The 41,659-nt window shown below is 61.8% G+C and carries 45 protein-coding genes and 1 pseudogene; 26 read left to right on the top strand and 20 right to left on the bottom strand.

Going from position 1 to position 41,659, the window contains the following annotated elements:
• The 7 genes from AC0L3N_RS06970 to AC0L3N_RS06940 all read left to right on the top strand — a co-directional run.
• The coding region (locus AC0L3N_RS06970; protein WP_473546590.1) for a cysteine desulfurase family protein at window positions 1-1,196 on the top strand (1,196 nt) is incomplete at its 5' end.
• 173 nt (window positions 1,197-1,369) lie between these two features.
• Complete coding sequence (sufB, locus tag AC0L3N_RS06965; protein ID WP_123150002.1) at window positions 1,370-2,887, top strand: Fe-S cluster assembly protein SufB; 1,518 nt, start codon at window positions 1,370-1,372, stop codon at window positions 2,885-2,887.
• Window positions 2,884-3,324, top strand: a complete 441-nt coding sequence (locus tag AC0L3N_RS06960; protein WP_473546588.1) for a hypothetical protein — start codon at window positions 2,884-2,886, stop codon at window positions 3,322-3,324. Before sufB ends, AC0L3N_RS06960 begins: the two co-directional genes overlap by 4 nt.
• Before the next feature lie 31 nt (window positions 3,325-3,355).
• Window positions 3,356-4,111 carry a Fe-S cluster assembly ATPase SufC gene (gene sufC, locus AC0L3N_RS06955; protein WP_473546586.1) on the top strand — a complete coding sequence of 252 codons (756 nt, stop codon included), beginning with the start codon at window positions 3,356-3,358 and terminating at the stop codon, window positions 4,109-4,111.
• Window positions 4,112-4,154: 43 nt separating this feature from the next.
• Complete coding sequence (gene sufD, locus AC0L3N_RS06950) at window positions 4,155-5,423, top strand: Fe-S cluster assembly protein SufD (RefSeq protein WP_123150102.1); 1,269 nt, start codon at window positions 4,155-4,157, stop codon at window positions 5,421-5,423.
• A 105-nt stretch (window positions 5,424-5,528) separates the two neighbouring features.
• Window positions 5,529-6,770: a cysteine desulfurase gene (locus AC0L3N_RS06945; protein WP_473546584.1), complete on the top strand. Its 1,242-nt coding sequence runs from the start codon at window positions 5,529-5,531 to the stop codon at window positions 6,768-6,770.
• Between the two features lie 5 nt (window positions 6,771-6,775).
• Window positions 6,776-7,168 (top strand): SUF system Fe-S cluster assembly protein, encoded by a 393-nt coding sequence (locus AC0L3N_RS06940; RefSeq protein WP_123150101.1) that lies wholly within the window; start codon window positions 6,776-6,778, stop codon window positions 7,166-7,168.
• 4 nt (window positions 7,169-7,172) lie between these two features.
• Here the strand turns inward: AC0L3N_RS06940 and AC0L3N_RS06935 are convergent, their stop codons facing one another.
• On the bottom strand, window positions 7,173-7,739 hold the full coding sequence (locus AC0L3N_RS06935; RefSeq protein ID WP_473546582.1) for a hypothetical protein: 567 nt from the start codon (window positions 7,737-7,739) through the stop codon (window positions 7,173-7,175).
• A 241-nt stretch (window positions 7,740-7,980) separates the two neighbouring features.
• Here AC0L3N_RS06935 and sufA point away from each other — a divergent pair, with 241 nt between their 5' ends.
• Window positions 7,981-8,361 carry a Fe-S cluster assembly scaffold SufA gene (sufA, locus tag AC0L3N_RS06930; protein ID WP_006206001.1) on the top strand — a complete coding sequence of 127 codons (381 nt, stop codon included), beginning with the start codon at window positions 7,981-7,983 and terminating at the stop codon, window positions 8,359-8,361.
• Between the two features lie 135 nt (window positions 8,362-8,496).
• On the opposite strand, the gene AC0L3N_RS06925 is transcribed toward sufA, so the two are convergent.
• Window positions 8,497-8,994 carry a GFA family protein gene (locus AC0L3N_RS06925; protein WP_473546580.1) on the bottom strand — a complete coding sequence of 166 codons (498 nt, stop codon included), beginning with the start codon at window positions 8,992-8,994 and terminating at the stop codon, window positions 8,497-8,499.
• 90 nt (window positions 8,995-9,084) lie between these two features.
• Here AC0L3N_RS06925 and AC0L3N_RS06920 point away from each other — a divergent pair, with 90 nt between their 5' ends.
• Window positions 9,085-9,408, top strand: a complete 324-nt coding sequence (locus AC0L3N_RS06920; protein ID WP_077371584.1) for a TfoX/Sxy family protein — start codon at window positions 9,085-9,087, stop codon at window positions 9,406-9,408.
• 19 nt (window positions 9,409-9,427) lie between these two features.
• Here the strand turns inward: AC0L3N_RS06920 and AC0L3N_RS06915 are convergent, their stop codons facing one another.
• Window positions 9,428-10,366 carry a carbohydrate kinase family protein gene (locus AC0L3N_RS06915; protein WP_123149998.1) on the bottom strand — a complete coding sequence of 313 codons (939 nt, stop codon included), beginning with the start codon at window positions 10,364-10,366 and terminating at the stop codon, window positions 9,428-9,430.
• A 274-nt stretch (window positions 10,367-10,640) separates the two neighbouring features.
• Between AC0L3N_RS06915 and recA the strand changes: the two genes are divergently transcribed.
• Together recA and alaS are read left to right on the top strand one after the other, a co-directional pair.
• Entirely contained in the window at window positions 10,641-11,738 is a 1,098-nt protein-coding gene (gene recA, locus AC0L3N_RS06910; protein WP_008875470.1) for a recombinase RecA, read from the top strand.
• A gap of 255 nt (window positions 11,739-11,993) precedes the next feature.
• The gene (gene alaS, locus AC0L3N_RS06905) at window positions 11,994-14,660 is read left to right on the top strand and encodes an alanine--tRNA ligase (RefSeq protein WP_473546578.1); all 2,667 of its coding nucleotides are present in this window, start codon (window positions 11,994-11,996) and stop codon (window positions 14,658-14,660) included.
• On the opposite strand, the gene AC0L3N_RS06900 is transcribed toward alaS, so the two are convergent.
• From AC0L3N_RS06900 to AC0L3N_RS06890, 3 genes are all read right to left on the bottom strand, one after another.
• On the bottom strand, window positions 14,608-15,216 hold the full coding sequence (locus tag AC0L3N_RS06900; RefSeq protein WP_473546576.1) for a demethoxyubiquinone hydroxylase family protein: 609 nt from the start codon (window positions 15,214-15,216) through the stop codon (window positions 14,608-14,610). The genes alaS and AC0L3N_RS06900 overlap by 53 nt on opposite strands.
• A 48-nt stretch (window positions 15,217-15,264) precedes the next feature.
• Window positions 15,265-15,885: a glutathione S-transferase family protein gene (locus AC0L3N_RS06895; RefSeq protein WP_473546574.1), complete on the bottom strand. Its 621-nt coding sequence runs from the start codon at window positions 15,883-15,885 to the stop codon at window positions 15,265-15,267.
• 110 nt (window positions 15,886-15,995) lie between these two features.
• A complete protein-coding gene (locus AC0L3N_RS06890; protein ID WP_473546572.1) occupies window positions 15,996-17,207 on the bottom strand; it encodes an NADP-dependent isocitrate dehydrogenase in 1,212 nt (403 codons plus the stop codon).
• Between the two features lie 218 nt (window positions 17,208-17,425).
• Between AC0L3N_RS06890 and AC0L3N_RS06885 the strand changes: the two genes are divergently transcribed.
• The 9 genes from AC0L3N_RS06885 (at window position 17,426) to AC0L3N_RS06845 (ending at window position 25,071) form a co-directional block, all read left to right on the top strand.
• The gene (locus AC0L3N_RS06885) at window positions 17,426-18,271 is read left to right on the top strand and encodes an RNA methyltransferase (RefSeq protein ID WP_473546571.1); all 846 of its coding nucleotides are present in this window, start codon (window positions 17,426-17,428) and stop codon (window positions 18,269-18,271) included.
• A gap of 71 nt (window positions 18,272-18,342) precedes the next feature.
• Window positions 18,343-18,999 (top strand): hypothetical protein, encoded by a 657-nt coding sequence (locus AC0L3N_RS06880; RefSeq protein ID WP_473546569.1) that lies wholly within the window; start codon window positions 18,343-18,345, stop codon window positions 18,997-18,999.
• Between the two features lie 114 nt (window positions 19,000-19,113).
• A complete protein-coding gene (murI, locus tag AC0L3N_RS06875; protein ID WP_473546567.1) occupies window positions 19,114-19,926 on the top strand; it encodes a glutamate racemase in 813 nt (270 codons plus the stop codon).
• Between the two features lie 62 nt (window positions 19,927-19,988).
• Window positions 19,989-20,177 (top strand): DUF3008 family protein, encoded by a 189-nt coding sequence (locus tag AC0L3N_RS06870; protein WP_095490797.1) that lies wholly within the window; start codon window positions 19,989-19,991, stop codon window positions 20,175-20,177.
• Between the two features lie 538 nt (window positions 20,178-20,715).
• The gene (gene rpsD / locus AC0L3N_RS06865) at window positions 20,716-21,333 is read left to right on the top strand and encodes a 30S ribosomal protein S4 (RefSeq protein ID WP_029353615.1); all 618 of its coding nucleotides are present in this window, start codon (window positions 20,716-20,718) and stop codon (window positions 21,331-21,333) included.
• Between the two features lie 137 nt (window positions 21,334-21,470).
• Window positions 21,471-22,349: a tRNA 2-thiocytidine(32) synthetase TtcA gene (gene ttcA, locus AC0L3N_RS06860; protein WP_473546565.1), complete on the top strand. Its 879-nt coding sequence runs from the start codon at window positions 21,471-21,473 to the stop codon at window positions 22,347-22,349.
• A complete protein-coding gene (locus AC0L3N_RS06855; RefSeq protein ID WP_077371560.1) occupies window positions 22,339-23,166 on the top strand; it encodes an inositol monophosphatase family protein in 828 nt (275 codons plus the stop codon). Before ttcA ends, AC0L3N_RS06855 begins: the two co-directional genes overlap by 11 nt.
• A gap of 232 nt (window positions 23,167-23,398) precedes the next feature.
• Window positions 23,399-24,577 (top strand): pyridoxamine--pyruvate transaminase, encoded by a 1,179-nt coding sequence (ppaT, locus tag AC0L3N_RS06850; protein ID WP_473546563.1) that lies wholly within the window; start codon window positions 23,399-23,401, stop codon window positions 24,575-24,577.
• Between the two features lie 86 nt (window positions 24,578-24,663).
• The gene (locus tag AC0L3N_RS06845; RefSeq protein ID WP_473546561.1) at window positions 24,664-25,071 is read left to right on the top strand and encodes a hypothetical protein; all 408 of its coding nucleotides are present in this window, start codon (window positions 24,664-24,666) and stop codon (window positions 25,069-25,071) included.
• A 20-nt stretch (window positions 25,072-25,091) separates the two neighbouring features.
• On the opposite strand, the pseudogene AC0L3N_RS06840 reads toward AC0L3N_RS06845, so the two are convergent.
• The 5 genes and pseudogenes from AC0L3N_RS06840 to AC0L3N_RS06820 all read right to left on the bottom strand — a co-directional run bounded on the left by AC0L3N_RS06840 (window position 25,092) and on the right by AC0L3N_RS06820 (window position 31,408).
• Window positions 25,092-26,334: pseudogene (locus AC0L3N_RS06840) on the bottom strand (multidrug effflux MFS transporter).
• 171 nt (window positions 26,335-26,505) lie between these two features.
• Complete coding sequence (grxD, locus tag AC0L3N_RS06835; protein ID WP_029353656.1) at window positions 26,506-26,841, bottom strand: Grx4 family monothiol glutaredoxin; 336 nt, start codon at window positions 26,839-26,841, stop codon at window positions 26,506-26,508.
• 444 nt (window positions 26,842-27,285) lie between these two features.
• Window positions 27,286-27,519, bottom strand: a complete 234-nt coding sequence (locus AC0L3N_RS06830; RefSeq protein WP_023674714.1) for a BolA/IbaG family iron-sulfur metabolism protein — start codon at window positions 27,517-27,519, stop codon at window positions 27,286-27,288.
• Between the two features lie 86 nt (window positions 27,520-27,605).
• Window positions 27,606-29,846 carry a phosphoribosylformylglycinamidine synthase subunit PurL gene (gene purL / locus AC0L3N_RS06825; protein WP_473546559.1) on the bottom strand — a complete coding sequence of 747 codons (2,241 nt, stop codon included), beginning with the start codon at window positions 29,844-29,846 and terminating at the stop codon, window positions 27,606-27,608.
• A 149-nt stretch (window positions 29,847-29,995) separates the two neighbouring features.
• Window positions 29,996-31,408: an aminotransferase-like domain-containing protein gene (locus tag AC0L3N_RS06820; protein WP_473546557.1), complete on the bottom strand. Its 1,413-nt coding sequence runs from the start codon at window positions 31,406-31,408 to the stop codon at window positions 29,996-29,998.
• Window positions 31,409-31,501: 93 nt separating this feature from the next.
• On the opposite strand from AC0L3N_RS06820, the gene AC0L3N_RS06815 reads away from it, so the two are divergent.
• The 3 genes from AC0L3N_RS06815 (at window position 31,502) to AC0L3N_RS06805 (ending at window position 32,690) form a co-directional block, all read left to right on the top strand.
• On the top strand, window positions 31,502-31,747 hold the full coding sequence (locus AC0L3N_RS06815; protein WP_123149986.1) for a DUF1127 domain-containing protein: 246 nt from the start codon (window positions 31,502-31,504) through the stop codon (window positions 31,745-31,747).
• Window positions 31,748-32,038: 291 nt separating this feature from the next.
• Window positions 32,039-32,290, top strand: coding sequence for a type II toxin-antitoxin system prevent-host-death family antitoxin (locus AC0L3N_RS06810; protein ID WP_473546555.1), 252 nt, complete (start codon window positions 32,039-32,041; stop codon window positions 32,288-32,290).
• On the top strand, window positions 32,283-32,690 hold the full coding sequence (locus tag AC0L3N_RS06805) for a hypothetical protein (protein ID WP_123150097.1): 408 nt from the start codon (window positions 32,283-32,285) through the stop codon (window positions 32,688-32,690). Before AC0L3N_RS06810 ends, AC0L3N_RS06805 begins: the two co-directional genes overlap by 8 nt.
• Window positions 32,691-32,806: 116 nt before the next feature.
• On the opposite strand, the gene AC0L3N_RS06800 is transcribed toward AC0L3N_RS06805, so the two are convergent.
• The 5 genes from AC0L3N_RS06800 to purC are packed head-to-tail and all read right to left on the bottom strand — an operon-like array spanning window position 32,807 to window position 35,284.
• Window positions 32,807-33,223 carry a hypothetical protein gene (locus AC0L3N_RS06800; RefSeq protein ID WP_473546553.1) on the bottom strand — a complete coding sequence of 139 codons (417 nt, stop codon included), beginning with the start codon at window positions 33,221-33,223 and terminating at the stop codon, window positions 32,807-32,809.
• Between the two features lie 44 nt (window positions 33,224-33,267).
• Complete coding sequence (purQ, locus tag AC0L3N_RS06795; protein ID WP_473546551.1) at window positions 33,268-33,936, bottom strand: phosphoribosylformylglycinamidine synthase subunit PurQ; 669 nt, start codon at window positions 33,934-33,936, stop codon at window positions 33,268-33,270.
• A complete protein-coding gene (locus tag AC0L3N_RS06790) occupies window positions 33,933-34,187 on the bottom strand; it encodes a hypothetical protein (RefSeq protein WP_473546549.1) in 255 nt (84 codons plus the stop codon). Before AC0L3N_RS06790 ends, purQ begins: the two co-directional genes overlap by 4 nt.
• 18 nt (window positions 34,188-34,205) lie before the next feature.
• Window positions 34,206-34,448, bottom strand: coding sequence for a phosphoribosylformylglycinamidine synthase subunit PurS (gene purS, locus AC0L3N_RS06785; RefSeq protein WP_473546804.1), 243 nt, complete (start codon window positions 34,446-34,448; stop codon window positions 34,206-34,208).
• A gap of 41 nt (window positions 34,449-34,489) precedes the next feature.
• Window positions 34,490-35,284: a phosphoribosylaminoimidazolesuccinocarboxamide synthase gene (gene purC / locus AC0L3N_RS06780; RefSeq protein WP_023674725.1), complete on the bottom strand. Its 795-nt coding sequence runs from the start codon at window positions 35,282-35,284 to the stop codon at window positions 34,490-34,492.
• Between the two features lie 276 nt (window positions 35,285-35,560).
• On the opposite strand from purC, the gene AC0L3N_RS06775 reads away from it, so the two are divergent.
• Window positions 35,561-35,881 carry a DUF1476 domain-containing protein gene (locus AC0L3N_RS06775; RefSeq protein ID WP_473546547.1) on the top strand — a complete coding sequence of 107 codons (321 nt, stop codon included), beginning with the start codon at window positions 35,561-35,563 and terminating at the stop codon, window positions 35,879-35,881.
• Between the two features lie 209 nt (window positions 35,882-36,090).
• Window positions 36,091-36,864 carry an HpcH/HpaI aldolase family protein gene (locus tag AC0L3N_RS06770; protein WP_473528263.1) on the top strand — a complete coding sequence of 258 codons (774 nt, stop codon included), beginning with the start codon at window positions 36,091-36,093 and terminating at the stop codon, window positions 36,862-36,864.
• Between the two features lie 94 nt (window positions 36,865-36,958).
• Here the strand turns inward: AC0L3N_RS06770 and AC0L3N_RS06765 are convergent, their stop codons facing one another.
• Window positions 36,959-37,507 (bottom strand): RBBP9/YdeN family alpha/beta hydrolase, encoded by a 549-nt coding sequence (locus tag AC0L3N_RS06765; RefSeq protein WP_473546545.1) that lies wholly within the window; start codon window positions 37,505-37,507, stop codon window positions 36,959-36,961.
• A gap of 305 nt (window positions 37,508-37,812) precedes the next feature.
• On the opposite strand from AC0L3N_RS06765, the gene AC0L3N_RS06760 reads away from it, so the two are divergent.
• The gene (locus tag AC0L3N_RS06760; RefSeq protein WP_473546543.1) at window positions 37,813-38,625 is read left to right on the top strand and encodes a VOC family protein; all 813 of its coding nucleotides are present in this window, start codon (window positions 37,813-37,815) and stop codon (window positions 38,623-38,625) included.
• A gap of 208 nt (window positions 38,626-38,833) precedes the next feature.
• Here AC0L3N_RS06760 and purB read toward each other — a convergent pair whose 3' ends face one another.
• From purB to AC0L3N_RS06745, 3 genes are read right to left on the bottom strand one after another with little or no spacing between them, the layout of a single operon-like run.
• Window positions 38,834-40,141, bottom strand: a complete 1,308-nt coding sequence (gene purB / locus AC0L3N_RS06755) for an adenylosuccinate lyase (protein ID WP_473546541.1) — start codon at window positions 40,139-40,141, stop codon at window positions 38,834-38,836.
• Between the two features lie 59 nt (window positions 40,142-40,200).
• Window positions 40,201-40,647 (bottom strand): hypothetical protein, encoded by a 447-nt coding sequence (locus AC0L3N_RS06750; protein WP_473546539.1) that lies wholly within the window; start codon window positions 40,645-40,647, stop codon window positions 40,201-40,203.
• Between the two features lie 55 nt (window positions 40,648-40,702).
• Window positions 40,703-41,428 (bottom strand): DUF2259 domain-containing protein, encoded by a 726-nt coding sequence (locus AC0L3N_RS06745; RefSeq protein ID WP_123149978.1) that lies wholly within the window; start codon window positions 41,426-41,428, stop codon window positions 40,703-40,705.
• Window positions 41,429-41,659: the final 231 nt, after the last annotated feature.

Below are 41,659 nucleotides of genomic sequence, written 5' to 3'. Positions count from 1 at the left end.
CCCCCCCCCCCCCCCCCCCCCCCCCCCCCCCCCCCCCCCCCCCCCCCCCCCCCCCGCCGGCGCGCGCCCCCCGCCCCCCCCCCGCGGCAATGATTGCCGCGCTCGATGCCGCCGGCAACCCGTCGTCGGTCCATGCCGAGGGTCGCGCCGCACGGCGGCTGATCGAGAATGCAAGGCGCGACGTGGCGGCGCTGGTCAACGCCAAGGCCGAGCATGTCGTGTTCACCTCCGGTGCGACGGAAGCCGCCTCGACGTTGCTGACGCCGGACTGGCAGATGGGGCGCGGCGCTATCCGCATGAGCCGGCTCTATGTCTGCGAAGCCGATCATCCTTGTATACTGAGTGGCGGGCGTTTTCCGGCAGCCCGGGTGACGCGGATCGGCGTCGACGCCGCCGGCATTGTCAGGCTGGACGCGTTGGCCTCGGCACTTGGCCGTCATGACAAGGCAGACGGCCTGCCGCTGGTGGCGATCCATGCCGCCAACAACGAGACCGGCGTCATCCAGCCGATCGACCGCATCGCCGAAATCGTCAAGCCGTCCGGCGGCATCCTGATCATCGACGCCGTGCAGGCAGCCGGTCGCATTCCGCTCGATATGTCAGTGGGTTACGCCGATTACCTAATTTTGTCCTCGCACAAGATCGGTGGTCCCAAGGGCGTTGGCGCCATTATCGCCGCCTCGGACCTGATGCCTGGGCCCTTGATCGCCGGCGGCGGCCAGGAAAAGGGTCATCGTGGCGGCACCGAAAATCTGGCCGCGATCGCTGGTTTTGGCGCGGCGGCGCGGGAGGCCCTGATCGGATTGAAGAGCATCGATGCGGTCGGTAGCCGCCGCGACGAGATCGAGGCCATCGTGAAAACGCTGGTGCCGGATGCGGAAGTCTTCGGAACCGGCGCGACGAGGCTTGCCAATACGACATTCTTCGCTATTGCGGGCATCAAGGCCGAGACGGCGCAGATCGCCTTCGATCTGGCGGGCGTGGCGCTGTCGGCCGGTTCCGCCTGTTCCTCGGGCAAGGTCGGCCCGAGCCATGTGCTGAAAGCGATGGGGCACAGTGACAGCCTTGGCGCTTTGCGTGTGTCCATCGGCCACGCAACGAGCGCCGAGGACATCGAACTGTTCCGCACTGCGCTGGCAGGTATCGCCTCACGCCGCGGGGGCAGGGAAGAAAGCTGCCTGAGTGCGGCAGAATGATGCAGGCCTTCTGGCCTGGTAGAGCCGTGCGTTTCATGGTGGCCGGGTGAATTTCCGGCAAGGACGCACTATATGGAACTTACGCCGCCTTGGGTGCCTCACGGGTGCTGGTTTCGCGGTGCCATAGTTTGAAAACTGCCGGGCCTTGACCCCGGCGTGGATGGAGAACGCTAATGCCTGCTGTGCAGGACACGATCGATCGGGTCCGAAAGATCGACGTCGACCAATACAAATACGGATTCCAGACCGAAATCGCGATGGACAAGGCCCCAAAGGGCCTGAGCGAAGACATTATCCGCTTCATTTCGGCGAAGAAGGACGAGCCGTCCTGGATGCTGGAATGGCGTCTGGAAGCGTATCGGCGCTGGGTGACGCTGGACGAGCCGAAGTGGGCGCGCGTCCATTATCCGAAGATCGATTTCCAGGACCTCCACTATTATGCGGCGCCCAAGAGCACGCCGGGACCGACATCGCTGAGCGACGTCGATCCCGAGCTGTTGAGGGTCTACGAAAAGCTCGGCATCCCGCTGAAGGAACAGGAAATCCTTGCCGGCGTGCAGAAGACCGATGCGTCGGAACTCGAGGAAGCCAGCGACAATGTCTATAAGTCGGGCCGCGTCGCCGTCGACGCCGTGTTCGATTCGGTTTCCGTCGTCACCACCTTCAAGAAGGAACTGGCGCAGGCTGGCGTCATCTTCTGCTCGATCTCGGAAGCCATCCGCGAGCACCCGGAACTGGTGAAGAAATATCTCGGCTCGGTCGTGCCGACCTCCGACAATTTCTACGCCACGCTGAATTCGGCGGTGTTCACCGACGGCTCGTTCGTCTTCGTGCCCAAGGGCGTGCGCTGCCCGATGGAACTGTCGACCTATTTCCGCATGAACGAGAAGAACACCGGCCAGTTCGAGCGCACGCTGATCATCGCCGAGGAAGGGGCTTACGTCTCCTATCTCGAAGGCTGCACGGCGCCGCAGCGCGACGAGAACCAGCTTCACGCAGCCGTGGTCGAACTGATCGCGCTCGACGATGCCGAGATCAAATACTCGACTGTGCAGAACTGGTACCCCGGCGACGCCGAGGGCAAGGGCGGCATCTACAATTTCGTCACCAAGCGCGGCGACTGCCGTGGTCACCGTTCGAAGATTTCGTGGACGCAGGTCGAGACCGGCTCGGCGATTACCTGGAAATATCCGAGCTGCATCCTGCGCGGAGACGATTCCAGCGGCGAGTTCTATTCGATCGCCGTGTCGAACGGCTACCAGCAGGTCGACAGCGGCACCAAGATGATCCATCTCGGCAAGAACACGTCGAGCCGCATCATCTCCAAGGGCATCGCCGCCGGCTACTCGCAGAACACCTATCGCGGCCAGGTCTCGGCGCACCGCAAGGCGACCAACGCCCGCAACTTCACCAACTGCGACTCGCTGCTGATCGGCGACCAGTGCGGCGCACACACCGTGCCCTACATGGAAGCCAAGAATGCAACCGCACAGTTCGAGCATGAAGCGACCACCTCGAAAATCTCCGAGGACCAGAAGTTCTACGTCATGCAGCGCGGTATCCCCGAAGAAGAGGCGATCGCACTGATCGTCAACGGCTTCGTCAAGGACGTCATCCAGCAACTGCCGATGGAATTCGCGGTCGAGGCGCAGAAGCTGATCGGCATTTCGCTTGAGGGGAGCGTGGGGTGAGTGGATCTCAACTGAAAGCGTCATTCGACGCCGCCTTTGCAGAAGGAAAGGAACTCGCACTCAAGCAGACTCCTATCTATTCGGAGGTCCGAAACCGGTTGATCGAAAACAATGATCGATTCCGGTTGGCGCTTTCGGCGGCGCTGTCGGACAATGCGGCTTTCGCGGTCGTCCCTGCGGAAGTGTCGATTGGCACTTCCGTGTCTTTCAACAACAAGGTTGTGCTCACGGTGTTCCCAGCCAAGCACGGGGATACTGAGTACGTTGTAGGCGTAGATGATCGTCTGCTCGCCGAGAATGCCGGCATGGCGACAGACGCCATCCTCCAGAAAGACCTGCCCGGTGCGGTGAAGCTTGTTGGCTGGTACTTGGGCATCATTTCTACCGGAGCACAGATCAGTCCAGATTGGCCCGATGAGGCGGTAGAGAGAAAGTAAAAACTGGTGGATCTTGATATTGGAACGAAAAATGCTTGAAATCAAAAACCTGCATGCCCGCATCGTCGATGACGGCACCGAGATCATCCGCGGCCTGGACCTGACGGTGAAAGCCGGCGAGGTCGCCGCCATCATGGGCCCCAACGGCTCGGGAAAATCGACGCTGTCCTACATCCTCGCCGGGCGCGAGGATTATGAGGTGACCGAAGGCGATATCCTCTACAACGGCCAGTCGATCCTCGAAATGGATCCGGCCGAGCGCGCCACATCAGGGATCTTTCTCGCCTTCCAGTATCCGATGGAGATACCGGGCGTGGCGACGATGGAATTCCTGAAAGTGGCGATGAACGAGCAGCGCAAGGCGCGCGGCGAGGAGCCGCTGAAGATCCCCGAATTCCTGAAGCGCGTGAAAGACGCCGCCGCCTTGCTCGACATGGATATGGCGATGCTGAAACGGCCGCTCAATGTCGGCTTTTCCGGCGGCGAGAAGAAGCGCGCCGAGATCCTGCAGATGAAGCTTCTGGAGCCAAAACTGTGTGTGCTCGACGAGACTGATTCCGGCCTCGACATCGATGCGCTGAAGATCGTCTCTGAAGGCGTCAATGCGTTGCGCGCGCCAGACCGCGCCATCGTCATCATCACCCATTACCAGCGCCTGCTTCAATACATCGTGCCAAACAGTGTGCACGTGCTGTACAGAGGCCAGGTGGTCAAGTCGGGCGACAAGTCGCTGGCGCTCGACCTCGAGGCCAATGGCTATGCCGGCGTGATCGGCCAAGCCGCGTGAGATGCCAGAAGGCCCAGAAGGCAAGCCAAGCAAGGCGAAACTGATGAACATACACACGACACCCCAGCGGACGCCGGCCGAAACGGCGCTGATCGACGCCTTCAGCGACCGGCTGTCGCTGCTGCCCGGCGACAACACGGTAATGCTGAAGCGCGACGACGCCATCGAGGCGATCAAGAGCGGCCTGCCGACGCGACGCATCGAATCCTGGCACTACACCGACCTGCGCCGCCTGCTGACTACGGTGCCGGACTTCGATTCCGCAGCCGCCGCGAAAGCCATTGCGCCCGTTGTCGAAGGTTCCGCCGTCCTGCCGGTGCTGAACGGCGTGTCGAGCGCGAAACTGCCTGATATCGAGGGCATTGCCGTGCAGCGGCTGTCGGAGAAACTGACTGACGGCAGCGCAGCGCCGGGGCTCGATGCCTATGGAGCCGACGATGCCATCGGCGCGCTGAACACGGCTTTCGTGGCCGACGGCTATTTTGTCGACATCGCCGACGGCACCGAACTGGACAAGCCGATCGAATTGCAGAACCTGCAGGCCGGCGGCCAGACACATGTGCGCCTCAGCGTCCGCGTCGGCGCCGGCGCCAAGGCCGTTATCGTCGAGCGCCAGGCGGGCGAGGGCGCGGGGCTGGTCAGCTCGGTCAGCCAGCTTCTGCTTGAAGAGGGCGCCGACGTGACCTGGCTCATCGTGCAGGAGCAGCCGGATACGGCGACGCATCTTGCCCAATTCAAGGCGCATCTCGGCAAGGATGCGAAGCTGACGCTGTTCGTCATGAACGCCGGCGGCAAGCTGGTGCGCCAGGAGATCGTGGTGAAGACCACCGGCGAAGGCGCCGACTTCACGCTGCGCGGCATCAACCTGCTTGCCGGCGACACGCATACCGACGTGACCATGGTGCTTGACCATACCGTGCCGCACACGGCTTCAACGGAGGTGATCCGCAACGTGGTGACCGGAAGAGCGCGCGGCGTCTTCCAGGGGCGCATCAACGTCCACCAATATGCGCAGAAGACCAACGCCAAGATGGCCTGCAACACGCTGCTTCTGTCCGATGACGGCGAGTTCTCGACCAAGCCTGAGCTCGAAATCTTCGCCGACGACGTCGTCTGCGGCCATGGCGCGACCGTCACCGAGATCGACCATAGCCACCTGTTCTACCTGATGGCACGCGGCGTCGACGAGAAGACCGCGCGTGGCCTGTTGGTGAAGGCGTTCGTCGCCGAGGTGATCGAGGAACTGGACGACGAGGCGATCGTCGAGGCGCTGGAAACGAGGCTCGACGGCTGGTTCGCGGCGCACGGGTAACGCGCCCAACCTTCTCCCCTTGTGGGAGAAGGTGGATTGGCGCGTAGCGCCAAGACGGATGAGGGGTGTTGGACGGAATGAGGCGATGCCTCTAGAGAGCTTATGATGGACCAGAAAGTCGAAAACATCCCCTACGACGTCGAGGCGATACGCCGCGACTTCCCGATCCTGTCGCGGGAAGTCTACGGCAAACCGCTGGTCTATCTCGACAACGGCGCCTCGGCGCAGAAGCCGCAGGCCGTGCTCGACGCCATCCAGCACGCCTATTCCCAGGAATACGCCAACGTCCATCGTGGCCTGCATTTCCTGTCCAATGCCGCGACCGACGCCTTTGAGAACGCGCGCAAGATTGTGCAAAGATTTCTGAACGCGCCTGATACCGACAACATCGTCTTCACCTCGAACACCACCGCGGCGATCAACACCGTCGCCTATGGCTTCGGCATGCCCAATATCGGCGAGGGCGATGAAATAGTCCTGTCGATCATGGAGCACCATTCCAACATCGTGCCGTGGCATTTCATCCGCGAGCGGCAGGGCGCGAAACTGGTCTGGGTGCCGGTCGACGATCTCGGCATCTTCCACATCGAGGAGTTCGAGAAACGGCTGACCGACCGCACAAAACTGGTCGCCATCACGCACATGTCGAATGCGCTGGGCACGGTGACGCCGATCAAGGAGATCGTGCGCATTGCGCATGCGCGCGGCATTCCGGTGCTGGTCGACGGCAGCCAGAGCGCCGTGCATATGCCGATCGACGTGCAGGATCTCGACTGCGATTTCTTCGTCTTCACCGGCCACAAGGTCTACGGGCCCTCGGGCATCGGCGTGCTCTATGGCAAGAAGGACATGCTGGAGCGCATGCGCCCGTTCATGGGCGGCGGCGAGATGATCGAGGAGGTGACGCAAGACTTCGTCACCTACAATGATCCGCCGCACCGCTTTGAGGCCGGCACGCCGCCGATCGTCCAGGCGATCGGGCTGGGTGCTGCGCTCGAATACATGGAAAAGATCGGCCGCGAGCGGATTGCCGCGCACGAAGCCGATCTGAAGAACTATGCCCATCAGCGGCTGAGGGCCATCAATTCGCTGCGCATCTTCGGCGATGCGCCGGATAAGGGCGCCATCATCTCCTTCGAATTGCAGGGCATTCATGCCCACGACGTGTCGATGGTGATCGATAGGCAAGGCGTCGCCGTCCGCGCCGGCACGCACTGCGCCCAGCCGCTGTTGAAACGCTTCGGCGTAATCTCCACATGCAGGGCATCGTTCGGCATGTATAATACCAGGGCCGAAGTCGACGCTTTGGCCGATGCGCTCGAAAAAGCGCGAAAGTTCTTCGGATGACGATCATGGATGATGCAGGCCGCACCGCTGAGACCACTTCGGAAACGACTGCCAACGGTCTGGTTTCCGCCCCGGCCATTCCCGCCGACGAGCTGGCGCGGCTGACCGACGACATCGTCTCGGCGCTGAAGACGGTCTACGATCCGGAAATCCCGGCCGACATCTACGAGCTTGGTCTGATCTACAAGATCGACATCGAGGACGACCGCTCGGTCAAGATCGACATGACGCTGACCGCGCCCGGCTGTCCGGTCGCCGGCGAAATGCCCGGCTGGGTGGAAAATGCCGTCGGCGCCGTCGAAGGCGTGTCCGGCGTCGAGGTCAACATGACCTTCGATCCGCCCTGGTCGCCCGACCGCATGTCGGAAGAGGCGCAGGTCGCGGTTGGCTGGTATTGAGGAATCAATTGACCTCTTTGCCATAAGTTTGGGCGTAGGCCTCGATCGTTCTCCAAAAGCTTTCGGGACTTGCCGGATTTCCGGCGACTATCATGCCCCTTCCGACTGGGATCCAAAGTGTATTGTTATAAAGAAATAATCTTCTGCCGCGCCTAGTCAGCTTGAGCATGTCGCCGGCGCGGGGCTTTAGCTGCAAAAGGACGGCCAGGGGTTGTTGCCCCGTTCCAGTTCTTAGTTCAACGGCATTTACCGCCGACCAGGGTACCGTCTCGGTTGTGATATTTGAGTCTTCGATGCCATCAGGAGATATCACTCCGGACCGGCGCTTAAAATAGGTACGGTATGTAGAAAGCCCCATAACAAACAACAGGATCGCGATGGTAAATATGAACAATACTTGACCGAATAGGCTTGATTTTTGAGACGAGAATAAAAATATAAAAGAAACGAAAATCGCAATCGCTAAAAGCCTCAGAAAGCTACCTTTCATTTTGTCGAGATCATCGGAGAAAATCAAAATATCTCGGGTATCGATCGCATTATATATTTGGTAAGGCTCTTTTTTGTTCATGGAATAAATCTTTCAGGGGAATATCACCAGGGTGAACACTACTGCCAATATCCAAGGCAAGCAAGGTCATGGTATTGAGCCGTGAGGCATTTGCAGATGAGGGCAAAAGTCTGTCTTCCTCTCAAGCGCGGTGCCGGGGAGGTGCCTCGCGAATTCGGGGTTGCACCGGCCGACAATCTTCACCATTTTAGAGAAGACTCATTCCGCAGGCCTTGAACCTGCGTGAACGCGGAGAAAAAGAATGGGACGCTTCGCCGTCATCACGATGACCGAAAAGGCCGCCGACCGGGTGCGCGAGATTGTCGCGACCCGTGAGAATGCGCACGGCATTCGCCTTGGTATCAAGAAGGGCGGCTGCGCCGGCATGGAATATACGGTCGATCTGGTGACCGAGCCCAACACCAAGGACGATCATATCGAGCGCGACGGCGCTCATGTCTATGTGGCACCTGAGGCAGCGCTTTTCCTGTTCGGCACCGAGATGGATTTCGAGCAGACGACGCTGCGCACCGGCTTCACTTTCCGCAACCCGAACCAGAGCTCGGCCTGCGGCTGCGGCGAATCGGTCGAACTCAAGCCGGCCGACCTAAAGGCCCTGGCCGAGGCGCGCGCATCGGCCTGATCTTCCCTTCTCCCCGTTTACGGGGAGAAGGTGGCCCGAAGGGCCGGATGAGGGGCAGAGCCGGCCTGTGTGATGTTTGCGCTGCCCCTCATCTGCCTGCCGGCATCTTCTCCCCGTAAACGGGGCGAAGAAATGCTAATCCACCCACATTCCCGTCCGCCTGTGCCAGTCTGCGATTGATTCCTCGGGATAGACATCGAAAACCTTGTCGCCCTTGCCAATCTCGGGCTCCACCCAGTTTGCCTTGTATTTCAGCATGAGATGGACCTTTTCAGGTGGTTTCGGCAGGTCTGTGTCGATCGCCGAGGCGAAGGGATGGACCAGTTCCGGCCAGGTCGGATCGTAGAGCCACAGTGCCGATCCGCATTTCCTGCAGAAATTCCGCTCGCCTGACGAGATCTCGCACTGCGGATGCTCGTCGTCCTCGATCTCGGCCCGGTAGACGCCGAGATTGCGCTTGCCCTTGATTTTGAGCGTCTCGTAATCGGCGCCGAGATTGATGGCAAAGCCACCGCCGCCCTGCTGCTTGCGGCAGATCGAGCAGTAGCAGAGCATGAACGGCACCGGCGTGTGGCTCTCCACCTCGAATCGGACAGCATTGCACCGGCAGGACCCTTTGAGCAGAAGCGGCATGAAAAACTCCGACGAAATTGGTTTTCAACTTGTCAGGATGGTGCCGGTTGCGGCGATGACAAGGGGAAATCCGGGTGACATGATCGCGGCATGGACAATGAACGCATTGCCGAACTTTTCGAAGGCCTCGGCCCGGTCAGCATTCGCAAGATGTTCGGTGGCAAGGGCATCTATTTTGACGGCGTTATCGTCGCCATCGTGGTGCGTGGCGAATTGATGCTGAAGGCCGACGCGGAAAGCGCGCCCGAATTCGAGGCGGCCGGCTGTCGGCAATGGACCTATACGGGGTCGCGGCACGGCAAGCTGGTGTCGATGCCGTATTGGAGCGTTCCCGACAGCGCGTTCGACGATCCGGATGAGATGGCGGTCTGGGCACGCCGGGCCTATGAAGCGGGGCTGCGTGCCGGCAAATAGGCTGCCTCTCCACTGGTCATCAGCTCATGCCAATTTTCTGCGGCTCGGGCACAAGGGCCAGCGCGTCGGCAAAGTCTGCCGCCGTAAAGACCGGCACAAGCTCGGCACTTTCGATCGCGAGCATTGCTGCGGCAACGCCGTCGCGCAGCGCCGCGCGCAGCGTCAGGCCGCGCAGCAGGGCGGCGACCGTTGCGCCCGCCAGCGCATCGGCGGCGCCGTCCGCGACTTTTTTCGGCGGCAGGATCGAGAAGGCGCCGGCTTCGTCGAAACCCAGCACCGGACCGTCATCCGCCGTCACCACGCCGCCTTTGAGGCCCGCCCGTCTCAGGCCGTCGGCGATATCTTGCTCCGCAGCGTCGATACCGACATCGGCGAGTGCGATGGCCTCACGCCGGTTCATGAAGACCATCGCCAGGCTGCCCAGCACCGGCGCGAGCCGCACCGCCTTGTCTGGTGAGACGGCGAGGGCGAAGACCGGCTTGCCGGCGGCAAGCGCCACCAGCCGCTCCAGCGCCGTCGACGGCAAGTTGGCGTCGCACAGGACCGCATCGGCGGTGCTGATCGCCTCGCGCACCTTGGCACGGCGGATCTGCTTGGGAAGCGCCAGGTCGTAGAGCGCCATGTCGGCAAGGCCGACGATCAGTGCGCCGTCGCCGTCAATCAGCACCGTGCTGCTCGGCGTCGTGCGATCGAGGAACACCACGGACAGATCGGCAATGCCGGCCGCAGTGATGGCGCGCGAGACCGTATCGGCCAGAACATCACCGCCGCGCACCGAAAGCAGCGAACCGGAGACGCCGCGGCGCACGGCGCTGCGCAGCGCATTGAAGACGGCACCGCCGACAGCCTCGCGCATCGTGCCGGGATTTGACGCCGCCGGCACGAAGGCGCCCGAAACCTGGCCGCGCCGTTCGATATAGGCGCCGCCCACGGCCAGGATTGTCGGCGACTTCATCATGCCGGCGAGATGACCTTTGCTGTTGCCGGGTGAGACTAGGTTGTCAGGCGGAACCCGGCAACCGGAGGCGCGATTCGGAAGATGCCCAGCAGAATCCTGCGGGTGAAGCGGGATACATCCTGGGGTGAAAACACGAAACAAAAAAAGAACAAATCCGGATATTGTTTGTTTTTCAATCGCTTGCCTCCCCTTGCAAGACGAGAACAAAAAAGGTACAAATTGATAAGGATTACGGATTGTCCGGCCTTCATTGACGACCAAGGGGTGATGTATCATGGCTCAGAATTCTTTGCGGCTTGTAGAGGACAAAGCAGTGGATAAATCAAAGGCTCTGGACGCGGCGCTGTCGCAAATCGAGCGTGCCTTCGGCAAGGGCTCGATCATGCGGCTCGGCGCAAACGAGCAGGTCGTCGAGATCGAAACGGTGCCGACCGGTTCGCTTGGCCTCGACATCGCGCTTGGTGTCGGCGGCCTGCCGCGCGGCCGCATCGTCGAGATCTACGGGCCGGAAAGCTCGGGCAAGACGACGCTGGCGCTGCACACGGTGGCGGAGGCCCAGAAGAAGGGCGGCATCTGCGCCTTCGTCGATGCTGAGCATGCGCTCGACCCGGTCTATGCCCGCAAGCTCGGCGTCGATCTCGAAAACCTGCTGATTTCGCAGCCCGACACTGGCGAGCAGGCGCTGGAGATCTGCGACACGCTGGTGCGTTCCGGCGCCATCGACGTGCTGGTGGTCGATTCGGTCGCGGCGCTGACGCCGCGCGCCGAAATCGAGGGCGAAATGGGCGATTCGCTGCCGGGCCTGCAGGCCCGCCTGATGAGCCAGGCGCTGCGCAAGCTGACCGCCTCGATCTCGCGCTCCAACACCATGGTCATCTTCATCAACCAGATCCGCATGAAGATCGGTGTCATGTTCGGTTCGCCCGAGACCACGACCGGCGGCAACGCGCTGAAATTCTACGCTTCGGTGCGCCTCGACATTCGCCGCATCGGCTCGGTCAAGGACCGCGACGAGGTCGTCGGCAACCAGACCCGCGTCAAGGTGGTCAAGAACAAGCTGGCACCGCCCTTCAAGGTGGTCGAATTCGACATCATGTATGGCGAGGGCGTGTCCAAGACCGGCGAGTTGGTCGACCTCGGCGTCAAGGCCGGCGTGGTCGAGAAGTCGGGCGCCTGGTTCTCCTACAATTCGCAGCGTCTCGGCCAGGGCCGCGAGAATGCAAAACTGTTCCTGCGCGACAATCCCGACACGGCGCGCGAAATCGAGCTGGCACTGAGGCAGAATGCCGGGCTGATCGCCGAGAAATTCCTCGAGAATGGTGGTTCCGAAGGCGGAGACGACGGTTTCGAGGACGAAGCGGGCGCGATGTAGGATGCAGGCTGTGCCAACCAGAATATCCGTTTGAGTTCACGTATCCCGAATTGAGTTGGTGTATCGATGTGTTCATACCGCCGGCCTTGGGCCGGCGGTTTGCGTTTTTGGCGGTGGCTCTGGCCATTCCGAACAGCCGGCCAAGGCTACGATTTGGAGCAATTCCGTGTTTCTGGACAGGGTGCGGTGCGACCGCTAAAAGGCCATGTCTGTTTTCCGCCGGCAATCGGTGGTTCTCTCGAAAAGGCAGTATTCATGAGTGGCGTCAACGAGATCAGGTCGGCATTTCTCGACTATTTCCGCAAAGAGGGTCACGAGGTCGTGGCGTCGAGCCCGCTGGTGCCGCGCAACGACCCAACGCTGATGTTCACCAACGCCGGCATGGTGCAGTTCAAGAACGTCTTCACCGGGTTTGAAACCCGCCCCTATTCGCGCGCCACGACCTCGCAGAAATGCGTGCGCGCCGGCGGCAAGCACAACGACCTCGACAATGTCGGCTACACTGCCCGTCACCACACCTTCTTCGAGATGCTCGGCAATTTCTCTTTCGGCGATTATTTCAAGGAGCGCGCCATCGAGCTCGCCTGGAACCTGATTACCCGTGAGTTCGGCATCGCCAAGGATAGGCTTCTGGTGACTGTCTACCATACCGACGACGCGGCCGCGGGCTTCTGGAAGAAGATCGCCGGCCTGCCGGAGGACAGGATTATCCGCATCGCCACCAGCGACAATTTCTGGGCGATGGGCGATACCGGCCCCTGCGGCCCGTGCTCGGAAATCTTCTACGACCATGGCGCCGACATTCCTGGCGGCCCGCCCGGCAGTCCGGATGAGGACGGCGACCGTTTCATCGAGATCTGGAACCTCGTCTTCATGCAGTTCGAGCAGGTGACGAAGGCGGAGCGGATCGAACTGCCGCGCCCGTCGATCGATACCGGCATGGGTTTGGAGCGCATCGCCGCCGTCCTGCAGGGCGAGCACGACAATTACGACATCGACCTGTTCAAGGCGCTGATCCGAGCCTCGGAAGAGGCGACCGGCGTCAAGGCGGAAGGCAAGAACCGGGCAAGCCACCGCGTCATTGCCGATCATCTGCGCGCCTCGAGCTTCCTCATCGCCGACGGGGTGCTGCCGTCGAACGAGGGCCGCGGCTACGTACTGCGTCGCATCATGCGCCGCGCCATGCGTCATGCGCAGCTTTTGGGCGCCCATGATCCTCTGATGTGGCGGCTGGTGCCGGCGCTGGTGCGTGAGATGGGCCAGGCCTACCCCGAACTGGTGCGCGGCCAGCCGCTGATCACTGAGACGCTGAAGCTCGAGGAAACGCGCTTCCGCAAGACGCTGGCGCGCGGCCTCGGCCTGCTTGCCGATGCAACCGAGACGCTGGGCAGCGGCGACCGGCTCGACGGCGAGACGGCGTTCAAGCTCTACGACACCTACGGCTTCCCGCTCGATCTCACCCAGGACGCCCTGCGCCCGCGCGGCGTTTCGGTCGATCTCGACGGCTTCAATGCTGCGATGGAGCGGCAGAAGGCTGAGGCGCGCAAGAGCTGGGCCGGTTCCGGCGACGCGGCCACCGAGACCGTCTGGTTCGCGGTGCGCGAGAAGGCGGGCGCGACCGAGTTTCTCGGCTATGACACCGAGCAGGCAGAAGGCATCGTTCAGGCGCTGGTCAGGGATGGCGTTGCGGTGGAGAGCGCCGTTCCCGGCGACGCCGTCGGCGTCGTCGTTAACCAGACGCCGTTCTATGGTGAGTCCGGCGGCCAGATGGGCGACACCGGCGTGATTTCGGGCGAAGGCTTTGCCATCGAGGTCACCGACACGCAGAAGAAGGGTGACGGTCTTTTCGTGCATTTCGGCAAGGTCACCAAGGGCACCGTCAGGACGGGTGAAGCGGTCGAGCTAAAGGTCGACCATGTCAGACGCACGCGGCTGCGCTCCAACCACTCGGCGACCCACCTTGTCCACGAGGCGCTGCGCGAGGTGCTCGGCACCCATGTCGCGCAAAAGGGCTCGCTGGTCGCGCCGGAACGGCTGCGCTTCGACTTTTCCCATCCCAAGCCGATCTCGGCGGAAGAGCTGGAACGCGTCGAGGCGATGGCCAACGAGATCGTCGTACAGAACAGCCCGGTGACGACGCGGCTGATGAGCGTCGACGACGCCATCGCCGAGGGCGCCATGGCGCTGTTCGGCGAGAAATACGGCGACGAGGTTCGCGTCGTGTCGATGGGCACCGGGGTAACCGGCGACAAGGCCGGCAAGCCCTATTCGGTCGAGCTGTGCGGCGGCACCCATGTCGGCGCCACTGGCGATATCGGCCTGGTCCGGCTGGTCTCGGAGGGCGCTGTCGCCGCCGGCGTGCGCCGCATCGAGGCGCTGACCGGAGAGGCGGCCAGAAAGCATCTTGACGAGCAGGACAAGCGGCTGAAGGCGGTCGCTGCCACGCTGAAGATTTCGCCGGCCGATGTGCCGGCCCGCGTCGAGGCGCTGCTCGACGAGCGCAAGAAGCTTGAAAAGGAATTGACCGAGTCGCGCAAGAAGCTGGCGCTGGGCGACCGTTCGCCAGCCGGTGCGCCGGCCGAAAATGAGACCATTGCCGGTGTCGGTTTTCTTGGCAAGGCGGTATCGGGCGTTTCGCCAAAGGACTTGAAGCCGTTGGCCGATGCCGGCAAGAAGTCGCTCGGCTCCGGCGTCGTCGTCTTCGTTGGCGCCGGCGAGGACAATAAGGCGAGCGTCGTGGTCGGCGTCACCGACGACCTGACCGGCCGCTTCAGCGCCGTCGATCTGGTCCGCGTGGCGTCCGCGGCATTAGGCGGGCAGGGCGGCGGCGGTCGGCCTGACATGGCCCAGGCCGGCGGCCCGGATGCCTCTAGGGCCGAGAATGCGATCGCTGCAGTGAAGGCGGCGCTGGAGGCCGCATAGCGCCCGTCAGGCATGCTTTGCTGCCTTCAGGGCGCGCGTCATTCGCGTGGAGTCGCCCCAGGTGGACAGGCCAGATCAGGCAGTCGGTGGTGACGGAGATCGCTGCGCGCAGGAGGTTCAGCAACGGTCCGGGCGATCTCAACTGCTCTTCGGCGTGACGGAGATGGGAAAGCTCTTCTTCGCGGATGGACAGGATGGTGCCGTGCAACTCGCGATCGCGTCCGGCAAGAAAGAATAGCTGATCGTCGAGATGGCGGTGCACCGCCGCTTCGACCGCTGCGGTGCAGGCCCATATGCCTTGCGGGCCGAGCAGGGCAGTGAGGAAACCCAGCAGCCAGCCGCCCCAGCTCCAGAATTGCATCACGCGGCACGGTCGCGAATGTCGCGACGGCATGGCTGCACGGAAAGCAGCGCAATGACTGCGCTCATGCCCAAGCAACTCTGACAAAGACGGCACGCAACGCGGCCAGAAACGCTTCGAGACAAGAATCTGCGCCGAATAGATTCTGATCGCGCCGAACTCGCCGGCGTGGTTGACTCTGACTATTCTGGCCACCGTTAGCGCGTCCTGGTGAGAGTGTTCAACCATGGAGCGCTCCCGGTGTTAGGTCAGATTGTTGGCAACGCTCGCACGCCCTGCGATGCGCGTCCACCAATCCTGAATTTCGGCAAACTCGGCCAGCATGTTTTGCCCCTCAGTGACCTTGACGAAATAGCCGATGATCGGTGCTGCATGCAGGTCGGCCAGCGTCAGCTCGCTTCCCATCAGCCATGGCCCGGGAGCTTTCAGCGAAGAAAGCGCCCGCAGCGCCGTGCTCGCCCGCCGAAGCCCGTCGGCAATCAGCGTTTCGTCGGGCGCTTCTTTCTCCAGCCGCTCGACAGCGACATCCCAGACCATCGCCCGATAGGCATAGGCGTCGAGCATGCCGATGATCTGGTTCATGGTTGCGCGAGGTCGGGCTTCGACTGGCTGCAACGCGGGTCCGTCGAAAGCCTCGTCGACATAGCAGGCAATCGCGCTGGTCTCGTAGAGGCGGAACCCGTCGTGCTCGAAGGCAGGAATGCGGCCGAAGGGGTGATGGTCGAAATACCAGCCCGGAATGCCACCCGCCGCAAAGATGTCGACCGGCACAAGTTCGTAGTTGATGCCCTTTTCCTCGAGTGCGAGGCGGACGATGCGCACATAGACGCTGTAGTCCGCCCCGTAGACGACGGGTTTGGCCATGACGCTCACTACAGCGCCGCGCGTCTTTTCAGACGCGCATAGGACGCTGTAGTACTTTGATTTTGCGCATGATCCTGCCCGAAAATGATTCCGATTTTCAGGGTCATGCGTCAGGCCATCGCCTTCTGCAGATTTTCGTCGATCTTGTCGAGGAAGCCGGTGGTCGAAAGCCATGGCTGGTCGGGACCGATCAGCAGCGACAGATCCTTGGTCATGAAGCCGGCCTCGACGGTCTGGATGCAGACCTTTTCCAGCGTCTCGGCAAAGCGCTTCAGTTCGGCATTGTCGTCGAGCTTGGCCCGATGGGTGAGGCCGCGCGTCCAGGCGAAGATCGAGGCGATCGAATTGGTCGAGGTTTCCTCGCCCTTCTGGTGCTGGCGAAAGTGGCGGGTGACGGTGCCATGTGCGGCCTCCGCCTCCACCGTCTTGCCGTCCGGCGTCATCAGCACCGAGGTCATCAGGCCGAGCGACCCAAAACCTTGCGCCACCGTGTCCGACTGCACATCGCCATCATAGTTCTTGCAGGCCCAGATATAGCCGCCCGACCATTTCAGGCTGGAGGCGACCATGTCGTCGATCAGCCGGTGCTCGTACCAGAGCTTCTTGGATTTGAACTCGGCTTCGAACTCAGCCTCGTAAACTTCCTGGAAAATGTCCTTGAAGCGGCCGTCATAGGCCTTGAGGATGGTGTTCTTGGTCGAGAGGTAGACCGGGTAGTTGCGCAGCAGGCCGTAATTGAGCGAGGCGCGGGCGAATTCGCGGATCGAGTCGTCGAGATTGTACATGGCCATGGCGACGCCGGCGGCCGGCGCATCGAACACATCATGCTCGATCACCGTACCGTCCTCGCCGACGAACTTGATCGTCAGCTTGCCCTTGCCGGGAAAGCGGAAGTCGGTGGCGCGGTACTGGTCGCCGAAGGCATGACGGCCGACGATGATCGGCTTGGTCCAGCCGGGCACCAGCCGCGGCACGTTCTTCATGATGATCGGCTCGCGAAAGATGGTGCCGCCGAGGATGTTGCGGATGGTGCCGTTCGGCGACTTCCACATCTTCTTCAGCCCGAATTCCTCGACGCGCTGCTCGTCGGGCGTGATCGTCGCGCATTTCACGCCGACGCCATGTTTCTTGATCGCATTGGCCGAATCGATGGTCACCTGATCGTTGGTGGCGTCGCGGTGCTCGACGCTGAGGTCGTAATATTCAAGCTTGAGGTCGAGATAGGGGTGAATCAGCTTGTCCTTGATGAACTGCCAGATGATGCGGGTCATCTCGTCGCCGTCGAGTTCGACGACCGGGTTCGCCACCTTGATCTTCGCCATGGAAAGAATGCCTCATTGTTGGGGATCGGGACGGCCTTGCCCGCATGGCTTTGGCCGGGGATGCGCCCGTATATCAAAGCATTTTTGGCCGCGCAAACGGCGATCCGCGGGGGCTGGCTCGACCATCGCCATCGGGCGCTCTTTGTGAAAGCTTCATTTTCGCGGCCGGATATGCCAGGGGACGCTGAAATGCCGCAAACAGCAGTTCATTGAGAACCATGCAAGCCAGCAACGACATCCTCCCTGCCACAGGCCCGGCGATCATACTGGTCGAGCCGCAGCTCGGCGAGAATATCGGCATGGTCGCGCGCGCCATGGCGAACTTCGGCCTTGCCGAACTACGCCTCGTCAATCCGCGCGACGGCTGGCCGAGCGAAAAGGCGCGCGCTGCCGCGAGCCGCGCCGATCATGTCATCGATGCCGTTAGAGTGTTTGACGATCTTGCCTCGGCGGTCGCCGACCTGAACTTCGTCTTCGCCACCACGGCGCGCGCGCGCGATAATTTCAAGCCGGTGCGCGGACCGGTCGAGGCGGGCAGGGCGCTGAGAGCGCGCCAGCGATCCGGACAGCGCACCGGCATCCTGTTCGGCCGCGAGCGGTTCGGGCTCTACAATGACGAGGTCGGCCTGGCCGACGAGATCGTCACCTTCCCGGTCGATCCCGCCTTCTCTTCGCTCAACATCGCCCAGGCGGCCCTGCTGATGTCTTATGAATGGATGAAGTCGGGCTTGGAAGATGAGACGAAAACCAATTTTTCCAGCCCCGACATGATGCCGGCGACCAAGGAACAATTGCACGGCCTGTTCGCGTACCTGGAAGGCGCGCTCGAAGCGCGCGGCTATTTCCGCCCGGCGCCGAAGAAGCCGAAGATGATCGACAATCTGCGCGCGGTGCTGACGCGCGCCGGCTTCGCCGAGCCGGAACTCAAGGTGCTGCGCGGCATAATATCATCGCTGGACCGGTTTTCTCCGGCCATGCCGCGCGGCGACGGATCGCCGGGCGATGACCCAAGGCGGCTTCCGGCGGCCGCGGCACGAGCCGCGAAGGTGACAGACAAAGAATAGAACCGATCGTGAGAACGGCTGCTTCACCAGTAACTGAATTTTATTCGATATGATCCATCGTCCGGTGAAGGGTGGATCCTCGGATGTTTAACTCAAATATCGGTCGTCTTCGCTTTTTCTTCTATTCCGCGGCCCTGCTGGTTGCGGAAATTGTGACATTTGTGCTTTGCGTCGTATCGACCATCGGCATCGAGGGATTGGCCAATTCGAAACCTGGTCCTTCCAGGGAAGGGCTGGCCGCGGCCGTTCTCGTCGCTTCGCTGGTGATCGTGCTGTTCCGCGCGAATTTCGCCCGGCGTCGAAGTCGCGACGCGCAAGGGCCCAAATGGATCCTTTGGTCGTACATTGTGTTCTCGACCCTGTTTGCGATTCTGCAGGCCGGCACTGTTCTTGTCGTGAAATTCGACGGCGAAGATTCGCATTCCGGCCTTAACCTGCTGGGACTCGCTCTCGTCGGGCTCTGGGCGGTCATCTTGGCGGCCAAGCCGGCGGGGGGCAGCTTTGCGGATATGGCGTCTTCCCTGAGTTTCGATGATCTCGACCCTCCCAGGCCGTTGCGCGGCGGCCGGGCGCCCCATTCAGAGTCGGCCGCCGGCGTGACGGCCCAGGCTCCGGCCTACGCCATGCGCGCCGCACCGGCGCCGTCGAACCATCCTGCATCTCAACCTGCGTCTCTGCCAAACAGCCGGCCGCGGTCCGGCGGCTTCGGCAAGCGGGGCCTTGTGTGATCATCTCGCCGCATCAAGGCCATGATGGTTGCAGATAGAACCGTGCCAGATAAACGCATCATTGGCCTAAGCCTGGGCCAGCCTTCTCTCCCCAGCTCCCTTTCCTGAATGACAATGACCGATCTCTCAAACGCCCGCCCGATCCTGATGTTCGATTCCGGCATCGGCGGCCTGACGGTGCTGCGCGAAGCGCGCGTGCTGATGCCCGACCGCCGATTCGTCTATGTCGCCGACGACGCGGCTTTCCCCTATGGCGCTTGGGAGGAGCCGGCACTGAGGGCGCATATACTGGAACTGTTCGGCAAGCTGCTCGACCGTTTTTCGCCGGCCATTTCGGTCATCGCCTGCAATACCGCCTCGACGCTGGTCATCGATGCGTTGCGCGAAAGATTTCCCGGTCATCCTTTCGTCGGCACGGTGCCGGCGATCAAGCCGGCGGCGGAACGCACGCGCTCCGGGCTGGTTTCAGTGCTGGCGACGCCCGGGACCGTCAAGCGCCAGTACACGCGCGACCTGATCGGCAAATGGGCGCAGAAATGCCATGTCCGCCTGGTTGGCAGCGACAATCTGGCGGGACTGTCCGAGGTCTATATGCGCGAAGGCTTTGTCGATGAAGAGGCTGTGCGTGCCGAGATCGCGCCGTGCTTCGTCGAACATGATGAGCTGCGGACCGACATCGTCGTGCTTGCCTGCACCCATTATCCCTTTCTGGCCAACCGCATGCGCAAGACAGCACCTTGGCCGGTCGATTGGCTCGATCCCGCCGAGGCGATCGCGCGACGGGCGCTCTCGCTGCTCGCGGACGCCGAGACCAGCCAACGCGGCGAGGCATTGCCGGAAGGCGCCGACCTTGCTGTCTTCACCTCGAAACGGGTTGACTTCCCGACTCGCCGCCTGATGCAGGGGTTTGGGCTGGCGATTTCCTGATATCTGGGAACATCACCCGGACCGGTGCGTTTTTCCCTCATTGCAAGACGGGAGAAACGATCATGCCAGCCACATCAAAGGCCCAGCAGAAAGCCGCCGGCGCGGCATTGTCCGCCAAGCGTGGCGAAACCAAGAAGAGCGAGCTCAAAGGCCCTTCGAAGGGAATGTACAAATCCATGAGCGAAAAGCAGCTCGAGGAATTCGCCGAGACCAAGCGTAAGGGGCTGCCCGAGAAGAAATCGAAACACTAGCCCGCCGCGCGTCCGACTGGGCGCACCCCCAATGGGCGGTCGGTTCCGGGTCCACGTTTGACCAACCAGCGGTCAAACACAAAGCCGGTGCTACCAGGCCCGGTGGCCGCGCCGTATCTTGTAGCGGATGACCTTGCGATGACCACGATGCGGCCATAACTTGTGATGTTTGTGTCCGCGCCAATGCCTAGCCTGCGCCGGCTCCGGCGCAAATGCCATCGAGCACTGCATTCAACGTCGAGGACCGCCTGCCATCACCAACGCCAGCCGCTGCAAGCTTGACACCAGTTAAATCTCCGTCTAATCAGCCCACCAACACCGGGCCTCAGCGTCCGGTGGTTTCTTTTTATGTGCGCAAGGCGTTTGGAAAGCCGCTCTATTCTTTCCGGAGTCTTGTCTAGAATGACGTGTCCCGTGGGTCTTCCGCCGCGTTGCGTGGGAAAACCCTGTCAGGTCTCGAAAACGGGGGCCAGAGGAGGGCGCGTTTCCTTCACCCGGACCATGAGGTTCCGGGTCTGTTGTTTTGAAAGGGAATGCGATGAGCAAGCGCGAATCCGCGAAATACAAGATCGACCGCCGTCTCGGCGAAAACATCTGGGGCCGCCCGAAATCCCCGGTCAACAAGCGCGAATACGGTCCCGGCCAGCACGGCCAGCGCCGCAAGGGCAAGCTTTCCGATTTCGGCCTGCAGCTGCGTGCCAAGCAGAAGCTGAAGGGTCACTACGGCGACGTTTCGGAAAAGCAGTTCCGCAAGGTCTATGAAGAGGCGGACCGCCGCAAGGGCGACACCTCGGAGAACCTGATCGGCCTGCTCGAATCGCGTCTCGACGCGGTCGTCTACCGCGCCAAGTTCGTGCCGACCATTTTTGCCGCTCGCCAGTTCGTCAATCACGGCCACATCAATGTCAACGGCAAGCGCGTCAACATCGGCTCATACCGCTGCAAGCCGGGCGACGTCATCGAAGTGCGCGAAAAGTCGAAGCAGCTGGTGATCGTCCTGGAATCGGTAGGCTTGGCCGAGCGCGACGTGCCTGATTACATCGAGGTCGATCATAACAAGATGACCGCGACCTTCGGGCGCATCCCCGGCCTGTCAGATGTTCCCTTCGCCGTGCAGATGGAACCGAACCTGGTCGTGGAATTCTATTCGCGCTGATCGATTTTCTTCATCTGCGACATCATCGAAGGCCGCCCTCGAGGCGGCCTTTTCTTTGGGGTTCTGAAAATCGATTTCGATTTTCGGGCCGATGCGCTACTCCGGGCAGCAACAAGGACTTTTGGGGCCGCCGCGCCATGAACATGCTGCCAGAAACAATCGAACCGATCAATGATGCCACAGGCGGCTTTCATCCGCTGTTTGCCGATGTGCCGTCCTCCGTCGAATTCAACAAGCTGCGCAAGCGGCTGCTGCGTCACGCCCGTCAGGCGATCGACGATTTTTCGATGGTCAGGCCTGGCGATCGCTGGCTGGTCGCCTTGTCTGGCGGCAAGGATTCCTACGGCCTGCTCGCTGTGCTGCTCGACCTCAAATGGCGCGGGCTGCTGCCGGTCGACCTGTTGGCCTGCAATCTCGACCAGGGCCAGCCGAACTTTCCGAAACACATTCTGCCCGATTATCTCAACGCATACGCCATTGCGCACCGCATCGAATATCAGGACACCTATTCGGTGGTGACCGACAAGCTTCCCCAGGGCAGCACCTATTGTTCGCTGTGCTCGCGGCTCAGGCGCGGCCATCTCTACCGCATCGCGCGCGAGGAGGGCTGCTCGGCTTTGGTGCTCGGCCACCACCGCGAAGACATTCTCGAAACCTTTTTCATGAACCTGTTCCATGGCGGGCGCCTCGCCGCCATGCCGCCAAAACTGCTCAACGACGATGGCGACGTCATGGTGCTGCGGCCGCTCGCCTATTGCGCCGAGGCCGATCTCGAAAAATTCGCCGGCGCCATGAAGTTCCCGATCATCCCGTGCGATCTGTGCGGCAGCCAGGACGGCTTGCAGCGCAATGCGATGAAGGCGATGCTCGACGACCTGGAAAAGCGCATGCCCGGCCGCAAGGACACGATGATCCACGCCATGACCAATGTGCGGCCCTCGCATCTGCTCGACAGAAAGCTGTTCGATTTCGCCGCACTCAACGAAACCCTGACACGGCAAGACGATGACTTTTGACGATACCGCGATCGACTGGCTCGCCAAGCTTCTATCCGACGCCGCCATTGCCGAGATCATGCCGCGCTTTCGCCGGCTGGATGAGGGCGACATCCGCCAGAAGACCTCGGCAGCCGATCTGGTGACGGAGGCCGATGTGAGTGCCGAGCGGCTCATCACCGTCAGGCTGCGTGAGCGCTACCCCCAGGCGATGATCGTCGGCGAGGAAGCCTGCTCCGACGACCCGGCGCTGCTCCAGGGCCTCGGCGAAGCCGATCTCGCCTTCGTCATCGATCCCGTCGACGGCACTTTCAATTTCGCCTCAGGCGTGCCGCTGTTCGGCGTCATGCTGGGCGTCGTGGTGAAGGGCGAGACCGTCGCCGGCATCATTCACGATCCCATCGGCAAGGACTGGCTGATCGGCGCCAGGGGTGCTGGCAGCCACATACGGCATGCGCATGGCACTTTGGAGAAGGTGCATGTCGCCGAGCCTGCGCCGATCTCGCAAATGACCGGCGCGGTTTCCTGGCAATATATGCCCGAGCCGGAACGGTCACGGCTGGCGCGCAACCAGACGAAGTCCTTGTCGCAATTCGGCTATCGCTGCGCGGCACACGAATACCGCCTGCTGGCGAGCGGCCACGCCCACTTTGTCGTCTACAACAAGCTGATGCCGTGGGATCATCTGGCTGGTGTGCTGATCCATGCCGAGGCAGGTGGTTACGCGGCGCGTTTCGACGGCAGCACCTATCGGCCTTCGCATGTCGGCGGTGGCCTTCTTGTCGCACCGGACGAAGCAAGTTGGCGCGAACTGCGCCGGGAACTCTGGGCGGAATAGGCCGTGCGGGATAGATCCGGTCCCAAGCGCAAGCCGATCATGTTCACCATCGACGCGGCCTACACGCAGAAGAGCCTTGAAACGTCGTGCTAGGCGGCCTTCAATTCGATGCGCAAGGTGAAGAAGCTCGCCGGCGCCGAACTGATGTATTCGCACGACATGGATAACTTCAAACCTATCGGACCGGCACGCAATTCTACGGCTGACCGCCGCCAATGCGGAGACAAAGACCATGCGCTATTTCGAACACGCCGAACCGGTCATCACGCTCACCGCCGGGCCGGTGAACGCCTATGCCGACGTGCTGCGCGGCCTCGGCCGCACCGTGCTCTACGACTACGACCCGGCGTTCCAGCTCTTTTACGAGGCGGTGGTCGACAAGGCGCAGAAGGCAATGCGGCTGTCGAACAAGCCGGTCATTCTCCATGGCGAGCCGGTCCTTGGCCTGGAGGCCGCCGCAGCCTCGCTTATCACGCCCGACGACGTCGTGCTCAACCTTGTCTCGGGAGTCTATGGCAAGGGATTTGGCTATTGGGCGAAGCGCTATTCGCCGCATCTGCTCGAAATCGAGGTGCCCTATAATGAGGCGATCGACCCGCAGGCGGTTGCGGCAATGCTGGAAGCGCATCCGGAAATCACCATCGTTTCCGTCTGCCACCACGACACGCCGTCGGGCACCATCAACCCGATCGACGCCATCGGCGCGCTGGTTTCGGCGCATGGCGCCTATCTGATCGTCGACGCCGTTTCGTCCTTCGGCGGCATGAAAACGCATCCTGAGGACTGCAAGGCCGACATCTATGTCACCGGCCCGAACAAATGCCTCGGCGCACCTCCCGGCCTGACGATGATGGGCGTCAGTGAGCGCGCCTGGGCCAAGATGAAGGCAAATCCACTGGCGCCACGCGCGTCGATGCTCAGCATCGTCGACTGGGAGCATGCTTGGTCGAAGGACAAGCCGTTTCCATTCACGCCGTCCGTGGCGGAGATGAACGGGCTCGACGTCGCGCTCGACCTCTATCTCAACGAGGGCCCGGCGGCGGTGTGGGCGCGACACGCGCTCACCGGCAGGGCCATGCGCGCCGGCGTCGCCGGCATGGGTCTGTCGATCTGGGCCGCCAGCGACAATATCGCATCGCCGATCACGACCGCCGTCCGGACGCCCGAAGGCATCGATGAGACGGCGGTTCGCCAGGCCGCGCGCGCCCGCTACGGCGTGATGTTTTCGTCGGGCCGCGGCGGAACATTGGGCAAGCTGACACGCATCGGCCATATGGGCCCGACCGCCCAGCCGATCTATGCGATCGCGGCGCTGACGGCACTTGGCGGCGCCATGAATTCCTTGGGCGAAAAGCTCGCGGTCGGCAAAGGCATCGATGCGGCGCTCGCCGTTATCGATGCCGACGTCTGAAAGGATCCATCCGCAGCGCTGATACTCGATGGAGGCTTTCGTCGAAAATTCGATTACATTTGTCCGCGCGAAACCGGAGACCCGAGATGAAATCTCGGTTCGCAATTGTCGCACTGGTCCTTGCCCTTGCCTTGGTTGCCGGTCCGAACGCGGCAAGATCGCAGGAACGCGCATGTCGCAGTCCCGATCCCGTCGACACCATAGATGAGATGTTCTCCGCGATCTTCGCCTGTTGGGAGCCGCCGCCCGGAACCGCGGGCATGACCCTGACGCTGCAGTTCTCAGTTCGCCGAAACGGCACGCTTATCGGCAAGCCTCGCGCCACTTACTCTCGTCTGGGGAATGATGACAGCCTCAACCGGGCCTTCGTCGCTTCCGTCCTCGATGCTCTCGATAAGGCCCTGCCACTGCCCGTTTCGGACAGCATGGGTGGAGCGATCGCAGGGCGTACGCTGTTCCCTCGCTTCACAGCAGCGAGTGGGGGTGCATCCTAAAGCGTGTCCGGCAATGTGCATTAAACCGGCGGGTTTTGCGGCTGGAAGAACCTACCGCGCTCGGCGATCAGCACCATCACCAATGCGCCAAGTGACACGCTGCAGAATCCGGCGGCCAACGGTGTCACCGTGCCGTTGAAGGCTTGGCCGATCAGAGTGCCGAGCAGGCCACCGAGGAAGGTCTGCATGAAACCCAGAATGGACGATGCCGTGCCGGCCAGCTGGCCGAGCGGCTCCATGGCGAGCGCGTTGAAATTCGCGCCGAGTGCGCCAAACGGGACCATCGCGCAGGCAAAGAAGGTGATGAAAAGCCAGAGCGGCATCTTCATTTGGATGGAAACGATCAGCCAGGCGAGGCTGATGGCCAGAAACAAGAGCAGCGCGCTCTGCGACAGGCGGCGCATGCCGATGCGGCCGACAAGGCGCGAATTCAGATAGTTCGAAAAGGCGAGCACGCCGGCGATCCCTGCAAAAATCACCGGGAACATCTCGCCGACGCCGAAGACGCCGACATAGATCTGCTGCGCCGAGTTGATGAAGCCGAACATTGCGCCGAAGGCAAAAGTGCTGGCGAAGGCATAGCAAAGTGCGATGCGATTGGTCAGCACGATGCGGAAGCCGCCGATGATGGATTTGGCCGTCAGCGACCTGCGATATTCGGGACGCAGCGTCTCCGGCAAGCGCAGCAGCGCCCACGCCGACACGATCAGGGCGCCGGCCGCCATGGTGATGAAAATCACGTGCCAGGTCGCGAACAGCATGATGAACTGGCCGATGCCGGGAGCAACGACCGGAATTGCCATGAAGACCATGAAGATCAGCGACATGACTTCGGCCATGCGCCGGCCGTCAAACGTGTCGCGCACGATCGAGACGGCGATGACGCGTGTGGCTGCGGCGCCGATGCCTTGCACTACCCTGCACAGGATAAGGATGGCGAATGTCGGGGCAATTGCCGCCGCACTCGCTGCCGCGACATAGATCACCAGCCCGACAACGAGCGGAGCACGGCGTCCGAAGCGGTCCGAAATCGGTCCGAAGAAGAGCTGCCCGCCGCCAAAGCCCAGAATGTAGGCGGCAATCACATACTGGCGGTGGTTTTCATTTTCCACGCCCAGCGAGGCCGATCTGCTGCAGCGCGGGCAGCATGATGTCGATGGCCAGCGAGTTGAGCGCCATCAACGCCGCGCACAGGGCGATGAATTCCCAGCGCGGAATAGGCAAGGCGCTTGCCCGTTGCGGCGCTTGTGCATGCTGATCCACGGCAAAGTCCGATCTTCCAACGAAAAAGCGCCGGCGCACCGGCGCATCCATTCGTCTTGTACCCCGATACCGGGGAGCTAATTAGTCTGCCGAGGTGAGGGCTGGCCCGGCGTTTAGCGCATGACCCCGAAATCGGAATTGATTTCGCTGGGGATCATGCGCAAACAAAATTCAGGCGGCGCCTTTGACACTGACGCCCTTTTCGACGAGGAACGTCTGCAGTTCGCCAGCCTGGAACATCTCGCGGATGATGTCGCAGCCGCCGACGAACTCACCCTTGACGTAGAGCTGAGGGATCGTCGGCCAGTTGGAATATTCCTTGATACCTTGCCGCAGCTCGGCCGAGGTCAGCACGTCGACGCCCTTGTAGTCGGCTCCGATGTAGTCGAGGATCTGCACGACTTGACCGGAAAACCCGCATTGCGGGAAACCGGGCGTGCCCTTCATGAAAAGGACGACGTCGTTGCCCTTCACTTCGCTGTCGATGTAGTCGTTGATGCCGCTCATAGAGAATCCTTTCATGCCCGCGGGAGTCGGGCTCGAAACATACCCTTTCAAATAAACCCATAGGTTGCCTGAAACAAGACGTTTGCCGCGTCGTCACGCAAATGGCGCAAAGGATGGCCTGATATTGGGCCAAGAGCATCGGCCAGCTATTTTCCCAAGGAAGCGATAAAGCGATAAAAAGGCGAGATGGCGCGGCAATCCTGATTGGTTCGTTACGCTGGCCTTGATCTGGTGGGTCAGCAATCGCGATCTGGTGCTCGCAAGTCAGCCTCGGCAGCTTTGCACGCCTGTTCCGCGATGCGCTGCACTGTCCCAACGCGCTTTTCTTCGACGGGCGGTCCCAGCGTTGTCGAATGGCGAGAGATCGATCGTCGGCGAAAAATATCCGGCAGGGCCGATCATTGCCGTCTCGGCGAAAAAGTAACGAGGGGTTGGACGCCGAGCTCAGTCCGGCACACTGGTCTGCAGGGCGAGCGCGTGCAGCACGCCGCCCATATTGCCCTTCAGCGCGTCATAGACCATCTGATGCTGCTGGACGCGGCTTTTGCCGCGAAAGCTTTCGGCCACCACCTCGGCCGCATAATGGTCGCCGTCGCCGGCCAGGTCGCGAATCGTCACCTTGGCGTCCGGAATGCCTTCCTTGATCAGCCGTTCGATGTCGTGCGCGTCCATTGCCATGCGAGGATTCCTTGTTCAGGTCGTGATCTCATAGATATGGTCGAAATGGCGGATGAACCACACCCAAACGATCCCACTCGATCATTTCATGGGTCCACGACCTCATTTGCCATGAAGCGAGGAAACCAGGATTCATGGGCAGCGGTCAATTCGCCGATAGGGATCGCCCGTGCCTCGCCGAGTTTCAGGTTACTACCGCCGGTCGAGCCGATCCACGGCGCAAAAATACCGAGCTTGCTCTGCTGTTCGCGAATGGCGTCCCATTCCTTGCTCTGCGGATCGATCGACAGCGTCAACAGATAGCGGCTCTGATCCTCGCCGAACCAGATCGGGATCGGATCGGTCCCGACCAGGCCGGGGACGGTCGCGCCGATGCCGGACGCCATCGCCATCTCGGCCAGCGCGACAGCAATGCCACCATCGGAAACGTCGTGCGCCGCGGTAACGACGCCTGAGTCGATCAGGGTGCGCACATGGTCGCCGACGCGCTTTTCATGGTCGAGGTCGACCGGCGGTGGCGGGCCGTCGGTGCGGCCATGAATGTCGCGCATGTAGGCTGACTGGGCGAGATGCGTTCCCCACATGGATGGCGCGCCGACCAGCAGGATCATCTGGCCCTCGGCGGCAAAGCCGATCCGCGCCATCTTCGACCAGTCGGCGATCAGTCCGACGCCGCCGATGGTCGGCGTCGGCAAAATGCCTCGTCCGTTGGTTTCGTTGTAGAGCGAGACATTGCCGGAAACGATCGGGAAGCCGAGCGCGCGGCAGGCGTCGCCAATGCCTTTCACGGCGCCGACCAGCTGGCCCATGATCTCGGGCCGTTCCGGGTTGCCGAAATTGAGATTGTCGGTGGCGGCGAGCGGCAGGGCGCCGGTGGCGGTAAGATTACGCCAGCACTCGGCCACCGCCTGCTTGCCGCCCTCGTAAGGGTCGGCCTCGCAATAGCGCGGCGTCACGTCGGAGGAGAAGGCGAGCGCTTTGGTCGGATGACCTTCGACGCGCACCACGCCGGCATCGCCGCCCGGAAGCTGCAGCGAATTGCCCTGGATCAGCGTGTCGTACTGCTCCCATACCCAGCGGCGCGATGACAGGTCGGGTCCGCCGAGCAGTTTCAGCAGCGCCTCGGCGACGTCGGCTTGTGGTGCATCGCTGGCAGCCAGGGGCACCGGCTTCTTCGGTTCGGCCCAGGGACGGTCATATTCCGGCGCCTGGTCGCCAAGGTCCTTGATCGGCAGGTTGGCGACCTCGTCGCCCTGGTGCAGCACGCGAAAGCGCAGATCGTCGGTGGTCTTGCCGACAATGGCGAAGTCGAGGCCCCATTTGTGGAAGATCGCCTCGGCTTCCTTTTCCTTTTCGGGGCGAAGCACCATCAGCATGCGCTCCTGGCTCTCCGACAGCATCATCTCATAGGCGCTCATGCGCTCCTCGCGCACCGGCACCTTGTCGAGGTCGAGCTCGATGCCGAGGTCGCCCTTGGCGCCCATCTCGACCGCCGAGCAGGTGAGACCGGCAGCACCCATGTCCTGGATGGCGATGACGGCACCGGACGCCATCAGTTCGAGGCAGGCTTCGAGCAGGCATTTTTCGGTGAAGGGATCGCCGACCTGAACGGTGGGCCGCTTCTCGTCGATCTTGTCGTCGAACTCGGCCGAGGCCATGGTGGCGCCGCCGACACCGTCGCGGCCGGTCTTGGCGCCGAGATAGACGACCGGCAGGCCGACGCCCTTGGCTTCCGACAGGAAGATGGCATCCGTCTTGGCAAGCCCCGCCGCGAAGGCGTTGACCAGGATGTTGCCATTGTAGCGCGCGTCGAAATTGACCTCACCGCCGACCGTCGGCACGCCGAAGGAATTGCCGTAGCCGCCAACGCCGGCAACCACGCCGGCGACGAGGTGCCTGGTCTTGGGATGATCCGGCGCACCGAAGCGCAGCGCATTCATCGCCGCGATCGGCCGCGCGCCCATGGTGAAGACATCGCGCAGTATGCCGCCAACGCCGGTCGCCGCACCCTGATAGGGCTCGATGTAGGAGGGGTGGTTGTGGCTCTCCATCTTGAAGATGACGCAGTCGCCGTCGCCGATGTCGACCACACCGGCATTCTCGCCCGGCCCCTGGATGACCTGCGGCCCGGTGGTCGGCAGCGTGCGCAGCCACTTTTTCGAGGATTTGTAGGAGCAGTGCTCGTTCCACATCGCCGAAAAGATGCCGAGCTCGGTAAAGCTCGGCTCGCGCCCGACCAGGTCGAGGATGCGCTGATATTCGTCGGGCTTCAGCCCGTGCGCGGCAATGAGTTCCCGAGTGATCGGCACGGAATTGGAAATGGTCATGGGCGGCAATTTATATCCTTGGGATCGAGTCCCCTCTTATCGCAAGCGCGAAGGCCGATACACCCATCAAGCGACGAAAAACGATGGAAAGCCACAGGGGCAGCAACCAGCGAAAGATTCGCTACTCGATCCGCAGGTTTCAAGCTGACTCAGGAGAAACTGTCGTAACCGGCACGGCCTTCGTCCAGAAGCCGCCTGATCGCGCCGACGCCGCCCGCGATGTCCTCTCGCCGACTCGGCTGTGAAACGCCGAAACGCACGCCGTGGAAAACCTGCTCGGAACGGCCCGCCTTGAACTCGTCCTCATCATCGATAAGCACGCCATGTTCGAGACAGGCATTCTTGAACGTGCCGGAAAGCCATGGATCAGGCAGGGTGAGCCAGACAAAGGGCACATTGTCCACGGCCTTGAAGTCGAACCCGGCCAGCGTCTCGCGCACGATCGCCATGCGCGCATTGATCTCGACGATGCTGCGCTTGCGCATCTCGCTGGCCTGGCCGGACAGCACCAGCCGGCTACACACTTCGGCCAGCAGGAAGGGGAGGCCGCCCGTCAGCATCTTGTGAGCGACCCGGATCCGGTGGCGATAGGCCGGCGGACAGGCGAGCCAGCCGCCGCGAACACCAGCCGCGACGGATTTCGACAGGCCGCCGGCAACGATGGTCCGTTCGGGGGCATATTCGGCCAAGAGCGGCGTCGGGTCGTCGGTCAGATCGCCATAGAGATCGTCCTCGATCAGGACGACATTGTATTCGCGCGCGACGCGCGCGATGGCCTCGCGCCGCGTTGCCGACAGCGTCACCAGTGTAGGGTTCTTGGCCGTAGGCATCAGGAACAGCATTTTCGGGTGTTTTTGCGCGCAGACGCGCTCGAAATCCTCTGGATCGAGTCCTTCCTCGTCCGACGTCACCAGCGCGGTCCGGCGGCCGATCAGGCCGGCGCTGCGAGAAATCTGCGAATAGGTGAGGTGCTCGAAGACGATATAGTCGCCGGGCGTGGTGAGCGCGGCAATCGCCGCCATAACCGCGGCATGGGTGCCGAGCGTCGGAACGATGCCATCAGGGCTCGGGCGAAACGAATTTCGCGACAGCCAGCTGCAGCCGGCCTCGAACCAGCGGTCAGGAAAATCCCGTGTATAGCTTGAAATTTCATACGGATGGTCCTGCGCCGTGCGCGAGAGCACATCGGCGACAATGTCGCCCTGGCCGATATCCGGCGCAGCCGTGCTGTCGAAGCGCAGTTTGCCGCGAGGCGCATCGATATAACGCGTGCCCTCCACGTGGGGGTCAGGCGCCAACGGATCGGTCTTGGTGTCATGCCGGCCTAGGACATAGGTTCCGCGTCCGACCTCGCCGCTCACCAGCCCTCGCTCGCGCAACAATTGGTAGGCCCGGCCAACCGTACCGACGGTCGTGCCGATGTCGTATGCCAGATCGCGCTGCGGCGGCAGTTTCGCCCCCGCGTCGATCACGCCGCGGTCGATGTCCGTTTCAATGGAATCTGCAAGCCGCTGATAGAGGGGTCCGGAGCCGGACGTAAGGCCAGGAAGCCAATTTGTCATGGTGACAATTTTCTATATTGCACCGCATTGAGAGTCAATACATACGGATTACGTGACAAAAGGGTACAATCTCCAAACTCTGGTAGCAAGAAAATGGCTGCAATCGATACAATCCGTTACACGAGAGCTGAATTGCCCGGAGCCCGCCCGTCAGGCCGGCAAGGCTATGTCCGTCGCCTGGTGCGCACGGTCCGGTCACTCGCAAACCGGATCGGCAGCCTGCTGGATCGCCGGCGCAGCCGGCTGGTCTTGCTGGAAATGACCGACGATCAGCTCAGGGATATCGGCATCTCGCGCTGCGAGGCCCACCGTGAGGGTCTGAGGCCGTTCTGGGACTGAGAATACGTCTCGCGTGCCCCGTCTCGAATAGCGGGGTGGTATATCGGCAGGCCGGCGTTGAGTGCCGCTGTAATCTTCTTCATCGCCGAGAAGCTACCCTCCTTCTTCTTCCTCTCGATCTCGGAAATGTGTGGCGCACTGAGATCGACCGCGGCAGCGAGGTCGCGAGCAGGCGGACCACGATGCACCCGCAGACCTTCACTGCATTCTCGCCCCGCGAGGTCTCCGATGAACAGGCTATTGCTGAAAACAGCTAATTCGCCTATTTTCGGGGTAATGAAGGAAGTCATTATGGCGAGTTTCACCCTAACAGATCTCGGCAACAAATCCGGCGAGGTTGTGGAGGCCGCGTTCCGGGGTCCTGTCGACATCACCAAGCGCGGCAAGCGCAAGTTCGTTCTCCTGACGGCGGAGCAGTTCGACCGTCTCGCCGGCCGTAGCGCCCAGCGGGCACACCGCGTCGAGGACCTGTCGGCCGAGGAACGCGAAGAGCTTCTCGCCGCCCTTGACGCCGTCGCGCGCGACGATGACCGGGATGACTGAGCCGGACCACGGACAGATCATTCTCTATTCCTATCTGTGGGCGCGGGAATATGACCGGGGGGAGGAAAGTGGACGCAAGGCGCGGCCGACCTGCGTGATGCTGATCGTTGCGGGCAAGAACGGCCGCCAGAAGGCCCTGCTCTTTCCAATCACGAGCCGGCCGCCGCGCTCTGGCGCTCGCTGCGTTGAAATTCCGGAGACTGAGGCCCGTCGCGCCAACCTCTATACGCCGGCTTGGGTGATCGTCGATGAATTCAACACCGATGATCTCGCTACCTCCTGGGCGCTCGAAGACGCCAAGCCGCTCGGCCGGTTCACGCGCAAGTTCATGTCGCGGATCGCCGGCGAAGCCGCGGCGGCGATCCGCGCCGGCGCCGCGCGAACCGTACCGAGACGATAGAGGCGGCCCGGACTGGGTGTAGCGCGCCCTCCGGATGCCCTGTCTTCATTGCAGAATTGCAGGATAAACCCGGGGAGACCTATAACCAGACCGGCGATCTGCAGCAAGCCATGACACTACGCAGCCGCACCGCAGGCCGGATTGCCTGTTTGCCAGCGCGCGATGTCCGAACCGATGCGTGCACCGAGCGGCTCGTTCATCAGCGGACCGTAGACGTCGATGCGGCGTGAATTGCCTTGCGCCTGCACGACCAGCAACGGCTTTCCGCCATAATGCTTGACCGGGACCAGCAGGAAGCGTGGCGTGCCGGTGAACGAATTCAGCTCATTGGCCATCTGATAGGGCTTGAAGGCGGGATCCTTGCTGGCAATCCAGCATTTGTGGGCGGCGATCGCCACCTGTTCCATGGCAAGCAGCGCCGCACTTTTGCCCAAAGGCGCCGAAGCGCTTTTAGGCTTCGATTGGCAGGAGGCGAGCACAAGGCCGGCGGCGGCGACGAGAGCGAGGCGGGCGATCGTCTGTCTCGGGCTCATGCGGCGCCTATTTCGAATTCGGAAAAAGATGAATGCTGAAGATATCAAGCGGCGATGCCGAGGGCACTTTCGAACAGTGCCCGGCCGTCGCTGCCGCCATGCGCCGCTTCGATCAGGTTCTCGGGATGCGGCATCAGGCCGAGCACATTGCCCTGGCCGTTGACGATGCCGGCAATGTCGTTGATCGAGCCGTTGGGATTGGTGCCTTCGGCATAGCGGAACACCACCTGGCCTTCGCCTTCGAGCCTGCGAAGCGTCTCGGCGTCGGCAAAATAATTGCCGTCGTGATGCGCCACCGGCGAGCGGATGATCTGGCCCGGCTGATAGCGGCGGGTGAACATTGTGTTGGCGTTGGCGATCTGCAGCTTGACTTGCCGGCAGACGAATTTCAGCGATGTGTTGCGCATCAAGGCGCCCGGCAGCAGCCCAGCCTCGACCAGGATCTGGAAGCCGTTGCAGACACCGATGACCATAACGCCCTTGGCCGCCTTTTCGGCCACCGCCCGCATCACCGGCATGCGCGCGGCAATGGCGCCGCAGCGCAGATAGTCGCCGAAGGAGAAGCCGCCCGGAATGGTGATCAGGTCGACATCGGGGATTTCGGTGTCGGTCTGCCAGACGGTGACTGGTCGCGTTCCCGAAATCTTGGTCAGCGCCGCGATCATGTCGCGGTCACGGTTGAGGCCTGGCAGGAGGACGACGGCTGCTTTCATTTTGGTTCGTAAGGCCTCTGGGCTTCGGCAAGTTCGCGCGATTCGAGACGGCGTTCTATGCGTTCGAGACGATCGTCTTGACGGCCAAGGACGCCGTAGATGTTATGGATGTCGCTTTGCGTTGCGACCATGTGACCTCGAACTACGTTCAACTCCCGCTTCACTTCGGAAACATCTTGTCGAAGTTCAGCAACTTCGTGATGCACACCCTTCAGGAGCTCATACATCAATTCGTTCGTGGCTTCCGTCATATACCCTCCGGCACAACCTCAGGTAATGGCCACACTATAGTTCTCAATCACCGTATTCGCCAGAAGCTTGTCGCACATGGCTTTAAGGTCGGCCTCGGCCTTGGACTTGTCGCTCTCCGCAAGTTCGACGTCGAAAACCTTGCCCTGCCGCACCTGGCCGACGCCGTCAAAGCCCATCCCGGACAGCGCATGTTCGATCGCCTTGCCTTGCGGGTCGAGCACGCCGTTCTTGAGGGTTACGGTAATGCGGGCCTTGATCACGCTGGACATGCTCCTGTTCGAAGTGTTGAGCGGCAAAAATCTCAGTGCGGCTTGCCTTTGACGCCATCGGTCGAGGCGACGAGCACCGGCCCGGCGGGGCGCGGCGGCTCGTTCTCGTTCATGATGCCAAGGCGGCGGGCGACTTCCTGATAGGCTTCGACGAGACCACCCATGTCGCGGCGGAAACGATCCTTGTCGAGCTTGTCCTGCGTCGCCACGTCCCACAGACGGCAGGAGTCCGGCGAGATCTCGTCGGCAACGACGATGCGCATCATGTCGCCTTCGAACAGCCGGCCGCATTCGATCTTGAAGTCGACGAGCTGGATGCCGACGCCCATGAACAGGCCTGAAAGGAAGTCGTTGACGCGGATGGCCAGCGCCATGACGTCGTCGATTTCCTGCGGGCTCGCCCAGCCGAAAGCGGTGATGTGCTCTTCAGACACCATCGGGTCGTCGAGCGCGTCGGCCTTGTAATAGAATTCGATGATCGAGCGCGGCAGCACGGTGCCTTCCTCGATGCCAAGACGCTTGGCCAGCGAACCGGCAGCGACATTGCGCACCACCACCTCGAGCGGGATGATCTCGACTTCCTTGATCAGCTGCTCGCGCATGTTGAGCCGGCGGATGAAGTGGGTCGGAATGCCCATCCGGTTGAGATGGTTGAAGATGTGCTCGGAAATGCGGTTGTTGAGCACGCCCTTGCCATCGACGATTTCGTGCTTCTTCTTGTTGAAAGCGGTCGCGTCGTCCTTGAAGAACTGGATCAGTGTTCCCGGCTCAGGTCCCTCATAGAGGATCTTGGCCTTGCCTTCATAAATGCGGCGGCGATTTTTCATCTGATCTTTTCTCTGGATTTCCGGGCAGGCGGCAAGCGACCAGTTCCTGTCCGTTTGCCTAAATTAGTGCGGCAGCGGTAGGGGTTCAATGCCGGTGTCTATCCCAATCGCACTGTTTGCTCAATCGGCAAATCCTTTCAATCACCGCTTTCCGGAATGAAATGCCGCAGCGCAGCAAGTGACGTACCATATTGACCGGCCCGCAGCCTTTTGGTTTGTGCTGCGGCAATACACATATTTCAACTGCCAACGAATCGGATTGACCGGAGGGATGCCATGAGCAGCATGAAAGATCGCGAGGAGGGCTTCGAGCGCAAATTCGTAATCGACGAGGAACTCCGGTTCAAGGCCTCGGCCCGCCGCAACAAGGCGCTCGGCCTGTGGGCCGCCGAAAAGCTCGGCAAGGCCGGGGCCGACGCCGAAGCCTATGCTAGCCAGGTAGTCCTCGCCGACATCGAGGAAGCCGGCGATCACGACGTTTTCCGCAAGATCCGCAAGGATTTCGACGAAGCCGGGGTCGTCCAGTCGGACCATCAGATTCGCCGCACCATGGACGATCTGATGGCGCTGGCAATCGAGCAGATCAAGAACACCTGATCGTTGCTCTGAGCCAATTGACTCACTGGACCAATCGACCGGCTGGTCTCTCCAGGCGGTTTTTCTTTGCCTTTGCGGTCGTTTCCGGCTGAACTGCATTAGAGCGACATGCATCCATTCGGACGCACAAAGTAGCTCTAAAATTTTGAGTCCTCGCATCGGCCTTTCTGATTTTTGGGCCGATGCGAGAGCGAATAAGGAAGGCGCCCATGTCCCTGAAGTCACGCCTTGCGGCCGATGAAACGTTGTGCACCGCATGGTCCGGCGTGCCTGATGCCCTGACGGTCGAGATTCTTGCCAGACAAGGTTTCGATGCCGTCACCCTCGATATGCAGCATGGCGGACATCACGAGGACAGCGTGCTGCGCGGCCTTGGGCCGGTTCTGGCCGCCAACAAACCGGCGCTGGTGCGCATTCCGGTCGGCCGCTTCGACATGGCCAGCCGCGCGCTCGATTTCGGCGCCGAGGCGGTGATTGCGCCGATGGTGAATTCGGTGGCGGACGCGCGGCTATTTGCCGCCGCCATGAAGTACCCGCCACTCGGCGAGCGCTCCTGGGGCCCGACTTATGCCTTTCCGCGTCATGGCAAGGGCGACTATGCCGACTGGCTGCGCGACAGCAACGAGCGCACCATGGCCTTCGCCATGGTCGAAACGCGCGCCGCCCTCGATGCGCTCGACGGCATCCTCGACACGCCGGGTATCGACGGCATCTTCCTTGGCCCATCGGATTTCTCGATTGCCTGGTCGAACGGCGCCGCCGTCAACTCGACGCTCGAAAGCATGATGGAAACCGTTGCCTCGATCGCCGAGCGGACACGCAAGGCAGGCAAGCATGCTGCAATCTACGTCATCGAGCCGGCCATCGCCGGCCGTGTGGTGTCGATGGGCTATCGGCTGCTGGCGATGGGTTCCGAGCATGCGCTGATCGGTCTGGGGGCAAAGACCCTGCTGAAGAGCGTGAGGGACTCGATCGGCCCCTAAAGCGCGTCGCAATGGAGGGATGTAACGCGCTTAAAGTCTTTGTTTTATGCATGTCGTTGTCCCAAAACCGCTTCGCACTTTTGGTCGACATGCACTAAAGGTCGGTCAGGAATTTCGCAAAAGTCATCGATCCTTCGGGCCATGGGCCGAAGCCGGAATCCGCATTGAGATGGCCAGCATCGCCGGCATCGATGAACAGCGAGCCCCAGGCGCCGGCAATGTCCTCGGCCACGTCGAACATGCAGAACGGATCGTTGCGGCTGGCGATCACCACCGAGGGAAATGCCAGCGGCTCGCGCGGGTAGGGACCGAAGGTCATCAGGTGCCTGGGTTTTATCTTGGGATTGGCGACGTCGGGCGGCGCCACGAAGAAGGCTCCGGCGACCGGACGCTGGAACTGCGGCATTGCCTGGACAACGGCGGCGACGCCGAGCGAATGCGCGACGATAACGACCGGTCGTTCTGCCTCGTTGACCGCCTTCGCCACGCTCGCCGTCCAGTCTTCGCGCACCGGCTTCGACCATTCCGCCTGCTCGACACGGCGCGCCGTCGACAATTTCGATTGCCAGCGGCTCTGCCAATGGTCGGGCCCGGAATTGGTGTAGCCCGGCACGATAAGAATGTCTGCATCCCTGACTTTCATGGCGCGCATGTAGCGAGGGACACGGTTTCGTGCAACCGTGCATGATCCCAAAAAATGTGAAGCGGTTTTTGGACAAGATCATGCGCAAAACAGGGTCTGATCGGTGCGATTGCTCACAAATAGTGAACACCATGTTCGCTTTTTGCCGTCTTGTGTGAACGATCGCGATCGACGATCTGTCATCGGGAAGAAACAGCCGTGTAAATGAGAACCCGGATTTGGACCTGACACGACGTACAATGGTAGGTGGCGCCGGGCTCCTGGCTTTTGGGATCTCGTCGAAGGCCGCCCAAACGGAGACTTTGATGAGCGAACTGCCTTTTGCCGCCACGACCCCGGTCAGCGTTGCCCGCGTCGGGTTACGCGCGCGGAATGCCGAAAGCCTGGCCGCTTACTATCGCAACGTCGTCGGTCTGCGGGAACTGAGCCGCGCCGGCGGCACGATCACGCTGGGCGCCGCCAATCGTCCCTTGCTCGACATCGAGGCGGATGCAGCGGCGAAGCCCGACGATCCGCGCAGCGCCGGCCTCTTCCACACAGCCTTCCTGCTGCCCAGCCGGACCGATCTCGGGCGCTGGATCAACCATGCCATCGCCAACAAGATCGGCATCGAAGGCGCATCGGACCATCTGGTCAGCGAGGCACTTTACCTGACCGATCCTGAAGGCAACGGCATAGAGATCTATGCCGACCGCCGCCATGAGGACTGGAAGTGGAATGGCGACAAGATAGCGATGGCGACCGAACGGCTGAATATTTCGTCGGTCGTCGCCGACGTGCCGGCCGGCGATGCCGGCTGGCATGGCATGCCGGACAACAGCATCATCGGCCACGTCCATCTGCGCGTCGGTCGCCCGGAAGACGCCGAGGCCTGGTGGCACCAGGAGTTCGGCTTCGACACGGTGGCGAAATATGGTAGCGCGGCGGTATTCCTGTCGTCAGGCGGCTACCACCACCACATCGGCGCCAATTCGTGGCAGAGCGCCGGCGCCGGCCGGCGCGATCCTTCCCGGTCCGGCCTGGCCTGGGTCGAAATGCGTTCCGATAATGTGACTGAGGCAACCACCCGCGAGGATCCATGGGGAACGGTGATCAGGACCGTTTCCGGCAAGGCTTGATCTTCGAACCTGATGGTGCGCGCTGAGCAGGTGAAGGCTGCGCTAGGCTGGAGCACCCACTCATCCGTCTCGGCGCCGCGCGCCGATCCACCTTCTCCCACAACAAGGGGAGAAGGGCGAGCCTGGCGTTTGCGCCTCGGCAAATCTCGCAGTTTGATGGTTGGCGGCAAGGTCGATGCCGTCTAGGACCGGTCAAATCCGCGCGACCTCACGCTTCCCCGAACACACGCTTGAAGATCGTGTCGACATGCTTGGTATGATAGCCAAGGTCGAATTTTTCACGAATCTCGGCTTCGGGCAAGGCTGCGGTGACCTCTTTGTCAGCCAAAAGTTCCTCAAGGAAATCAGCGCCTTGCTCCCACACTTTCATGGCGTTTCTCTGCACCAGCCGGTAGGCGTCCTCACGGCTGACACCGGCCTGGGTCAGCGCCAGTAGCACACGCTGCGAATGCACGAGGCCGCGGAACTTGTTCATGTTCTTCAGCATGTTGTCGGGATAGACGAGCAACCCGTCGATGACACTGGTCAGCCGCGACAGTGCGAAATCGAGCGTCACGGTCGCATCCGGGCCGATCATGCGCTCGACCGACGAATGCGAGATATCGCGCTCGTGCCAGAGCGCCACGTTCTCCATCGCCGGTAGCGCGAAGGAACGCACCATGCGCGCAAGCCCGGTGAGGTTTTCGGTAAGCACCGGGTTACGCTTGTGCGGCATCGCCGACGAGCCTTTCTGTCCGGGCGAAAAATACTCTTCCGCCTCCAGCACCTCGGTGCGCTGCAGATGGCGGATCTCGATCGCCAGCCGTTCGATCGACGATGCGATGACACCGAGTGTCGCGAAGAACATCGCGTGGCGGTCGCGCGGGATCACCTGCGTCGACACCGGCTCCGGCTTCAATCCGAGTTTCTTCGCCACATGCTCTTCGACATAGGGATCGATGTTGGCGAAGGTGCCGACAGCACCTGATATGGCGCACGTCGCAATATCCTCACGCGCGTGCACCAGTCGCTCGCGGCAGCGCGAGAATTCGGCATAGGCCTGTGCCAGCTTGACGCCGAAGGTGGTCGGCTCGGCATGGATGCCGTGGCTGCGGCCGATGGTGATTGTGTCCTTGTGTTCGAAAGCGCGGCGCTTGAGCGCCGCAAGCAGGTCGTCGATGTCGGCCAGAAGGATGTCGCTGGCGCGGGTGAGCTGCGCGGCAAAGCAGGTGTCGAGAACGTCCGAGGAGGTCATGCCCTGATGGATGAAGCGGGCATCCGGCCCGACGAATTCGCTGAGATGGGTGAGGAAGGCGATGACGTCGTGCTTGGTCACGCGCTCGATCTCGTCGATGGCCTCGACGTCGAATTTCGCGGCCCCGCCCTTTTCCCAGATGGTCTTGGCGGCCTCCTTCGGGATCACGCCGAGCTCGGCCAGGGCGTCGCAAGCGTAGGCCTCGATCTCGAACCAGATGCGGAACCGGGTTTCGGGCGACCAGATGGCCACCATTTCCGGCCGGGAGTAGCGAGGAATCATCCGTCAGTCCTGACTTGCGAGGGCATTCGCCCGCGTCCTAACAGAGCCGGACAAAATGCTCAACGCTGCTGCCGCGCAAACCAGATGCTGGCGAGAGCGAGCGCGATGAAACCGAGCGGAAAATAAAGCCGGATGCCTAGAACGATGAATTGATACAACGCAGTCGCCATTGTGTGCACGAACTGGATGGCCCAGGCGATGGTCAGTGCGGGTTCATGCCACTGGGCATAGTAGGAACGGTATTGCAGCGCAAAGAGCCCACCGGTGAGGCCGATCGTAGTGGCAAGAAGGCAGACAAACGCGGCCGCCAAGGGCCGCGCGCCGCGGTTTGCGGCACCCTGCTGTGGGCCGCAGCGATGGGCGCCAGCGCGCTTGCCAATCTGCTGTTGGACGACTGGGAGACTCCGGCAAAGATCCGCTTCGTCTCGTTGCTCTATGCGGCCGGCGGTGCGCTCGCTTTTCCGGTTGGCCTGTTCCTGGCGCGGCTCGTCTCGCTCGGACGGCATTGGCAAGTTGCCTTGCCGATACGATCCAGTCGGTTGTGTATGGCGGCGAGCGGCGTCACAGCCGGCCGGTTACCGCGATCCAGCGATAGTCCGGCCCTTCGAATCCGTACTGGCGTACCGCGATCAGCACGGCATAGGCGCTGAGGCCCTGCATGGAAAATGTCTGCACCGCGCCGATCCGATAGCCGTTCGGGCAGCCTCTGCTCTTAGGGATCGACTTGTCTTCGTGCAGGAGCTCAGTCTTGCCGCCGTCTTTCGCCTCGATGCGCAGCAAACGAAAGCCGTTGATCTCGCCGAGGCTCTGGCAGGCTTCCGTGTCGTTCATACCGATCTCGTCGAGCCGGAACTCGAGCGGATCATCGACCGGCGAAAAGATCGGCCGCGGGTTGACCACCATGCGGAACGGATCGGCCGAAAGTTCGGTCACCGGGTTGAAGCCGGCGGTGATGCCGCGATTCGCGGTCAATTCCGCCTGCTTGATGATAGCTTCGCCTTTCTGCCGAGCTGCAAGGCGCGCCGCGTCGAGCGTTGCGTTCTCGTTGTCAAGCCGCACCCTGATCGGCGTGCCCTTGAGAAAACTGTCGTCGGCCGTGTCGATATAATAGCGATTGGCATAGGGGAATCCCGACCCGTCCTGGACACCATATTCCTCGAAGGCGAAGATGCCGCCATCCCCAGTGAAGCCGAGGATTTCAAGCTCGGCGACATCGCCGGCATGCGCGGCGAGCGAGATTGCAAACTGGGCAAGGAGGGAAACGGCAAACAGGGCAAGAATTCGCATCGGATTTCCGTTTGAGCAGCCAGCGTTGTTTCGACCACTATCACGACATCGTCAAAACGTCGTGCCCTCTGAGACGCGAACCCGATGCATCCAATCGCGCTGTCATTTGTTTATGTTGGCAGCTTCACCGCATCGGCCCGAAAAATCGGAATCGATTGTCGGAAAGCTCGATGCGTTGATTTAAAGTGTTTAGAGCGTCCTTTGCGCGTCCAAAAGGACGCGCGGCGCTCT

It is taken from the genome of Mesorhizobium sp. WSM4807, from assembly GCF_055811615.1.
Note: the sequence above shows the minus strand (reverse complement) of the source record. Positions and strands in the feature narration are given on the sequence as shown.

Coding starts and splice junctions, on each gene's coding strand:
- purB (WP_473546541.1), bottom strand. CDS start 40,141: ATGATTCCTCGCTACTCCCGGCCGGAAATGGTGGCCATCTGGTCGCCC.
- AC0L3N_RS06935 (WP_473546582.1), bottom strand. CDS start 7,739: ATGAACAAAAAAGAGCCTTACCAAATATATAATGCGATCGATACCCGA.
- murI (WP_473546567.1), top strand. CDS start 19,114: ATGACCGATCTCTCAAACGCCCGCCCGATCCTGATGTTCGATTCCGGC.
- sufB (WP_123150002.1), top strand. CDS start 1,370: ATGCCTGCTGTGCAGGACACGATCGATCGGGTCCGAAAGATCGACGTC.
- AC0L3N_RS06870 (WP_095490797.1), top strand. CDS start 19,989: ATGCCAGCCACATCAAAGGCCCAGCAGAAAGCCGCCGGCGCGGCATTG.
- AC0L3N_RS06845 (WP_473546561.1), top strand. CDS start 24,664: ATGAAATCTCGGTTCGCAATTGTCGCACTGGTCCTTGCCCTTGCCTTG.
- AC0L3N_RS06925 (WP_473546580.1), bottom strand. CDS start 8,994: ATGCCGCTTCTGCTCAAAGGGTCCTGCCGGTGCAATGCTGTCCGATTC.
- AC0L3N_RS06765 (WP_473546545.1), bottom strand. CDS start 37,507: ATGAAAGTCAGGGATGCAGACATTCTTATCGTGCCGGGCTACACCAAT.
- AC0L3N_RS06920 (WP_077371584.1), top strand. CDS start 9,085: ATGGACAATGAACGCATTGCCGAACTTTTCGAAGGCCTCGGCCCGGTC.
- sufC (WP_473546586.1), top strand. CDS start 3,356: ATGCTTGAAATCAAAAACCTGCATGCCCGCATCGTCGATGACGGCACC.
- AC0L3N_RS06940 (WP_123150101.1), top strand. CDS start 6,776: ATGGATGATGCAGGCCGCACCGCTGAGACCACTTCGGAAACGACTGCC.
- purC (WP_023674725.1), bottom strand. CDS start 35,284: ATGAAAAATCGCCGCCGCATTTATGAAGGCAAGGCCAAGATCCTCTAT.
- AC0L3N_RS06820 (WP_473546557.1), bottom strand. CDS start 31,408: ATGACAAATTGGCTTCCTGGCCTTACGTCCGGCTCCGGACCCCTCTAT.
- AC0L3N_RS06890 (WP_473546572.1), bottom strand. CDS start 17,207: ATGGCGAAGATCAAGGTGGCGAACCCGGTCGTCGAACTCGACGGCGAC.
- AC0L3N_RS06915 (WP_123149998.1), bottom strand. CDS start 10,366: ATGATGAAGTCGCCGACAATCCTGGCCGTGGGCGGCGCCTATATCGAA.
- AC0L3N_RS06750 (WP_473546539.1), bottom strand. CDS start 40,647: ATGCCGTCCGAGCGAGACGAGCCGCGCCAGGAACAGGCCAACCGGAAA.
- ppaT (WP_473546563.1), top strand. CDS start 23,399: ATGCGCTATTTCGAACACGCCGAACCGGTCATCACGCTCACCGCCGGG.
- AC0L3N_RS06945 (WP_473546584.1), top strand. CDS start 5,529: ATGGACCAGAAAGTCGAAAACATCCCCTACGACGTCGAGGCGATACGC.
- ttcA (WP_473546565.1), top strand. CDS start 21,471: ATGAACATGCTGCCAGAAACAATCGAACCGATCAATGATGCCACAGGC.
- sufD (WP_123150102.1), top strand. CDS start 4,155: ATGAACATACACACGACACCCCAGCGGACGCCGGCCGAAACGGCGCTG.
- AC0L3N_RS06775 (WP_473546547.1), top strand. CDS start 35,561: ATGAGCAGCATGAAAGATCGCGAGGAGGGCTTCGAGCGCAAATTCGTA.
- AC0L3N_RS06810 (WP_473546555.1), top strand. CDS start 32,039: ATGGCGAGTTTCACCCTAACAGATCTCGGCAACAAATCCGGCGAGGTT.
- sufA (WP_006206001.1), top strand. CDS start 7,981: ATGGGACGCTTCGCCGTCATCACGATGACCGAAAAGGCCGCCGACCGG.
- recA (WP_008875470.1), top strand. CDS start 10,641: ATGGCTCAGAATTCTTTGCGGCTTGTAGAGGACAAAGCAGTGGATAAA.
- AC0L3N_RS06815 (WP_123149986.1), top strand. CDS start 31,502: ATGGCTGCAATCGATACAATCCGTTACACGAGAGCTGAATTGCCCGGA.
- AC0L3N_RS06800 (WP_473546553.1), bottom strand. CDS start 33,223: ATGAGCCCGAGACAGACGATCGCCCGCCTCGCTCTCGTCGCCGCCGCC.
- rpsD (WP_029353615.1), top strand. CDS start 20,716: ATGAGCAAGCGCGAATCCGCGAAATACAAGATCGACCGCCGTCTCGGC.
- AC0L3N_RS06760 (WP_473546543.1), top strand. CDS start 37,813: ATGAGCGAACTGCCTTTTGCCGCCACGACCCCGGTCAGCGTTGCCCGC.
- AC0L3N_RS06895 (WP_473546574.1), bottom strand. CDS start 15,885: ATGGCCAAACCCGTCGTCTACGGGGCGGACTACAGCGTCTATGTGCGC.
- purL (WP_473546559.1), bottom strand. CDS start 29,846: ATGACCATTTCCAATTCCGTGCCGATCACTCGGGAACTCATTGCCGCG.
- alaS (WP_473546578.1), top strand. CDS start 11,994: ATGAGTGGCGTCAACGAGATCAGGTCGGCATTTCTCGACTATTTCCGC.
- AC0L3N_RS06745 (WP_123149978.1), bottom strand. CDS start 41,428: ATGCGAATTCTTGCCCTGTTTGCCGTTTCCCTCCTTGCCCAGTTTGCA.
- AC0L3N_RS06855 (WP_077371560.1), top strand. CDS start 22,339: ATGACTTTTGACGATACCGCGATCGACTGGCTCGCCAAGCTTCTATCC.
- AC0L3N_RS06770 (WP_473528263.1), top strand. CDS start 36,091: ATGTCCCTGAAGTCACGCCTTGCGGCCGATGAAACGTTGTGCACCGCA.
- AC0L3N_RS06830 (WP_023674714.1), bottom strand. CDS start 27,519: ATGGCAATGGACGCGCACGACATCGAACGGCTGATCAAGGAAGGCATT.
- purQ (WP_473546551.1), bottom strand. CDS start 33,936: ATGAAAGCAGCCGTCGTCCTCCTGCCAGGCCTCAACCGTGACCGCGAC.
- grxD (WP_029353656.1), bottom strand. CDS start 26,841: ATGAGCGGCATCAACGACTACATCGACAGCGAAGTGAAGGGCAACGAC.
- AC0L3N_RS06885 (WP_473546571.1), top strand. CDS start 17,426: ATGCAAGCCAGCAACGACATCCTCCCTGCCACAGGCCCGGCGATCATA.
- AC0L3N_RS06790 (WP_473546549.1), bottom strand. CDS start 34,187: ATGACGGAAGCCACGAACGAATTGATGTATGAGCTCCTGAAGGGTGTG.
- AC0L3N_RS06805 (WP_123150097.1), top strand. CDS start 32,283: ATGACTGAGCCGGACCACGGACAGATCATTCTCTATTCCTATCTGTGG.